General features: G+C 59.3%; 54 protein-coding genes. 28 read left to right on the top strand and 26 right to left on the bottom strand.

Annotated elements, in window-relative coordinates; translation table 11 throughout:
- Positions 1–50: 50 nt before the first annotated feature.
- From Q8N04_01915 to Q8N04_01900, 4 genes are all read right to left on the bottom strand, one after another.
- Positions 51–1004 (bottom strand): tetratricopeptide repeat protein, encoded by a 954-nt coding sequence (locus Q8N04_01915; GenBank protein MDP3089406.1) that lies wholly within the window; start codon positions 1002–1004, stop codon positions 51–53.
- A 27-nt stretch (positions 1005–1031) separates the two neighbouring features.
- Complete coding sequence (locus Q8N04_01910; protein ID MDP3089405.1) at positions 1032–1778, bottom strand: OmpA family protein; 747 nt, start codon at positions 1776–1778, stop codon at positions 1032–1034.
- 323 nt (positions 1779–2101) lie between these two features.
- Positions 2102–3736, bottom strand: a complete 1635-nt coding sequence (gene aepX, locus Q8N04_01905) for a phosphoenolpyruvate mutase (GenBank protein MDP3089404.1) — start codon at positions 3734–3736, stop codon at positions 2102–2104.
- A gap of 119 nt (positions 3737–3855) precedes the next feature.
- Positions 3856–4278, bottom strand: coding sequence for a hypothetical protein (locus tag Q8N04_01900; GenBank protein MDP3089403.1), 423 nt, complete (start codon positions 4276–4278; stop codon positions 3856–3858).
- 252 nt (positions 4279–4530) lie between these two features.
- Between Q8N04_01900 and Q8N04_01895 the strand changes: the two genes are divergently transcribed.
- Entirely contained in the window at positions 4531–5007 is a 477-nt protein-coding gene (locus tag Q8N04_01895; GenBank protein MDP3089402.1) for a DUF2127 domain-containing protein, read from the top strand.
- Here Q8N04_01895 and Q8N04_01890 read toward each other — a convergent pair.
- The 5 genes from Q8N04_01890 to Q8N04_01870 form a co-directional block, all read right to left on the bottom strand.
- Positions 4964–6370, bottom strand: a complete 1407-nt coding sequence (locus Q8N04_01890; protein ID MDP3089401.1) for an ATP-binding protein — start codon at positions 6368–6370, stop codon at positions 4964–4966. The genes Q8N04_01895 and Q8N04_01890 overlap by 44 nt on opposite strands.
- Before the next feature lie 3 nt (positions 6371–6373).
- Positions 6374–7051, bottom strand: coding sequence for a response regulator transcription factor (locus tag Q8N04_01885; GenBank protein MDP3089400.1), 678 nt, complete (start codon positions 7049–7051; stop codon positions 6374–6376).
- Between the two features lie 21 nt (positions 7052–7072).
- The gene (locus tag Q8N04_01880; GenBank protein ID MDP3089399.1) at positions 7073–7543 is read right to left on the bottom strand and encodes a DUF2231 domain-containing protein; all 471 of its coding nucleotides are present in this window, start codon (positions 7541–7543) and stop codon (positions 7073–7075) included.
- A gap of 88 nt (positions 7544–7631) precedes the next feature.
- Positions 7632–7946 carry a PepSY domain-containing protein gene (locus Q8N04_01875; GenBank protein ID MDP3089398.1) on the bottom strand — a complete coding sequence of 105 codons (315 nt, stop codon included), beginning with the start codon at positions 7944–7946 and terminating at the stop codon, positions 7632–7634.
- Positions 7947–8159: 213 nt separating this feature from the next.
- Entirely contained in the window at positions 8160–8447 is a 288-nt protein-coding gene (locus Q8N04_01870; protein ID MDP3089397.1) for a GIY-YIG nuclease family protein, read from the bottom strand.
- 163 nt (positions 8448–8610) lie between these two features.
- Here Q8N04_01870 and Q8N04_01865 point away from each other — a divergent pair, with 163 nt between their 5' ends.
- From Q8N04_01865 to Q8N04_01855, 3 genes are all read left to right on the top strand, one after another.
- Positions 8611–9561: a hypothetical protein gene (locus tag Q8N04_01865; protein MDP3089396.1), complete on the top strand. Its 951-nt coding sequence runs from the start codon at positions 8611–8613 to the stop codon at positions 9559–9561.
- Between the two features lie 147 nt (positions 9562–9708).
- The gene (locus Q8N04_01860; GenBank protein ID MDP3089395.1) at positions 9709–13107 is read left to right on the top strand and encodes a glycosyl hydrolase family 8; all 3399 of its coding nucleotides are present in this window, start codon (positions 9709–9711) and stop codon (positions 13105–13107) included.
- Positions 13108–13120: 13 nt separating this feature from the next.
- Positions 13121–14707: a tetratricopeptide repeat protein gene (locus Q8N04_01855; GenBank protein ID MDP3089394.1), complete on the top strand. Its 1587-nt coding sequence runs from the start codon at positions 13121–13123 to the stop codon at positions 14705–14707.
- A gap of 28 nt (positions 14708–14735) precedes the next feature.
- On the opposite strand, the gene Q8N04_01850 is transcribed toward Q8N04_01855, so the two are convergent.
- The 3 genes from Q8N04_01850 to Q8N04_01840 form a co-directional block, all read right to left on the bottom strand.
- Complete coding sequence (locus Q8N04_01850) at positions 14736–15284, bottom strand: GNAT family N-acetyltransferase (protein ID MDP3089393.1); 549 nt, start codon at positions 15282–15284, stop codon at positions 14736–14738.
- Between the two features lie 142 nt (positions 15285–15426).
- Positions 15427–16404: a hypothetical protein gene (locus Q8N04_01845; GenBank protein ID MDP3089392.1), complete on the bottom strand. Its 978-nt coding sequence runs from the start codon at positions 16402–16404 to the stop codon at positions 15427–15429.
- 14 nt (positions 16405–16418) lie between these two features.
- Positions 16419–17168, bottom strand: a complete 750-nt coding sequence (locus Q8N04_01840) for a hypothetical protein (GenBank protein MDP3089391.1) — start codon at positions 17166–17168, stop codon at positions 16419–16421.
- 441 nt (positions 17169–17609) lie between these two features.
- On the opposite strand from Q8N04_01840, the gene Q8N04_01835 reads away from it, so the two are divergent.
- Positions 17610–18683, top strand: a complete 1074-nt coding sequence (locus tag Q8N04_01835) for a glycosyltransferase (GenBank protein MDP3089390.1) — start codon at positions 17610–17612, stop codon at positions 18681–18683.
- An 81-nt stretch (positions 18684–18764) separates the two neighbouring features.
- Here Q8N04_01835 and Q8N04_01830 read toward each other — a convergent pair whose 3' ends face one another.
- Together Q8N04_01830 and Q8N04_01825 are read right to left on the bottom strand one after the other, a co-directional pair.
- On the bottom strand, positions 18765–19262 hold the full coding sequence (locus Q8N04_01830; protein MDP3089389.1) for a hypothetical protein: 498 nt from the start codon (positions 19260–19262) through the stop codon (positions 18765–18767).
- 23 nt (positions 19263–19285) lie between these two features.
- On the bottom strand, positions 19286–20698 hold the full coding sequence (locus Q8N04_01825; GenBank protein MDP3089388.1) for a M12 family metallo-peptidase: 1413 nt from the start codon (positions 20696–20698) through the stop codon (positions 19286–19288).
- Positions 20699–21102: 404 nt separating this feature from the next.
- Here Q8N04_01825 and Q8N04_01820 point away from each other — a divergent pair, with 404 nt between their 5' ends.
- On the top strand, positions 21103–21468 hold the full coding sequence (locus Q8N04_01820) for a fibronectin type III domain-containing protein (GenBank protein MDP3089387.1): 366 nt from the start codon (positions 21103–21105) through the stop codon (positions 21466–21468).
- Between the two features lie 129 nt (positions 21469–21597).
- Here the strand turns inward: Q8N04_01820 and Q8N04_01815 are convergent, their stop codons facing one another.
- A complete protein-coding gene (locus tag Q8N04_01815) occupies positions 21598–23367 on the bottom strand; it encodes a tetratricopeptide repeat protein (protein ID MDP3089386.1) in 1770 nt (589 codons plus the stop codon).
- A gap of 377 nt (positions 23368–23744) precedes the next feature.
- Between Q8N04_01815 and galE the strand changes: the two genes are divergently transcribed.
- Together galE and trmL are read left to right on the top strand one after the other, a co-directional pair.
- A complete protein-coding gene (galE, locus tag Q8N04_01810; GenBank protein ID MDP3089385.1) occupies positions 23745–24764 on the top strand; it encodes a UDP-glucose 4-epimerase GalE in 1020 nt (339 codons plus the stop codon).
- A 142-nt stretch (positions 24765–24906) separates the two neighbouring features.
- Positions 24907–25371 carry a tRNA (uridine(34)/cytosine(34)/5-carboxymethylaminomethyluridine(34)-2'-O)-methyltransferase TrmL gene (gene trmL / locus Q8N04_01805; protein MDP3089384.1) on the top strand — a complete coding sequence of 155 codons (465 nt, stop codon included), beginning with the start codon at positions 24907–24909 and terminating at the stop codon, positions 25369–25371.
- 18 nt (positions 25372–25389) lie between these two features.
- Here the strand turns inward: trmL and Q8N04_01800 are convergent, their stop codons facing one another.
- Positions 25390–26259 carry a DnaJ domain-containing protein gene (locus Q8N04_01800; protein MDP3089383.1) on the bottom strand — a complete coding sequence of 290 codons (870 nt, stop codon included), beginning with the start codon at positions 26257–26259 and terminating at the stop codon, positions 25390–25392.
- 481 nt (positions 26260–26740) lie between these two features.
- Here Q8N04_01800 and Q8N04_01795 point away from each other — a divergent pair, with 481 nt between their 5' ends.
- The 6 genes from Q8N04_01795 (at position 26741) to Q8N04_01770 (ending at position 32656) form a co-directional block, all read left to right on the top strand.
- Positions 26741–29164 (top strand): Tex family protein, encoded by a 2424-nt coding sequence (locus tag Q8N04_01795; protein ID MDP3089382.1) that lies wholly within the window; start codon positions 26741–26743, stop codon positions 29162–29164.
- 420 nt (positions 29165–29584) lie between these two features.
- Complete coding sequence (locus Q8N04_01790) at positions 29585–29839, top strand: DUF2024 family protein (protein MDP3089381.1); 255 nt, start codon at positions 29585–29587, stop codon at positions 29837–29839.
- Positions 29840–29850: 11 nt separating this feature from the next.
- Positions 29851–30519: a MarR family winged helix-turn-helix transcriptional regulator gene (locus tag Q8N04_01785; GenBank protein MDP3089380.1), complete on the top strand. Its 669-nt coding sequence runs from the start codon at positions 29851–29853 to the stop codon at positions 30517–30519.
- Positions 30520–30552: 33 nt separating this feature from the next.
- Positions 30553–30996 (top strand): group 1 truncated hemoglobin, encoded by a 444-nt coding sequence (locus tag Q8N04_01780; GenBank protein ID MDP3089379.1) that lies wholly within the window; start codon positions 30553–30555, stop codon positions 30994–30996.
- Positions 30997–31140: 144 nt separating this feature from the next.
- Positions 31141–31737, top strand: coding sequence for a protoglobin domain-containing protein (locus Q8N04_01775; protein ID MDP3089378.1), 597 nt, complete (start codon positions 31141–31143; stop codon positions 31735–31737).
- 103 nt (positions 31738–31840) lie between these two features.
- The gene (locus Q8N04_01770) at positions 31841–32656 is read left to right on the top strand and encodes an MOSC domain-containing protein (protein MDP3089377.1); all 816 of its coding nucleotides are present in this window, start codon (positions 31841–31843) and stop codon (positions 32654–32656) included.
- A gap of 89 nt (positions 32657–32745) precedes the next feature.
- Here the strand turns inward: Q8N04_01770 and Q8N04_01765 are convergent, their stop codons facing one another.
- The 10 genes from Q8N04_01765 to Q8N04_01720 form a co-directional block, all read right to left on the bottom strand.
- A complete protein-coding gene (locus tag Q8N04_01765) occupies positions 32746–33354 on the bottom strand; it encodes a pyridoxamine 5'-phosphate oxidase family protein (protein MDP3089376.1) in 609 nt (202 codons plus the stop codon).
- 245 nt (positions 33355–33599) lie between these two features.
- A complete protein-coding gene (locus Q8N04_01760; protein ID MDP3089375.1) occupies positions 33600–33980 on the bottom strand; it encodes a PilZ domain-containing protein in 381 nt (126 codons plus the stop codon).
- 155 nt (positions 33981–34135) lie between these two features.
- Positions 34136–35479, bottom strand: coding sequence for a sigma-54 dependent transcriptional regulator (locus tag Q8N04_01755; protein ID MDP3089374.1), 1344 nt, complete (start codon positions 35477–35479; stop codon positions 34136–34138).
- The gene (locus Q8N04_01750; protein ID MDP3089373.1) at positions 35479–37038 is read right to left on the bottom strand and encodes an ATP-binding protein; all 1560 of its coding nucleotides are present in this window, start codon (positions 37036–37038) and stop codon (positions 35479–35481) included. The genes Q8N04_01755 and Q8N04_01750 overlap by 1 nt, the downstream gene beginning before the upstream one ends.
- Positions 37039–37115: 77 nt before the next feature.
- Entirely contained in the window at positions 37116–37886 is a 771-nt protein-coding gene (locus Q8N04_01745; protein ID MDP3089372.1) for an ABC transporter permease, read from the bottom strand.
- Positions 37883–38689 (bottom strand): ABC transporter ATP-binding protein, encoded by an 807-nt coding sequence (locus tag Q8N04_01740; protein ID MDP3089371.1) that lies wholly within the window; start codon positions 38687–38689, stop codon positions 37883–37885. The genes Q8N04_01745 and Q8N04_01740 overlap by 4 nt, the downstream gene beginning before the upstream one ends.
- A gap of 1 nt (position 38690) precedes the next feature.
- The gene (locus Q8N04_01735; GenBank protein MDP3089370.1) at positions 38691–39674 is read right to left on the bottom strand and encodes an ABC transporter substrate-binding protein; all 984 of its coding nucleotides are present in this window, start codon (positions 39672–39674) and stop codon (positions 38691–38693) included.
- Positions 39675–39739: 65 nt separating this feature from the next.
- Entirely contained in the window at positions 39740–40465 is a 726-nt protein-coding gene (locus Q8N04_01730; GenBank protein ID MDP3089369.1) for a hypothetical protein, read from the bottom strand.
- Positions 40462–41286 carry a molybdate ABC transporter substrate-binding protein gene (gene modA, locus Q8N04_01725; GenBank protein ID MDP3089368.1) on the bottom strand — a complete coding sequence of 275 codons (825 nt, stop codon included), beginning with the start codon at positions 41284–41286 and terminating at the stop codon, positions 40462–40464. The genes Q8N04_01730 and modA (Q8N04_01725) overlap by 4 nt, the downstream gene beginning before the upstream one ends.
- 41 nt (positions 41287–41327) lie before the next feature.
- Positions 41328–42944, bottom strand: coding sequence for a hypothetical protein (locus Q8N04_01720; protein MDP3089367.1), 1617 nt, complete (start codon positions 42942–42944; stop codon positions 41328–41330).
- A 538-nt stretch (positions 42945–43482) separates the two neighbouring features.
- Here Q8N04_01720 and Q8N04_01715 point away from each other — a divergent pair.
- The 14 genes from Q8N04_01715 to Q8N04_01650 all read left to right on the top strand — a co-directional run bounded on the left by Q8N04_01715 (position 43483) and on the right by Q8N04_01650 (position 55511).
- Entirely contained in the window at positions 43483–44667 is a 1185-nt protein-coding gene (locus Q8N04_01715; protein ID MDP3089366.1) for a substrate-binding domain-containing protein, read from the top strand.
- Positions 44668–44686: 19 nt separating this feature from the next.
- Positions 44687–45544: a substrate-binding domain-containing protein gene (locus Q8N04_01710; GenBank protein ID MDP3089365.1), complete on the top strand. Its 858-nt coding sequence runs from the start codon at positions 44687–44689 to the stop codon at positions 45542–45544.
- A 179-nt stretch (positions 45545–45723) separates the two neighbouring features.
- A complete protein-coding gene (locus Q8N04_01705) occupies positions 45724–46263 on the top strand; it encodes a hypothetical protein (GenBank protein ID MDP3089364.1) in 540 nt (179 codons plus the stop codon).
- A gap of 72 nt (positions 46264–46335) precedes the next feature.
- Positions 46336–48051 (top strand): hypothetical protein, encoded by a 1716-nt coding sequence (locus tag Q8N04_01700; protein MDP3089363.1) that lies wholly within the window; start codon positions 46336–46338, stop codon positions 48049–48051.
- 11 nt (positions 48052–48062) lie between these two features.
- Complete coding sequence (gene modA, locus Q8N04_01695; GenBank protein MDP3089362.1) at positions 48063–48824, top strand: molybdate ABC transporter substrate-binding protein; 762 nt, start codon at positions 48063–48065, stop codon at positions 48822–48824.
- On the top strand, positions 48802–49131 hold the full coding sequence (locus Q8N04_01690; protein ID MDP3089361.1) for a hypothetical protein: 330 nt from the start codon (positions 48802–48804) through the stop codon (positions 49129–49131). The genes modA (Q8N04_01695) and Q8N04_01690 overlap by 23 nt, the downstream gene beginning before the upstream one ends.
- Before the next feature lie 13 nt (positions 49132–49144).
- Entirely contained in the window at positions 49145–49819 is a 675-nt protein-coding gene (modB, locus tag Q8N04_01685; GenBank protein ID MDP3089360.1) for a molybdate ABC transporter permease subunit, read from the top strand.
- A complete protein-coding gene (locus tag Q8N04_01680; GenBank protein MDP3089359.1) occupies positions 49804–50892 on the top strand; it encodes an ABC transporter ATP-binding protein in 1089 nt (362 codons plus the stop codon). Before modB ends, Q8N04_01680 begins: the two co-directional genes overlap by 16 nt.
- Before the next feature lie 359 nt (positions 50893–51251).
- Positions 51252–51797: a transcriptional repressor LexA gene (lexA, locus tag Q8N04_01675; protein MDP3089358.1), complete on the top strand. Its 546-nt coding sequence runs from the start codon at positions 51252–51254 to the stop codon at positions 51795–51797.
- A gap of 19 nt (positions 51798–51816) precedes the next feature.
- A complete protein-coding gene (locus Q8N04_01670; protein MDP3089357.1) occupies positions 51817–52065 on the top strand; it encodes a hypothetical protein in 249 nt (82 codons plus the stop codon).
- Positions 52046–52228: a hypothetical protein gene (locus Q8N04_01665; GenBank protein ID MDP3089356.1), complete on the top strand. Its 183-nt coding sequence runs from the start codon at positions 52046–52048 to the stop codon at positions 52226–52228. The genes Q8N04_01670 and Q8N04_01665 overlap by 20 nt, the downstream gene beginning before the upstream one ends.
- 17 nt (positions 52229–52245) lie before the next feature.
- Positions 52246–52977, top strand: a complete 732-nt coding sequence (locus Q8N04_01660; GenBank protein MDP3089355.1) for a hypothetical protein — start codon at positions 52246–52248, stop codon at positions 52975–52977.
- A gap of 4 nt (positions 52978–52981) precedes the next feature.
- Positions 52982–53272, top strand: a complete 291-nt coding sequence (locus Q8N04_01655) for a hypothetical protein (protein ID MDP3089354.1) — start codon at positions 52982–52984, stop codon at positions 53270–53272.
- Complete coding sequence (locus Q8N04_01650) at positions 53226–55511, top strand: DNA polymerase domain-containing protein (protein ID MDP3089353.1); 2286 nt, start codon at positions 53226–53228, stop codon at positions 55509–55511. Before Q8N04_01655 ends, Q8N04_01650 begins: the two co-directional genes overlap by 47 nt.
- The last annotated feature ends 157 nt before the right edge of the window (positions 55512–55668 follow it).

Raw genomic sequence — 55668 nt, 5'->3', positions numbered from 1 at the left:
CATGAGCGGGCCTGTAGGGAGCCGGCAGGCTCGCGCAGGCTGTGCCGGTACTACTCGATTTGGGAGGTATAGAGTTCGCGCAGGCCGGCCTCGATCTGCATCCGGCGGTCGGACTGTTCCGGGGTAAGCGGTAGATGCGCCAGGGCTCGGCGATAGGCGAGTTCCGCTTCAGACGTGCGCCCGGCCCGGCGTAAGAGCGCGGCATACTCGGCGTGCAGCACGGGGTCGTTTTGATGGAGCGCAATCGCCCGGGCATACTCGGCGACGGCTTCTTCTATCTCTCCTTGTTTGAGGAGCACCATCGCCAGATTGCGGCGGGCCATCAGGTGGTCGGGCGTGGTGAGCAGGGCGGCCCGGTATTCAGCGACGGCGCGCTGAAGCTCCTGCTTGTCGTGCCAGAGGTTGCCGAGATTGGTATGGGCGCCGGCGTGGGACGGATTCTGCGCCAAGACGAGTTCGAAATGGCGTTGGGCTTGATCAGGTCGGCCGGCTTTCTTCAGCACGAGTCCGAGGCTGTATCGCGCAGAGTGATGCTGTGGATTGATGCGAAGAATCGCGCTGAAGGATTGAATCGCCTGACTCGGGTCGTCTTGTTGCGCATACAGCAGGCCGAGGCGAAAGTGGGCTTCGATATGTTCCGGTGCCAACCTGGAAACCGTCTCAAACTGCGTGATGGCTCGTCGGGGATCGTGCAATTCTTCACAGGCAAGCCCGAGCTGATAGTGTGCCTCTACGAGGTCGGGGGCTAGGGTCACGGAGCGTTCCAGGACCGCACTCGCGGCTTCGGGATTCTTCTTGTCCATCAGCACGATGCCTTGTTGCAGGAGTGTGACCGCGGGATCTGTTTCGGACTGGCCGTTCTTCTGCAGCATCTGAGGAGCCGATTCAGTGGTCAGGGATGCCAGCGTCGCAGCGAGAGTACTCCGGCCGGCCGGAACCCCCAGGACGACGAGTGCCAGGAGTACGATACCTACACGGCGAAATGACTGAGACGGGCCTGGCATGGCGGCGGGTTCCCCTGCGATCGTTGGTTACCGGTGTTCTTTCGGCGTGATCAGGATTTCGACACGACGATTCTTTCGGCGATTGTCTTCCGAGTCGTTGGCTGCAATGGGGTGGCTCTCGCCGAACCATTGCAGGCTGAGCCAGGGCATGGGTACTCCGCTGCGTTCCAATATGGACGCGGCATTCGTGGCTCTGGCTTGTGACAGCGCCTGATTATCCGGGAAACGATGGCGGAGCCGGTCGCGAATCGGCTTGTTGTCGGTGTGCCCCTGAATCGCAATCTGGATATTCGCCTCGTCTTTTAGAATCGCGCCGAGCCGCGCGAGGACGGTGATGCCTTCTTCACTGATGCGATCGTCTCCGGATGCGAAGAGGACCCGATCGGATAACCGGATTCGAATGTACTCGTCGGTCGATGCGTCGCCGAGGAGGGCCACGGCTGCCTCCGGGGTGTGGTCGGCGGGAATGACCGGCGGGGTGTCGTCGATGCTGGCGTGAGTGGTCGAAGAGGTGCGGACATCGTGCCGAACCATGTGCGGACCGGCCGGCAACAGTGACGCCGTGCCGGCTTTCCCGCGCTCTACCACGATGGAGCCGTTTTGGATCTCTGGTTTGAGTCGTTCGTAGATGTCGTCCCACATGGTTCGGAATTGCACGTCCTGGCTGACGGGAGCAGGAGTGGCGGCGGGCGGCGGAGGAGAACTGCAGCTCGTGAGCAGGGCACTGAGCAGCAATAGCGTTCGTGAGAATCGTGGGGTGCTGCGGATAGCCATTGCGGCAGACTCCATTCCGTAGGGGCGATCGTCATTCCGGTCAGGAATATCGAGCCTGCCGGAGTTTGGATTATGCGGAATGGATTTCAGCCGGCACACTAGTACGTTCGTATGGGGCGGCGGCCGCTTGGGCCAGGGGGAAGAGGGTTCTATCTCTGTCAGGGGCCACGGTCGAGGTACGGTCGACCACTACGATCTCAAAGCTCTGGCATTCAATCACCTGGCCTTTTACCGTGACCTTGTCATGCCTCCTTGGCGGGCAGAATCTCGGTGTAGCTGGGCTCACTGCAATTGAGGCGGCTCTGCTGCGCGCTGACGTCCGCTTAAAACTCGCCCGCCTGCACGACATCTTCCAGACTATTGATGTCGAGCCAGTGGCCGACGGTGTAGAGGACACGGATGGGTTGCTGACGCGTGAGCAGCTCCTGGAGCAGTTGCGGAATTGTGGCCTTGCGGTTGCCGGGGCGTGCGAGCAGTTCCGTGATGACGGTGGTGATGAGTGCGGCGGCGGACGGCGAGACTTTGAGGAAGCCCATCCAGACGCCGTGGGTGGTGGCTTCGGGGATCTCATTGCCCAGTTGCTTGAGATAGACCTTGGCGTTGAAGGCGCGCCGCGAATTGGGGATGGTGCATTCGGCGAATCCGCCGAGCCGGGCATAGCTGGTCTCCTCCCGCCAGTTGCTGTCGAGGAAGATCACGCAGTCATCAGATTCCTGGCAGAGGGACTGGGGAATATACTTATTAAACAGCACGTCGCCGTAAGAAATGAGGGTCTGTTGGGCGCGGCCCTTGCGCGACTGCAGGGCCTTGAGGAGAGAGAACAGTTCGCCGGTGTCGGCATACTCATCGTTGTCGACGTAGGTCAGATTGGGCAGATTGACGGTCTCCTTTTTATAGCCTCGGACGACGACGATGTCTTTCACGCCGACGGCGTTGTAGGCGTCGACGATGCGGGTGAGGATGGGCGCGCCCTGGACTTTGACCATCGTCTTGGGCTGGTGTTCGGTGAGTTCGCCCAATTCGCTGCCGCGCGAGGCGGCCAGGACGATGGCGCAAGTATCTTCGGCGCCTTTGGGCAGATAGCGGTCTTCCGCCTCCTGCAGTTCAGCGGCGTTTTGCAGCCGGAAAATTTCCGACACCGGCGCGACTTTATCTTCGATGGACAAGAGATGTTCCTGTTCCTTCAACGTGCGCGCCGTCTTCTGCATCGCCGTGACGGAGCTGCGCAGCAGATGGTTGGCCCAGATCACTATCGAGAAGTTGTGCTGGCGAAACACATCGGTCGGGGTGGCGTAGTATTTCGTCGGGACGATCACGACCGGGCAGCGACTGCCCCATTCCTGCTTGAACGCCAGGATTTCATCGGGCACCGCCAGGGCGCTGTGGATGAGGATGCCGTCGGCACCGGCCTGGCGATAGGCTTCGGCGCGGCGCAGCGCTTCGGCGAGCCCCCAGCCGCAGATGAAGGCTTCGACCCGGGCGATGATGGAAAAGTTCTGGTCGCTCTGGGCGTCTTTGCCGGCTTTGATCTTGCCGCAGAACTCATGCATGTCCGCCATGGGTTGGGCGTCGCCTTTGATGAAGCTATTCGTTTTGGGGAAAAGTTTGTCTTCGATGCAGACTGCGGCGATTTTTCGCTGCTCCAGCTTGCGGACGAGGCGCTGCATGTTGTTGAAATTGCCGTAGCCGGTATCGCCGTCGAGGAGAATCGGAATCGTGGTCGCGTCGGACATAAACTCGAGGGTTTCGAGCACCTGAGTCCAGCTCGCTTCGTTGTTGTCGCGCACGCCGAATTGGGCCGAGATCGACAGGCCGCTGGCCCAGATGCCTTTAAAGCCGGCTTCCTGGACGATCTTGGCGCTCAGGCCATTGTGGGCTTCACAGATGAATTCCAGCTGGTCGGACAGGAGGAGGTTGCGGAACTGTGTGGTGGTGCTAAGACCGGGTGTCGAGCTCATGGATTCCCTTCCTTGTGCCGGCTGGAAGACAGTGCCAGCGTCGGTCGGAAAGGATACCGGTTTTTCTGAGAGAAATCACGCGGCTATTTGCGGCGGCGTACCGCAGCGGCTCTTTTTTCTTAGGCGCCGGCCCCGCCTCTGAATTCCGCCCGGTCCAATTTCTCAAAAAAGGCGCCGACGCCGGGACCCAGCTGCTCTTCAAGCTGCGGATCATTATCCAGAACGGTCCTGGCAAATCCCACGATCAAGAGAATCCGGCGGACGGCTTCCTGGGGCGTGAGGGTGAGGTCCGATCTGACGGCTCGTGTGTGAATCGCGATCTCGCCGAGGAGGGTGTCCTGCTCTTCCTGGATGGCCGCGTAGGTGCCTGAGGCCCGCGCCTGATGATGCTGTTGCATCGCCACTTCCGAGAGGGCGCGCAGGGCCCGTTCCACTGCTTGGGCCGTATCTTCATCCATGCGATCCCGGAGGCGCGCCGGCACCACGGATCCCGGCTCCAGCAGCGACTGAACGATTTTTGCAAGCGACAGTAAGTATGCCATGTACGGGCTCCTGGGTAGACTGGGATCGGGCACTATGCCTGTTTCAATCCTGCGACACGGGGAGGTACTATGCCATGGCTTGAGACCGGGAGCTAGTGCCTAAAGGCGGTGGGGTCGGGCTTCTAGGTACTGCCGTACGTCAGAGTGGGATCATTGTGACAGCGTGGGCGATTCTTTGACTGGCTGTGCGCAATAGTCGAATCAATTGTTCGTAGTCATTGGCGCGTATACAGTGCGTTGTAAAACTCTTCCATGATGACAACGCGCACACACCATACCGGACTGGCTGCGATTGCGGTCCTCAAGATGGTGAAGGGTGTGCTGCTGCTTCTTCTCGGGTTGGGCCTTCTCAAGTTGGTGCATGCCGAGATCGCCACATTGTTTTCTCTCCTGATTGAAGCCCTTCATCTCAATGCCGACTCGCATCTCATTCATGGGCTGGTGCTAAAGGTGGATGCACTTCAGCCGCACAGTGTGCTGGTAGCAGGTCTGATCAGTCTAGGTTATGCAGGGCTGATGGTGGTTGAGGGAGTCGGCCTGTGGCTGGAGTTCTCCTGGGCCGCGTATCTGACGGTGGTGTCGACGAGTCTCCTGATTCCCGTGGAGCTCTACGAAATCATCGACCGGGTCACTCTCCTGCGCGTCGGGGCCCTGCTGCTGAATCTGGTCATCGTGGGATATCTCATCAGCCAGCGGAAGCATCACCGCTTGCGCAAGCGGGCAGGGTGACGGTGAACCGCGTGCCCTGTCCGAGCGTGCTCTCTACTGCGACCGTACCTCCGTGGGCTTCGGCGATTTCCCTCACGATGGCCAGCCCGAGTCCTGTTCCGCCCGATTCTCTGGCTCGCGCGGGATCAGCCCGGTAAAACCGTTCAAATAATCGCGGCAGATGTTCCTGTGCGATGCCGGACCCCGAATCCTCCACCTCCAGCACCACGTGTGCGGGTATCGGCTTGAGTCGGATCGTAATGCGGCCTTCCGGCGGCGTATAGGCCAGGGCATTGTCGAGCAGGTTGACGAGCAATTGCGTCAGCCGCCCCGCGTCGCCTTGTACGAGGGATACCGGCTGGGCCTCCATCGACAGTCTGATCTTGCGGTCTTCCGCCAGTGGGCTCAATTCGGTGACCAGATTCTTCACCAGCGGTTCCAACACGAGGGGTGTGAGTGTGACCGGAGGGCGGTCTCCGGAGAATTGCGCCAGGGTGAGGAGCGAGCGGGTCAAGGTGCCGAGTCGCTCGACCTGTTCCAGGTTCGTCACCAGGGCGTCGCGATAGTCTTCGTCCGTGCGGCTTTTCTGCAAGGCGACTTCGATGGTGCCTCTGATCACTGTCAGTGGCGTTTGGATCTCATGGGCCGCGTCGGCGATGAAATGGCGTTGCCCCTCAAACACCTGGTGCAACCGGTCCAGCATGGCGTTGAAGACCTGGGCGAGCCGCGCAAACTCCTCGTATGGCGCTGCTAATGGCATCCGCGTTTTCAACGATGGAACGGAGATCTGTTCGGCTGTGGCGGTCAAGGCTTCAACGGGGCGCAACGCTTCCCGCGCGAGCCAGCGGCTGCCGACCCATCCGACGACGATCATCGCTCCGGCAAGAGTGGCCAGGAGGAGCATCAGCAGGCGGAGGGTATCGTCGACAAGTCGAAGCGATGTGTCCATCTGGAGGAGGTATCGCACGGATCCGGCCTGCGTGACGGGAAACGAGATCCGCCGGATCGCGCCATCGTGCGGCGGCGTGATGGTGTCATATAGGGTAAGGCCGTGCTGCAGGTCGGCCAGTTGTGCGGCAGACAGGGGAGGGCGGGGCGCGCTTGCCGCTCCCTTCCAGAGCATCGTTCCAGACGGACTGAGCACCACCGCCGATCGGGCGGCCTCGCGCGTCTCATCCTTCTCGTCGTCATCCAATGTAGTGAGCGCTCCGGTCGTCAACTCGACTCGTGCGGCTTCCTGCTCGGCGAGCGTGAGGAGTTCACGGTCGACATGCTGTGCCAGGAGCGTCGAAAGGCCGGTATAGATCAAGATGGAAAATGCGGTCAATAGGATGAGGACGAGGGCGATGGCCGATCGACGAATACGCGTGCGGAATGCGACCATGGCTTAGGCTCCCGGCGTCTTCAAGACGTACCCGGCGCCACGGACAGTGTGGATCAGGGACGTGGAAAACTCGCGATCTACCTTGGCGCGCAATGCGCGGATGTGCACATCGACGATATTCGTCATGCCGTCATAGTGGATGTCCCACACATGTTCGATGATGGCGGTTCTGGTCAGCACCCGGTCAGGATTCCGCAACAGATATTCCAGCAACGCATATTCCTTGTTCGTGAGGATGAGTTCACGGCCCGCCCGCCAGACACGATGGGCGACCGGGTCGACCTCAAGGTCCGCGACGGCGAGGCGCGGCGATTGCTCGGTCCCGCTGCGGCGGATCAGCGCCTGAATCCGTGCCAGGAGTTCCGCAAAGGCGAAGGGTTTCGTGAGGTAATCATCGGCTCCGATGTTGAGTCCGGTGACACGGTCTTCAACCGTTCCGCGGGCGGTGAGGAGAAGAATCGGTGTCTTGTTGCCGGCGGCACGAAGCCGGCGGCAGACGGTGAATCCATCGAGGCTGGGGAGCATGACGTCAAGGATGATGAGGTCGTACGGCGTGGTGCTCGCCATGAGGAGGCCCTCTTCCCCCTCATGGGCGCAATCAACGGCGTAGCGTTCTTCGCGGAGTCCTTTTTGAATGAATCCCGCGAGATCCGGATCATCTTCCACAATCAGAATGCGCATGCTGGTTCCTTTTTCAGGATTCTAACCCCCGTGCAGACTCTGAGCAATCGGCTGTGATGCGTGCGGGGTGGTCGTGACGCCCGCGCCATGCTTGTACACCAGATCTCCGCCGGTGTGGCCGGTGGCGATGAGTGTGAGCAGCCCGACGGTTGCTATTGCCAGATAGGCCGCGAATGTTCGTGTGCTGAAGCGGTTGCGGAGCAGCAGGCGGGAAAGCAGCAGGACTGCCATGATCACGAGCGTGATGTGTGCCCAGGTTTCGTGGGCCTCGATCAGGGACTCGGCGATCCCCGCCTTTTCTGCCGCATCCTCCGCCATCCTGCCTGCAACGGCGGCTGCGATCCCACCGGTGAGGCCGAGCCCGAGCAGCCAGAGAGCCCCTTCGCGGAAACTGTCACGCGACAGGCTTGTTCCCAGGAGATCAAAGAAGACGCTCACGAATAAGAGGGCGATCGGGAAATGAACAAGGATGGGATGCAGGGGGAAGTCCATGGTCGAGGCTCCTTTGTCCGGGTCCTGGTACGATGCGGTCCGGCCGGATGAGTCCGACCGGACCGCGGCGTTCCCTGAAGGATGATGCTTACTTCTTGCTGCCGGATTCGTGCTTGGCGTCTTTGGTGTCCTCGGACACCTGGCCGGATTGCGCGTCGACCATGAATTCCCGGCTTTCTCCGCTGTTGCTCACGACGGTGATTTCATACTCCGCTTTCCCGTCTTCGTCCTCCAGTTCGGCCTCAATGACCCGGCCGGGGTACTTGTCAGTAACGGCCTTGATCGCCTGTTCTATTGAGACGGCTGTCTTGGCGATCGTCTTGTGGCCCTTGTCGGCGAGCGCCAGACCGGAAAACGCGGTGAGCGATACGGCTACACAGGCGGCGATGATGAGCTGTTTCATGATGGAACCTCCTAAGGTGAATGGATAACTGCACTGTGCCATGTGCTCAGACTACCCGTTCAGGATGAGAGGTCTATGAAGCGAAGATGAAGAATTCTTCATAGGGAGTCCGTCCCTGACGCCGGCAAGGGGCTGTCGCGCGAATACTACGCAAGTACGCGAATGTGTGTCCCACGGGTGTCCCGGCGGATTGTATGGCAGGGGCAGTTTCTTTTAGTGACCGGCTTTGGCAGGCGGGACGTGCTCAGCAGCCTGTCCGCTGTAAGCGGCGATGAGTGTCAGTTTGGTTGCCCGGTCGAGGGCTTTGATCGCCGCTTCCCGCCGCAACGCCTCTCCTTTTGAATCTGCCGTTTCGGTATAGCGAAGAGTGAGCGGTCTGCGATGCTTGGTGTACTTGGCGCCTTTGCCGGTTTCGTGGGCAGCCATTCGTTGGTCCAGGTCATTGGTAATGCCGGTATAGAGGCTGCGATCGGCACATTCGACGATATAGACAACCCACATCTCTGCGATTCCTCAATGTCCTGCGATAACACGCGTGGGTTCATCTTGCCTGTAGTCGATCTCAAATGGAATATGGTCTTTCACTCTTCTGGAGCCCCTGCATAAAAATTGAACTCCGGTGCGAGCCCGCCCGGTCTCAATGCTATACTCCGGTTCCATGACGATGACCACGACTCCCGACACAGAAATCATGCTTTCCTCCGGCAACCAGCGGGCGGTTGTCTCACCCCGGGGCGCATCCTTACGCCGGTATTTCCTGGTGGAAGCCGGCGGCAACGAGGTCGATATTGTCTGGGGTTATTCGGGAGGCAGTCAGAAGAAGGGCGGGCAGGGGGATGTCTTGATTCCGTTCCCCGGTCGCATCGCCGAGGGCCGCTATTCGTTCGACGGCGAAGTGTTTCAGCTGGAACGGAACGATAAAGAAGGTCCGAATGCGATTCACGGTTTCGTCCGGACGCTGCCGTGGCAGGTGGTTCGTACCGAGGGGAGCCGCGTGGTGTTGGCTGTTCGCCTGGAGGCCGAGCAATACGGCCGCAAGGGCTATCCGTTTTCACTCGCGATTCAAGTGACCTATGGCTTGGACGACAAGGGATTGTCCTGCTCCTTCGTTGTGCAGAATGCCGGGACGCGACCGGCGCCGGTCGGGATCGGCTTTCATCCCTATTTCACGGTTGGCACTGGAGTGATTGACGAAGCCGAGGCGAGAATTCCCGGCGCGGGCTTTCTGGAGTTCAATGACCAGCTCACCCCGACGGGAACGATTCTTCCCGCAGCAGGCACTGAGTGGGACTGTCGCGACTTCCGGCGGATCGGCACGAAGCGGTTTAATCATTGCTACGTGCAACTCGTTCGCGATGCGGAGGGGATGGCGACGGCGTCGCTTCGGCATGCCGCAAGCGGCCGGGTGGTTGATGTGACGATGGACCGTTCCTTCTCCGCGATTGTGGTGTATACCGGCGATGCCATCTCCGATGCGCCGCGCCGCGCGTTCGCCATCGAGCCGATGACCTGCGCGTCGGATGCCTTCAACCATCCTGAATGGGGTTTGAAACGGCTGGCTCCCGGGGAGCACTTTTCCGGCCGCTACAGGATCCGCCACCGGATCGAGTCCTGATCCATCTCATTCGTCCAGCGGCAGCTGTATTTCAACCTTTTCCCGCAGTTGCCTTCCGCCCGGTCAGCACCGTACATTGACGACAACCTTGGACGGCTGAAAAGGCTTGTCGCGCCTTCCTTTGCCGGGGTTGATTCAATGTGACCTATGCTTTGCCATCGGTTCACCACGATCGTCTTGCTCTGTCTGTGCTGTCTGCTATCCCCGCTCGGGTTCACGGCTGATGCAAAGCCCTCGACCACGTCCAGCGACCGGTTGATCCGGCAACAAGACGAGCTGTCCGCCCTCTGGAGCTTCTATCGGCAGGCCTACATCCGCGACGGGCGCGTGATCAGCCTGGATGAACAGGGCGTCACGACGTCCGAAGGCCAGGGCTATGCGATGTTGCGGGCGGTCTGGTCGAACGATCGCCGCACGTTTGACGAAGTGTGGCGCTGGACGCAAGCGTATCTGCAGGTACGACCGGATAAGCTCTTTGCCTGGAAGTGGAAGGGCAAGGTTCTGTCGCCGGATGCCGCGACCGATGCCGACACGGATATTGCGCTGGCTCTTATTCTCGCGTCGCGCCGGTTCGATATTCCCCGGTATGAGCAGGAGGCCCTCGCGATTCTTGCTTCCATCTGGGACCTGGAGGTGCTGCATCTGAGCACCGGTTCCTATGTCACGGCGGGAAACTGGGCGGTGCATGAAGCCTATCCGACGATCCACGTGGCCTACCTCGCGCCCTATGCCTATGAAGTCTTCGCCTCCGTCGATCGCAAGCGCGACTGGCGGAAGCTCATTGAGAGTTCCTACGCCGTCTTACATTGGCTCTACGATGAACGACAGGTTTCGCTTCCGCCCGAACTCATTTATCTCGACAAGTTGTCCGGCCGGTTGGTCATGACGCATCCCAAGGCCGGACCGGCGGCGGAGTTCAGCTACGATGCGTTCCCGCTTTTTTGGCGCGTGGCGCTGGATGCCAAGTGGTTCGGCCGTTCAGAAGCGGGGCTGCGTGAGAAGATGCTGGGCGTCTTTTGGGTGGAGTGGAAGGCGCGCGGAAAGTTCGTGGATCGCTACACGGTTTCGGGCGAGCCTCGTTCGACGCTGGAAGGGCTGCCGTTGTATGCGACGGTGCATGCGCTGGCCTCTCAGGACCTGCCGGAACTGGCCCGGCGGTTGTCCGAGCTGAAGCTTCCGCTGCTCCATGCCAATGCGTTGGCCGGCAAGAGCACGCCGTATTATCTGCATAACTGGCTGTGGTTCGATCGGGCCGTCGAACTGGATCACGTACGGCGATACGACGAGTACTTTGCCTTCTTGCGCCCGTTTGATGTGGCCGGATTCTCCGCGCATTTCGCCTGGGAGCTGGTGCTGGTCACGCTGGTCCTGTTTCTCCTGGCGCGATGGCATTGGGTCTTGAAGGTGGCGTTTCTGGTCTGTGGATTTGCGCTCTGTGTGCGGTATCTCGACTGGCGCGCGCACGAGACTCTGAATTGGGTCGAGGCCGGCGGGCCGTTCATCAGTCTGTCTCTCTGGTGTGCCGAACTCTATGCCTTTTCGACGGTCGCTCTTCTGCTCGTGCAAGTCGGGGTGGGCCGGAAATCAGCCGCAGCCAGCGCGCCTCCGGTCGCGACAGACTTCCAACCGTCGGTCGATATCTTGATCCCGATCTATTCCGAGTCCTGCGAGATTCTTGAGAAGACCTTGATCGGCGCCGAAGCGATTGCATATGGGAAGAAGCGGATCTTTGTCCTGGACGATGGCCATCGTGACGACGTGCGCGCTCTCGCGCAACGGTATGGGGCGACCTATTTCCAAGGACCGAGGCGACATGCCAAGGCGGGCAATTTGAACCAGGCCCTGACTCAGACGGACGGCGAATTGATCGTAGTGTTTGATACCGATCATATCCCGGTCTCGACGTTTCTAGCCGAGACGGTGCCGCACTTTGCCGATCCGCGCATGGGATTCGTGCAGACGCCGCACCATTTCTACAATCAGGACATTTTTCAGCGCGCCCTCGGTACCGGAGTCCGGATTCCCAATGAGCAGGATCTCTTCAATCATGCCATTCAGGGACGGCGGCATCATTGGGGGGGAGCGTTCTTCGTCGGCAGCGGGGCTGTGTTCCGGCGGACCGCGATTCAGGAGGTGAACGGCTTCAATCTGATGAGCATTACCGAGGATATCCATACCAGCCAGCATCTGCATGCCAAGGGATGGAAATCCGCCTTCGTCGATAAAGATCTGGCGGTGGGGCTGACGGCGGAGAACCTCTCGTCGTATATCGTGCAGCGCCGGCGCTGGATGCTGGGGTGCCTGCAGATCTTCCTGAAGGACAACCCGCTCTTCTGCCGGGGGCTGTCTCTGCGGCATCGGGTGGGCTACTTCGCCTCCTTATATTATTTCCTCTTTCCCCTGGCCCGCGTCGTATTCTGGATTACGCCGCTCTATTTTCTCTTGTTTCATCTCCACCCGATCTTGTCCGATGTGTCGATCCTGGTCGCCTATGTGTTGCCGTTTATGTTGATGTTGCCGTTGCTGTCTTCGGTGCTGTTGCCGGGATGGCCGCGGTTGCTCTGGTCATCCACCTACGAGGCGACGGTCGCGTTCCCGCTGTTTCGTTCCATGTTCGATCTGTTTCTGCCGAAGCGGCTGGGGTTCAAGGTGACGCCGAAGGGGTTGACGTCGGCCCACCGGACATTCGATTGGCGGTCGTCGTTGAGTCTGTTGGCCGCCACGGTGATCACCATGGGGGCGATCGCCAAGGGTCTGTGGGAATTCTGGTTTTTCGAAATCGAAAAGGACGCCTACTTCTTCAACCTCAGTTGGGCCGGGGTGAATCTGGTGACGCTGCTCATCGGATTGAGCATGGCGTGGGAGCGGCCGCAGCGGCGGGGGGAAGAGCGAGTCGGCCGGCAGTTCGACTGTGGGGTGGAGGCTCAGGGGTTTCAGTGCCAGGCGGTTACGGATGACCTGAGTCTGTCGGGGCTCTCGTTTCTCACGACCTCTGCAGATCCGATTCCGGACACGTTTGACGTAACGCTGCAGGGACGGACGCCGATGACCTGCCGGGCGAGGGTGCTGTATCACGAGATTCTGCCCGGAAAGCGGATTCGCTGCGGGGCGGAGTTTCTGGATCTGCAGGCAGCGCAGCGGCAGTGGCTTGTGATAAACCTGTTCGGCGATCCGGCGACCTGGGAGCGGGCGCACGACGCGCGTGTGCGCAGTCCGTTGCTGATGGCCGGTCATTTGTTTGCGGGCTTTTGCCGGTCAGTGAAGGCGCCGGTCACCAGGCGGCGCCGGATTCCGCGCCGTCGGTGTCTGGTTCCCGTGCGGATTCAGATCGGTCACGCCAGGCAGTGGGGGCTCCTGCGCGATCGTTCCTCCCGTGGCATGGGCGTGCTGCTGTTCGGGCGACCCGCTGAGTCCGCTGGTCCCTGGTTGATGGGTGAGGAGAAGGGGCGGTATGAGCCCCTGTATGTGCGACGACGATGGCTCTGGATCTGGCGGGCCGGAATACGGCCTACAATTTTGTCCGATGATTCGATCTCTCAGCAATAGAAAGGTGTCAGGCATGTGGTGTCGCCGGTCGTGTGCCCTGAGTGTGCTCCTGTTCATCTCGTGCTGGGCGGCGGTTCCCGCGGGGGCCGATGATTTTGTGGAGTCCTGGTATATGTCCCGGGGGCGTTCGAATCTGGAGATTGAAAACTACAAGGCGGCGATCGAAGCCTTCGAAAAAGTCGTCGAGCGTGATCCGGGCAACCGTGAAGCCATGCGGAGCCTGGGCGTCGCCTACGAAAAGCAGGGGTTGAAGGACAAGGCCATCGAGCAGTTCGACCGGTATCTCGCCCGTTGGGACGACGATGCCGACATCGCGTTTGCCCAAGCGCGGGCGTTGGAATGGTCGCGCTACGCCTATCGCGAGAAAGACATGCTGAAGTATTACCGGATGGGCTTGAAGCGAACAAACGATCCGGCGCTGCGGCTCCGGTATGCGACACATCTGGCCAGCCACAAAGAAACCAGTCAGGAAGCCGTGGCACAGTACGACAAGGTGCTGGAGACGCAGCCGCGCAATGCCGAGGCCCACCGGGGTCTGGCCAAAGCCTATGCCTGGCTGGGGCAGAATGATCTGGCCTTGTATCACGCGAATCTGGCGCGGCAGCAGACGAAGCATGAATCGGGCGATCTGACGGCGCTCCGTCAGGACATGTCGAAGGGACGGGAGCCGGCCGTCGAAGGGGTGATGGGGGTGCTGGCGCAGCCGGAGAAGCCCTATGAGTTGTACGGGTTCCGGATGGGCACACGCGGAAAATTCGATATCACGCCGTTTACGACGACCAAAGTGGAGGTCGGGGCCGAGCATTTCTGGAACTCGTCGGAGAATCGCTCCGGCGCCTATCTCTCCCTGGGCAATCAAGTGCGGTTCAATCCGTCGAATCGATTCGATGCGGTGCTGGAATATCATGGCGCGCCGCGCGGCGACGGGATGGCCTATAAGTTCGAATATGCCTACGATGGACGATCATTTTCCATTCGTCCCGGGGTCAAGCGGGAGTTCCGGTACGATTCGTTCGCGGCCTTGGCCGGGTCGCGCAGTGCCGGCCAGCTGGTGGGCTTGGCGCGGTCGACGCAGTTCTATAGTGAAGTGGCGTTCGACGTGGCCGCGTTGCATGTGACCGTGACGCCCTTTGTCGGATGGGTGACGGCGGAGCAGCTGAAGTCGAACGATCAGGTCGGAGTGGATACAAAATTGTCGTTGCCGCTCTGGCAGCAGGACAACTGGGAGATCGCCGGCGAGTATCTGTTTTATCTCACTCACTATGGGGAGAATCAGGGAGGACTCCAGCCGAGCCAGCGGGAGCCGTTCGCGGGCGGCTATTTCAGCCCGGACGTGTTCATCAATCAGATCCCCCGGCTGGCGGCGACCTATAGTATGGAGAACAAGGACGAACTCTATGTTGCCGCCGGTCCCGCTCTCCAATATATCGATGAGGCGACGAAGTCAGCCGTGTTCCGCGTCGGCGGTGATGCGCACATGGTCTATACGAAACATATTTCCAAGCCCTGGCTCTTCAAGGTGATGGCGGATTATACGCAGATCGCCAGTATTTATATGCGGATCCAGGTGAATGGGCTGTTGGTCTACACGTTTTACTAGCAGGATCGTTTCGACGGGATCGTTACTCTCAAGTTCTGTCAGTGAATTCCCGCTGGAGCATGCCGTAGAGTTCCAGGTCGACAAACCGGTCGAACCGGACGTAGTGTTCTCGCATCCGGCCTTCGTAGGTCATCCCCACTTTCTGTAGCACTCGGCCTGATGCAGCGTTGCCCTCGAAATGCGGGCTGTAGATGCGGTGCAGATTCAGTTGCATAAAGCCGTAGCGAAGGACCGCGTGCACGGCCTCGGTAGCGTAGCCCTGATTCCAGTAGGGAACGCCGAGCCAGTAGCCGAGCCGCGCGTGCCGGTGGATCTGGACGATATCCAGGCTGATCGATCCGATGACGGTTGCATTGTCCGCAAGGGTGATGGCGAAGCTGACGGCGGTGCCGTCCTCATGGGCTCGTTTCCAATCCGCGATCCATCGCTCGGCCATGCCGTTTTCGTACGGGTGCGGAAGAAATGTGCCGGTGGCAACCTCTTTTGCCCCCGCGAGGCGCTCTATGTCGGGAGCGTCCGAGAGTTGAAACGGCCGGAGGAGCAGCCGCGCGGTCTTGAAAGAAGGGGCGTCCGGCATGGCGTGATAGGCCTGTTGAGTTAGGAGGGGAAGGCAACCGTGCGGGTGGTTTCCCCTCCGTTGAACTGGCTGAGCGATAGATGATGCTGGAAATACGCTTGGGGAAAGGCGCGTGCCGGCGAGTGGATCAGGAGGCCGGCAGCTAGAATCCCAATTCCTTTTCGAGGTCGGCCTTCTTCTTGTCGAACTTCTTCTGATCCGCCTCGCTCTGTTCCGTGATCGCGCCTTTCATTTTCTCACCGGCCTTCTCCATGGCTCGCTGAGACTCCTCCCCTTTCTTCTTAATCTGGGCCGCAACTTCTTTCCCTTTGGGTGAGCCTGAGAATTCATAGTACATGGAGGCATTCATGTGGGTAAACGTGGGATCGGGGCGCTTCATGATGGTGTCGCCGCGCTGGTCGGCGCGATCCTTCGCTGGCTTGTCGCCCCCCGGCACATACTTCATCCACTCCGCGGCAGCCCTCAGCTTTTGGAGCGAATTCATGGTCGACGTTGCGACATTGGCGGCGCTACCGGACAGGCCTGGTGCGTCTTTCTCCTCGGCTTTCATGAGCCGATCAGCGTTCGCCGATGCGATCTTCGTGAGTTCCTGGCGATAGGCTGGCGGAGAGGCATAGGGCGGTCGTTCGCCGGTTTGGGGATCTCGTAGGCCGTAACGGCCCTGGTCGACGGACCAGGCTGTTTTGAACAACTGCAGATCTTCCGGCTTCATCTGCGCGGCTTTCAACATGACCCGGTTGGCTTCCGGATAGTCCCCGATGGCTTCGTAATAGCGGAATGCCGATGTCTGTCCATCCGATCGAACCGGTTCCGAGGAGTACAAGACCCCCTTCGATTCGGCTGCTTTGGCGAGATCCCGGCCGAGCTTCGGCAGATTCGCCTTCGCCGTGGCCAGGGCACTTTTGTCGTATCGATCGATACAGTCGTTTCCCATGATGGATCGGTAGGCGACGAACAGGGCGGCCGCTTGGCCGGATTGTTCGGCCTTGCGCAGCGCAGCGACCTGGGCTTTGGTCGCTTTCTCTTCATCGTCGCCCAGGCAGGGATCGTCCGCGTAGACGGATGGAGCGGTCAGGGCCAATAGGATGACGGTATAGCCGAAGACTTTGCGCCTGTTCATCGTGCCACTCTCCCTTATCGACCGAAGATGCCCTTCAGCATTTTGTTCACGTCCACGGGGCTCTCACTCTCGGCGGGTTTACTCCGGCTGCTCTCTCTCGCAGGCCGCCTCTCTCTTGGCCGCTCTTCTCCCGCATTCTTCATCATCTCGTCCAGATTGGGCATGCCCCCCTGGCCCATCATGGCGCCCATGTCGTTTTTGGTGTAGCCGGCGGGAATCTCAAAAAGGGCCGGATCCTGTTTCTCGATCTTGAGGTTGGTCAGTTCACTGGCCATGCGGATTTTTTTGTCGCCCTCCTTCGAGAGGAGGTCCATTTTCACCGTGATGCCTTCCCGACTTGTCCAGAAGAATCCACCGAATTTGGTTCCGTCCTTTTTTACCGCGACGATTTTGGATTTCGTCGTCTTGACCCCGTTGATCGGTTCTTCCCCGACGTCCTTCTGTTCGAGAATTTCCATGTCTTCCATGCCGCCCGCGTTCGACTGGGCCAGCGGCGACTCCATATACATGTTGCCGAAGAGCTGCCACATCACGTTCTTATCCCTGCGTATAATCATGATGCTGCCGCCCGCACCGCCCATTTCCGTCCGGTCCTTGTCGGGGGTGTGGTAGACGCGGGATTTCATGCTCATGCCACCGTCCGACTCCATTGTGCTGTCGGCTGAATATTCGGCTCGTGACTCACGGGGCGGTGCGGCGGCGAGGACCGTCGAGGGCACCAACATTCCCATCAACAGCAGAACGGCATAACGCGACGGTGTCATGATTCCTCCTCCTTATCAACGTGCAGGATTTCGATGAGCGAAGGCTAGCGAGAATCAGATGATGAGTCAATAGGGGGGAGCAGGAATGATGGGCGAATTATCCGTTTCACCGCCGCGGCGATTCATACCATCTGAGGGGAGCCGGTTCCCGATTAAGCCTGCCGCAATCGTTCCCCGGAAGAAATTGCCGGCTGAGGAGCCGTTCGGTCGTCAGAGTAGGCAATAAATTCATTCCCCGGCGAAGCCATCGGGCAGGGAAGGAGCACAGCGTTCTTCTCTGACCTGTCCGCTGAGAGGGGGCTCTCAAGTTCGCTGGCTTTCCAGCCGATTGGAGAGCTATCAGCGCCGATTAAGTCAGGATCAAGGCTGAGGCTTTGACCTGCGTCGCTCTTGGCTCATGGGATTGCGGGGCTGCCTGGTATTTACGATCGTCGAGTCACCATGAGAATTCTTCATCTAGGAAACGCCTACTTTCAGGAATCGTTCCGGCTGCTCGGTCATGATGTGAAATGGGCCGGGTACCATCGGACTGCCGACATCCCGCTCACGCGCTCGCTTCTCGATGCCAGGAGTCTGCTGACGCAACTGCCGCCCCATTGGTATCCGGACCTGATCGTGCTGGGGGACGAGAGTACTCAGCCGTTGGTGCTGGGACTGGAGACTCTTCCGGTGCCGGTGGTCTGGTATGCAATCGATTCGCACATCCATGCCAATTGGCACATGCATTACGCCGCGGCATTCGATGTGATTCTGGTTGCGCAGAAAGACTGGGTGCCGGCCTATCAGCTTGACGGAGACCGGCAGCATGTCTCCTGGATGCCGCTGTTCTGCCAGGGGTCTCACGATCTTGGATTCGCCAGAGAGATTCCGCTCTCGTTCATCGGTACACTCGATGCCGCCAGAAATCCCGATCGTGTCGACCTGATCCTGCGCCTACAGACTCAGTATCCGATTGTCGTGCAGTCGGGGCCGTACGATGAGATCTTCAACCGATCGATGATGGTCTTGAATCAATCCGTGGCGAACGACGTGAACTTGAGGACGTTCGAGGCCATGGCCTGCGGCGCATTGTTGCTGACGGAGCGTGTGGGGAACGGTTTCAGCGACTTGTTCCAGGACCGGACGCATTGCGCGCTGTATGAGAAGGGAAATGTCGATCACATCATCGAGATCACCGACTATTATCGTGCGCATCCGGCCGAGCGGAAAGCCATCGCCCGGCAGGGATATGAGGCGGTTATGGCGGCCCATACCAGCTTGCATCGGGCGCAAGCACTGCTGGACACGGTGGCCCGGCAGCCGCTCCATGAGTTTGTCGCCAAGCGCCAGATGCGCCAGGCGCCGATTCGCTGGTCTCTGGCGTCGGTGTATGAGAGCGCCGCGCGTACGTATGACCAGGCTGCCGCGCGGGCCGGTGAGGATATCCGAAGGCACCACTTTCTGAAGATCTCAGAGCAGTATGACACTCTTGCCAGGACGATCCGCGGCCAACTCAATCCCTTCGTTGCAGCGTAGCCCCTCCATCAGCCGGTCATGAACGATTCTTGAGGCGGGCCGTCCGCGCCCTCGGGCTCTGCCTGCTATCAGGGAATGGCCTCAGTCGGGCGGGAGTTTCTCAGGGTCGAGTTCAACGAGGAGGTGCTCGCCGTCTCCTATGGATTGGATCCTGAACACCCGTCTGTCTATGCGGATCGTGCCGGCCATCGACCTGTCTTTGATGACGAGGGTGATGTCGGAAGGGGCGGCTGTCTGTACATGGCCTTGAATGACTGTGGTTGAAAGCGCACCCGGAGTCTTTGAATCGACGACCAGTTCGTGACTGGTCTCGCCGGTCAGATCAAGAATGATTCCTGAAGGAACGGGAGCTGCGGGATCACGGAGCGCATCCAGGATCGTTTGGTGTAGGCGGATTTTCTGCTCCCGGATGATCCAGGGTTGACGGGGCGTTTGGCGTTGATCGGGAGACGAGGGCGCAGAGACCAATTCCCAGAGGTGCGTTTCAGAGGAAGGACGGGGAGCCATGCCGAGGGTGCAGAGGAGAAGTGCCGTCAGTCCGACACGAAGAAGGCCGCGACAGGTGATTCGATTACGCACGAAGCAGACTCCTTCTCATATGGCTACGGGCTGATGATCCGGAAATTGGCGGGGGCCGGGGGAGCGGTCGTATCGCCGCTGTTGCGGAAATTCGCCACGGTGCTCAAGGCATTGGTAAAGGCTCTGGCGTTGTCCGCCGAGGTGGCAGGGCTCGTGTTGTGGTCTACGCCGGTGACCCAGCTTCCTTGATAGCTGACATTGGGGTTTGAGAAATGATTGATACGCGGACAGGAGGGACTGCAGGGATAGGCCATGATCGTCCGAAACTTGCCTGCTTCTTTGTGCCCGAAGGAGTAGGGGTAGGCGCCGGTCCCTCCCTCGGCCCGATCATGCATAGACCCCATATTGTGGCCGAGCTCATGGGCGAGAGTGTAGCCGGAGATGCAGGCATCTTCGACCACACTGAACGCCGAACTTGCAAAGCTGGGGCTGACAGAACTCATGACGTAGGCGACTCCGCAGGCATCTCCGATGTTGTCTGCAATCAGCGTGACCAGATCCGCCTTGTGGGTGTTCCGCAGCGTATGCACGTCATCCAGGAATCCATCCGTCGCATTTCGCAGGCGACTCAAATCCGTGTTGTAGTTGCCGGATTCGGGATACGCGATTTCGGCGGTATGGACGAGCCGGAATTGGGTGTTGATCTGACTGTTGGTGAAGGCGGTGTTCGCCAGAGAAATGCCGAGGGCAATCAGGGCTTCAATGCCGTTTTGTCCACCATTCGCGTTCTTCGCGGTTGTGGTGTAGACCGCCAGGAGATCGATCAATGTGCTGCTATCTGCGGCTGCGGCGAAGGGAAGTATGGGCGCGGCCAGGCCGGTAGCCACATCTCCCGCTGCCGATTCGTCAGGACTCACGGGGACCGGATGGTGGTCGCTAGGAAGCAACTCGCTGTCGATTTCTGTCACGTCATGGGTGCCGTCAGCGCTGGGCTTGATCTCATAGATTGTGCGCCCCTTTCGGATCGTTCCCGCGACAGCCGCGCCCTTCATGACAAGCGTGACATCGCTGTCCTGATCCTGCTTCAACCGTCCCGTCCATGTTTGGTGGTGGAGCGTTCGTTGCGGGTCGCTTCCCGGGCTGAGATCGGCTAGTTGTGTGCCGGCGGAAAAAAGGTCGATCGTGAATTCGGTGTGTTGTGCCGGACTGATTGGATTGAGGGCACGGAGCGCGTCTGCGGTGATGTTGACGGAACGCTGATCCCGAACCCAGCGTCCCCTGGCTTTGCGCGGGGTGCTTGCCTGGGCCAACGGTGCGGACCGCTGCGGAGGGGCCGTTGTGAATAGCGGGGTCGGGGCCAGAGCCGGAATCGATCCGTCGCTTTCTGCGAGACCCGTTGTTCCAAGCGCGGCGGTGAAAAAGAGAAGGCCTGACAAGAGAAGTCCGCACAGACGACGGACTTGTGTGGGGACCAGTGTCGACTGTGCGGGGGCCATACGGTGATCCTCTTGCAACGATGAGGTTGGGGAAGGGTGCCTTATTTGTCGAGGCGATGCAATATGGGCGTCCGTCAGTTGCCGGCCTGGTACACCGCAAGGGATATGCCTGAGAGGACTGAATCAGTTCACCTTGAAGCCTTTGGAATTGCGGTGAAGCGGGGGAGGGCCGGGGCGATCACTGTACAAAAGAGGGCTCTGCTGGTGGCCGGGACAATCAGTGATGACGGAGCCGGGAGAACATCGCCGGGTCGGGATGGTCCCCAACTAGCAGGCAGAAGTGCGCTATGCCGGGAGGAATTCTCGCTGGCTGAGAGTGGCACCCTCGGCACCGTCCTTGCCTCTTGTTTGGCGAGGCGGTAAATTGAGATCGTGAGCAGTCGACTGAACGAGGGAGTCAGCCAGTGGTACGAGCATCGTTCGGATTGGGATTGGTGATAGTGGCGGCTGTCGGAGCAGTCCTTGGTGGGTGTACCGGCGGGGGAGGGGGCGACAGTGCGCCTCCGGCCGCGCAAGCTCCTGCCGCCACGGCGTCGTTGACGTTTCAATGGGATCCGGTCGCCGCATCGGACCTGGCCGGGTATAAGATTTATCGATCGACAACCGCTGGGACCTACGGAAATCCGATTGCCACCTTGCCTGCTTCCACCACGACCTATCAGATGACGAATCTGACGAAGGGTGCGACCTACTTCTTTGCGGTGTCGGCCTACGATACCAACGGGAATGAAAGCCCCTTCTCCAATGAGCAAAGCCGAACGATTCCATAGATCCTCACCTCGTCGCGCCTCTCCGGTTCCTGCTGATGGGGGGCTCACGCGCGCTGTCTAATCGGCAATAGACCGGTCTCGGCTTAGCAGGCTCTGCGACCGGCGATGTTCTGCCGGCGAGATGCTGTGCTAGTTGGGTGGTGTCGGCCGGAGAATTCGAAAGCGCACCTCGTCGGCCTGTGTATAGGCGGAGGTGCGTTCACCGGCGAATAATCCACAGCGATAGAGCCCTGGCGTCCAGCCGGTCCTAGGAGCCGGGAGGCGGAAGTAGCCGGACTGGTCATTCATGGCCATCATGACCTGGTCTTGTGCGACGGGCGGCGCGTCGCCGGTGACTTCAGCGATCTCCAGAAAACAGTGAGCGGAGAGCGGGATGGCATCGTACGACGCCGATACGAGTCCGAACACCAGGTAGATCTCGGGTTGTGTGGAGGGGAAGGTGTCATTCGGATTGAGCGGAATGAATTCGTGCGCGCCGGTCGGGAAATCGTCACGGATGACCTTGCCGGCCGATATGACAAAGCGAAACCAGCTGAAATCGGCGTCCCGGCCCATCAGTGAGGCCTGCGGATCTAACGCCTTCTGCGGTGTGAGCCGTTCCAGAGCTTTTTCAAACAGGGCTTCTTCCGCCAGCGCCGTGGACGGGGATTTTTCTCGGGGCGGGGCGGCAGCCGCCGCCGCTTCCGCTGCTTTCATCTGGGCTAATTCAGGGACATGCGGACGGATCTTGTCGAGCCACCGGGCCAGTTTGTCCTTTGCGAGCACGCGTGTGCCGGCGGGCAGTTGGACATCTTTGTTGTTTTGTTCAAACTCCACGGCGGTGTCATAGAGCGTTTGAAAATGCACGAACGCGTCTTCCCACTGCTCGAGTTCCACGAGGCAGACTCCCATGCGAAACACCGTATCGGCGTAGTCGTCCTCGCTGGGATTCATGTTGAGTACATTGCCGAAGATGGCCAGCGCCTCTTTGCATCGCCCGAGCTGCATGAGGGTCAGTCCTAATTGATGGGTGGCCAGCGTGTCTCTGGGGTTGAGCGTCATGATTCGCCGGTAGATCGGCTCGGCTTCCTGATAGCGACCGGCTGAGAAGAGTCTCCAGGCATCGGCGCGAATCGCGGCCCATTCTTTCAGTTGTTTCTCGGTCGCATCCGGCGTGAGCGCGGGGGTAAAGCGGCGGCCCCGCTCCATCGACTCGTAATGCTGCGCGAGTTGGTTCTTGGCCGGGAGCTCCAGCGGAGAGCCCGGGGGCACTTTGTTGAGGACGTACTGCACGTCGGCATCGGCCCCGCGATAGTCCAGAATGTCGAAGCGCGCCCGGGCCATCGCCAGTCTCCAGCCAAGGAGCTCTGGCGCGAGCGCCACGGCTTTCTGATAGGACATCAGGGAGTCTTCCAGACGGTCGAGCTTACGGAGCTCCTGAGCGAGGCGCAGATGCACGAGTGGATTCTGGGGGTCGATGTTTTCAATGCGCTGCAGCTCAGCCAGCGATTCCTCCGCCTGCCCCCAGCGCATCAACACACTCCATTTAGCCCAGCGGACATCCAGGGCGGTCGGTTGTTGGGCGAGGGCGGTTTCGTAGGCCTGCACCGCTTCCTGAGGGCCACGGGCGGCGGCGAGGATGTCCCCGCGCAATTTATGGAGCGTGAGAGCCCGAGGGTGGTGATGAATCCCTTCTTCGATCAAATCGAGTGCCGGTACAATGGCGCCGCTTTCCCACACGGCCTTGGCCTGTTCCGCCAAGCGCTCAGGGGACACGTGCTGTGGATCCTGTGCCCATGCGGCAGTGGTTGTCGCGAGGATCGCCGTGAGCCAGACGATCCGAAGTACGATCCCGTATCGGCAACGGAGTACGGGGATGGTCTGAGGCCTGTGCAATACGACAGCGCTGTTTCCGAACATCCTGCTCCTCTAAGCTGGAGGTCGATGGTTCAAGATACACCGGGATTCTGAAATTCACCACTCCGGGCTATCGGGATGAGCCGGCCTGGCGTATGAGAGACCGTCATATTGAAAGGGATTCACTTTCCTTGGCGAGGTCGCTCCGCAACAGTGCCCTGGTCCGACTTGACTCAAAAACCGAGAGCGGGTAGCGGGAAGAATGACACGCACCGTTTGACGCTGGTTCCCAGTTTGATAAGCTGGTCACGGGTGAGGCGACGGTTTCTTATGAGAAGCGTGAGGCGTTTGTTGAGACCGTCGAATGCGTGCTTGGCTGAGGGAAATGATGTGCTCCGGCGAGATGCCGATGACCGGGCCGATTCAGGGGAGGGCTGGCAATGATTCTGGTTACTGGCGGTGCGGGTTACATTGGTTCTCACACCTGTGTGGAGTTGCTGCAAGCCGGATTTGAGGTCACTGTTTTCGATAATTTCAGCAACAGCCACCCTGAAGCGTTGGCGCGCGTGCAGCGCATCACCGGAAAGCCTGTCCCGCTGGTCCGCGGCGACTGCCGCGATCGTGCCGCTCTGGTTGCCGCGTTGCGCACGAGCAAGGCCACAGCGGTGATTCACTTTGCCGGGCTGAAGGCCGTGGGCGAGTCGGTGGAACAGCCGCTGTCCTACTATGATAACAATGTGGTCGGTACATTACGCCTGTTGGAAGCGATGAGTGAGTGCGGGGTAAAGCAATTGGTGTTCAGCTCGTCGGCCACCGTGTACGGCGACCCGCAACGGTTACCCTTGACGGAGGATCATCCTCTCTCGGCGACCAATCCGTATGGCCGCTCAAAGTTGATGGTAGAGGAAATCTTGCGCGACTTGCAGCGGAGCGATCAATCCTGGCGGCTCTGCATTCTGCGGTACTTCAACCCGGTGGGCGCCCATGCCAGCGGGTTGATCGGAGAAGATCCCCGTGGTGTACCGAATAACTTGCTTCCTTTTGTGGCGCAGGTCGCTGTGGGGCGTCGGGCGAGTCTCAATGTCTGGGGCGGCGACTATCCCACTCCGGACGGAACGGGTGTTCGAGACTACATTCATGTGGTGGATTTGGCTCTCGGGCATCTCAAGGCGTTGCAGGCGCTGGAGCGGTCCAAGCAGATGAAGGAGTGCTTGACGGTGAATTTGGGAACGGGGAACGGGTATAGCGTGTTGGAAATCGTGCGGGCGTTTGAGCGAGCCAGCGGAAAGCCGGTTCCATATCAGGTCGCGTCCCGGCGTCCCGGCGACATTGCCTCCTGCTATGCCGATCCGAAGCAGGCGCTGGCGCAATTGGGCTGGCGCGCCGAACGGGGATTGGATGTAATGTGCGCCGATGCCTGGCGTTGGCAGAGTACGAATCCGAAGGGGTATGCCGCCTGATGATCTTTCCGGCCCGTCTTTCCATGAACAGGTTTTCTTCCTCTTCCGGTCGGGTTGCCTAGAAAAGTAGTGATGGTCTTCGGGGCGGCCGTGGTAGACTGCGTCCCAATTGTCATCTTCTGATCGGTCACTCACGTTCCACATGTTCGACCTCATTCTCTATCAGCCTGAAATTCCCCCCAACACGGGTAATATCATCCGCCTGTGTGCGAACACGGGCGTTCGCTTGCATTTGGTGAAGCCGCTCGGTTTTTCGCTGGAGGACAAGCAGCTATTGCGCGCCGGGCTGGACTATCACGAGTTTGCCACGATCACCGTGCACGAGAGCTGGGCGGATTGTGCGGAGAAGTTTACGCATCGCCGAATCTTTGCGGCCTCGACGAAAGGGACGCGCCGCTATGACCTGAATGTCTATGCGTCGGGGGATGTCTTTCTCTTCGGCCCTGAAACCCGGGGGTTGCCGGTCGAACTTATCGAGGCGGTCCCTGAGGCTCAGCGTATTCGCGTGCCGATGAGGCCCGAGAGCCGCAGTTTGAATCTCTCGAACGCGGTGTCGGTGGTGCTCTATGAAGCCTTGCGGCAGACGGGATTCGAGGGGTGTCGATAGTCAGGGCGAGGGTGTCTGTCAGACGTCGTTGTCGGCCAGGTAGCGCCCGAGCCCTTCCTGCTCAGCGTAGTAATAGGCATAGTGCAGTGTCGCGAGGTTGGCGACGCGCTCTTCCGCCTCGTCTCGATGCTCCGCATAAATAATCTGCAGCCCAAAGCGCGCGGTCAGCGCATCCAGAAAATCGAGCAAGCCGTTCTTGTGATACTGGCCGAGGCGTCCGCTGGCGAGGCGCTGAAAAAGCGCGCCTTCAATCACCAGGAAACGATGAGGGATCGTGAGGAGCGGTTCCAGCTCGCGCATGAATCGCTGCCGGTTTTCCGAGGGGTTGGAGAAAATCGTATTGAGTTCCTCCGCGCGCTTCCGTTCGACACGAAAGATGTCCGGCGCTTCGGCAATGGCGTAGTCGCCGGCTTGGAGGGTTTGGCGGCTGGTGCCGGCAATTCTGCTTAGGCCGGAGAAGATGTAGGGCATGTGTTCGCGGGTGTCGACGAGGATGTGAATGGCCGGCACCGCGATTTTGGGCTGATTCTTTCGAGACAGCATGATCGGAAGGTGCGGTCCGCGTTGTTCGCTGCGCGATCGGGGCGGCGGCGTTTGCGGGTGCACAGAGGTCGGCGCGCGCGGTGGGGGAGTCGGGGAGGCGGTGGTGTGCGGGCGTACGGGCGTGGAACTGGTCGTGGCGTCGTAGCGCTGGCGAGAGGTCGGGTCGTTGAGCGTTTGATACGCCTGATTGATTAAGGTCGTGCGGGCTTCGGCTTTGCGCTGCAGGACCGGCGCATGGGTGAATCGATCCGGATGCCAGACTTGGAGTTGTTCGTGCCAGGCCTTTTTAATGTCTTCGCTGGTGGCCGTCGGCGATAGTTCGAGCACTTGATAGTACGTGAGCATGCGATTCCCCTGACAGGTTCTCTTTTGGGCGAGTGTAGCGGAGTTAGGGCGTAGAGATCTACCGTGTAAGCGGTACTCAGGGCCTGCTGGAGGGGGAGTCTGTGGGGGGCTGATCGCTGATCAGAGGGCCTGCCTGATAAGTTGCCGCGAGGGAAGGCATCTGATAGATTCGCGCCCGGCAGGATGCTGAAAAAGTCCGCCAGCGGGGTTCTCGCTTCACTCAGAGGCTCACCGTATACAAGAGTCGACTTGAGGCGAAGGGCCTATCCGCTCGCATGTGATAGAAGCGAGCGGGTCAAGCGAAGCTTGGTATGTACCTCCTCGGCTCTTCACTCGCTGCGGCCTTGCTGAACGGACTTTTTGAGCATCCTGCTATACACTCGATTTTTCATCCACCATCAGACAGAGGAACGCGCGCGTGATTGGGGCCTGAGGGGCTTCTCAATCAGACCGCTTCCGGAAAGCGCCGGCGTACATTTCTATGGCTTCTTCACCCAAGGTCGTTGTGTCGGATTCAGCTCAGGAAAAGATTGTTCGCCTCATTGCGACAGAGCTCAGCGTCGGCGCCCATCAGGTGGCCGCAGCGGTGGCATTGCTTGATGAAGGTTCGACTGTGCCGTTCGTGGCGCGTTATCGGAAAGAAGCCACGGGAAATTTAGACGACACACATCTCCGCACGCTGGAAGAACGGTTGCGCTATCTGCGCGAGTTGGAAGAGCGGCGGGCGACGATTCTGGCGTCGATCGAGGAGCAGGGGAAGCTGACACAGGACTTGCGGGGGACGATCGAATCGGCGGCGACCAAACAGACGCTCGAAGATTTATATCTGCCGTACAAGCCCAAGCGGCGCACACGCGCGCAGATCGCCCGCGAGGCTGGGTTGGAGCCGTTGGCCGATGCGTTGCTCGCAAATCCCATGCTGGATCCCGAACAGGAAGCCGTCAAGTACGTGATCGTCAAGCCGGCTAGCGACGGGGTTGAGGCGATCAATGTCCCCGATGCGAAGGCGGCGCGCGAAGGGGCCCGTGACATTCTGGTCGAGCGCTTTGCGGAGACCGCCGAGTTGCTGGCGGCGCTTCGGACGAGGCTCTGGGAGCAGGGCTACGTCACCTCGACCGTGGTGAAGGGGAAAGAGACGGCGGAGGAAGAAAAATTTCGCGACTACTATGCCTACTCCGAGACAATCCGCACGATTCCATCCCATCGTGCGCTCGCCCTGTTTCGCGGCTGGGGGTTAGGCGTCTTGAAGGTTGAGCTGGGGCTCAGTGAGCAGCTGGAGGCGATGGTGCCGCATCCCTGTGCCGCGATGATCGCGGGGCATGTCGGGATCGCGGATCGCGGCCGGCCCGCCGACAAGTGGCTGGCCGATGTCTGTCGCTGGACCTGGCGCGTGAAAATTCATCTGCATCTCAGTACGGAATTATTGTTGCAGCTGCGTGAAGCGGCGGAAGCGGAAGCGATCAGAATCTTCGGCCGCAACTTGCATGAACTGCTGTTGGCGGCGCCCGCCGGTCCGAAGGCCGTGCTGGGTCTCGATCCAGGGCTTCGGACCGGTTGCAAGGTGGCGGTCGTCGATGCCACAGGCAAGCTGCTGGAAACGGCGACGATCTATCCGCACCAGCCGCGCAATGAGTGGCAAGAGTCGTTGGCGACGCTGGGGCGATTGGTGCTGCAGCACGGAGTGGAGCTGATATCGATCGGGAACGGCACGGCCAGCCGCGAGTCCGATAAGCTGGCGACGGAGTTGGTGAAGCTGATTGCGACGAAGAAGCCGGAGCAGAAACTGGCGAAGATTGTCGTCAGTGAAGCCGGGGCCTCGGTCTATTCTGCGTCGGCGTTTGCCGCGGCCGAGTTTCCTGCGTTGGATGTAAGTTTGCGGGGTGCCGTCTCCATTGCCCGTCGTCTGCAAGATCCGCTGGCCGAATTGGTGAAGATTGAGCCGAAAGCGATCGGCGTCGGTCAGTATCAGCATGATGTCAATCAGCACTTGCTGGCGCGCTCGCTCGATGCGACGGTGGAAGATTGCGTGAACGCCGTCGGAGTCGACGTCAATACCGCGTCGGTTCCGCTTCTGGCGCGGGTGTCCGGTCTGAATCAGCTGTTGGCAAAGCATATCGTCGAATACCGCGATGCCAATGGGCCGTTCCGGAACCGCATCACGATGCGCAAGGTGCCTCGGTTGGGCGAGAAGACGTTTGAGCAAGCAGCCGGATTCTTGCGGATCAACGACGGCGACAATCCCTTGGATCGCTCGTCGGTCCATCCGGAGGCCTATCCGGTGGTCGAGCGCATTCTCGCGCGTGTCGGCAAAGGCATTACGGAGGTCATGGGGCAGCCGGCGTTGTTGAAAGGGTTGTCGCCGGCTGAATTTACCGATGAGAAGTTCGGCGTGCCGACCGTGCGCGATATCCTGACGGAGCTGGAAAAGCCCGGTCGCGATCCGCGCCCGGAGTTCAAGACGGCCACATTCCAAGAAGGCGTCGAGTCTTTGACCGACTTGCATCCGGGTATGGTGCTCGAAGGCGTCGTGACGAACGTGGCGGCGTTTGGGGCCTTCGTCGATGTCGGTGTCCATCAGGACGGGCTTGTGCATGTGTCGGCGCTGGCCAACACGTTCGTCAAGGATCCGCATGAGGTGGTGAAGCCGGGTCAAATCGTCAAGGTGAAGGTGATGGAGGTTGACGTGAAGCGTCAGCGCATCTCCTTGACGATGCGTCTCGATGACGCGCCAGGGAGTGCGGCTTCTTCGCGTCCGTCATCGGGCGAGGCCGGTGCGGGCGTGCCGCCCGAGTCGCAGGGGCGGCGCCAGCCAATGGCTCAACGTCCTGTGGATCGGCAGCCACCGCCCGGTGGGACGATGGCCATGGCATTAGCCTTAGCGCGCGCCAAGCAGAAGTCGTCATAGTCTGATTGTCCGGAATCGGCCGTCGATCGAAGTGGAGACGGCCGTGGCGGGGGCCTGTCAGCACGGTGGCAGGTCCCCCCATCGGTTGCTTTCAAGTAGAAACTGCGTATTGCTCCGTTGTGTTCTCATTGCAAGCCTCTCCTCACGGTCGATCTTTCCTACTCATCGGCTCGTAGCGTTGCCGCAGGGGTGAGGTTCAGAAGCGATCCGGGCTCGTCATGGTGTTGGGCAGGATTGCCGCGCCTCCTCTTCACGTAAGGTTCATTTCCATCATCGATCAAGTAGCAGGGCTGCGGCGGCAGGCCGTGCGATTCGTTTCATGTCCCCACATAAGAGGGGGGATTGACGCACGGTAGGACTCCTTGCTATATAATCAGGAGTCCTTAATAGTAGGCAAGTGTTATTGGAAAGGAGCTAGGGATGGATACGGTGAAGGTGTTCGATACGTGGGTGGAGGTGCCGGGAAAGACCCTGCACTTTGACGTTATGACGGGGGATCAGGCGACGGCTCTCAGATTGGCGAATGAGTATGTGGCGGCCCAGGGGTATGCGGCGGTTGCGGTCACGGCGGAGGAGTGCCGGTTCTGCCACCAGGAGCCCTTGGTCATGTTTACGGAGCATCAGCAGAAGGAGTTCCGGCAAACCGGCGGATTCATTGTGTCCTTATCTGCGTAAAGGAGCGTCCAATGGGGAAACGCCTTCCGATGCACGGTGAAAAGACCATAGTTGATCATATTACGGCGGGCCTGACCAAAGTCGCCGCTGCATTGCGAAGCCAGGCTTGGGAGGGTGGCACGGCGCGTAAGCTCACTCCGACACAGGGGCAAATCCTGGTCCTCTTGGAGGAACGGGACGGCCAATCAGTTCGGCTGAACGACGTGGCGTCCGCACTGTGCCTGTCGGCGGCGACAGCGAGCGATGCCGTCATCACGCTTGTCGAGAAGCAGTTGGTCAAGAAAGAACGTTTGGCGGAAGACCAGCGGGCGCTCGTGCTGACGCTCACGGCAGCGGGGCGACGCGAAGTCCGCGAGACAAGGGGATGGACTGAGGTCGTCGATGCCGGCGTCAAAAGTCTCACGCCGGACGAGCAGGCGATATTCCTGCGAGGGCTCACCAAGGTGATTCATTCGCTGCAGGGCCAGGGGGTGATTTCGGTCGCGAGGATGTGCGCAGGGTGCGCCTATTTTCAACCCTATGTCCATGCCGATGCCGCCAGGCCGCACCATTGCGGACTGGTGAATAAGCCGATGGGCGAGGGGCAATTGCGGATCGATTGTCCTGACTTTGTTCCAGGGCGAGAAGCCGATCAACTGCGTCGGTGGCAGGCGTTCGTGAGTGGTGGGGAGGGGCGGTAAGCCCTATTTATTAATCAATACTGGAGGTGTGCGATGAAGATGCAGAGTGTGATGAGTATGGCGGTCTTGAGTGTGGTGCTGATGGCGGGGGCGGTCTGCGCGGGGAACCCAGCTCAAGGCAAGTCGCTCTATGACCGGTTGGGGGGCAAGGGCGCGATCACGGCGGTGGTCGAGACGTTTGTGGGGAATGTCGGAGGCGATAAGCGGATCAACGGATATTTCACGAGTACGGATCTCACGAAGCTCAAGATGCATCTCGTCAATCAGATCTGCGAAGCGAGCGGCGGGCCTTGCAAGTACAGCGGTCGCACGATGACGCAGACGCATGCCGGCATGGGTGTGACCGATGCGGCCTTCGGTGCGCTGGTGGAAGATCTGGTGGCCGCGCTGGATCACCACAAGGTCGGCAAGACGGAGAAAGATGAATTGCTGGGCGTCCTCGGCCCGATGAAGAGCGATATCGTCGAAAAGAAGTAATGCCTCAAGGTGCGGGAGATCACCGCGAGATCTCCTGCACCTGAGTGCTTCGTAATGTTGTTGCGTGCGTCAAAGTTCATGGTCTCAATCAAACGATAGTCAGCGCGAGCACAATCCTAAGATACAAACACAGGGAGGCAGACGATGAGCAGCAGACCGGCGATTCCCGGATACACATATGGCACGGCAGCCTTGCCGCGCGCATCGATCTCGTTGGAGGAATTTGAGTTGTTGAAGAAAACGGTACTGTTTACGGATGAGGATGTGAAAGCGCTGCAACAGTCGAAAGCTGTGGTGCAGGGAGAGGTAGAAGCCATCCTCGACGTATGGTACGGCTTTGTCGGATCGAATCCTCACTTGGTGCAGACGTTTACCCGGGTGTCGGATGGCCAGCCGGATACGGACTACTTAGGAGCTGTGCGAAAGCGATTTGGTCAGTGGATTCTGGATACGGCCGGCGCTCAATATGACCAGGCTTGGCTGGACTATCAGTTCGAGATCGGCCGCCGCCATCACCGTATCGGCAAAAATGCGACGGACAAGGTCGCCGCTGTTCCGCACATTCCCTTTCGGTATATTCCGGCATTGCTGTATCCCGTGACGGCCACACTTCGGCCCTTTCTGGCCAAACAGGGGCATAGTCAGGCCGAGGTGGACGCGATGCATCAAGCGTGGATCAAGTCCGTGCTGTTGCAGGTGATTCTCTGGAGTCATCCCTATGTGAAAGAAGGCGACTACTAGTCGTGTGAGTGTGTCGAGAGATTTCCTTTCCGAATAGCGCCGAAGTTGTGAGGGGGGCGCTATTCGGCTGGGTTCTATAGTGTTTAGGCGATAGGAGGCAATTGTGCAGGTTGAGAAGGGGGCAGAGAGTTGGTCCGTTCGTGAGCTGTGGCGGTATCCCGTGAAGTCGATGTTGGGAGAGCCGTTGGTAACGGCCACTGTGACGGAACGAGGACTGCAGGGCGACCGCCAGTATGCGTTGATCGACGTAGAGACGGGTCATGTGGTAAGTGCGAAGAATCCCCGCCGATGGCCCTCCCTGTTTACGTTTCAGGCTCGTTGTATTGCTGGATCCTCAATGAGTGTAGAGATCACGTTTCCGGATGGACAGGTCATGACGGAATCCATGCGAGATGTGGACGTCGTCCTGTCTGAGCGGCTCGGACGAAAGGTCAGGCTCACGAGTGTGCCGCCGGCGCAGCCGGTGCTGGAGCAATATGCGCCTAACCTGGAGGGCTTGTCCGAACGGGACAGCGAGACGACGGTAAAGATTCCTCCGACGACTTTCTTCGATGAGGCACCGGTTCATCTCTTGACGACGGCGACGCTCCACGCGTTGCAGTCGCACTGTCCGGATGGGCGTTTTGACGCACGGCGATTTCGCCCCAATGTGGTCATTGATACAGGGGCATCGCCCCCTATGTTTCTAGAGAACGATTGGAAAGGGCGAATGGTAACGATTGGCTCTCACGTTCGTTTGGCGGTGACCAGCTTCTGTGCGCGATGTGTCATGACGACTTTGCCGCAACAGGGCTTGCCTCAGGACTTGGCGATACTGCGGACGGCGGTTCAGCATAACCACGGCAACGTGGGTGTCTTAGCAACAGTCGTGACACCTGGGGCGGTGCGTGCGGGGGATGTCGTTCGCCTAGAGGAGTAAGATTGTAGCGGTCTGACTATGGTGGGCCAAGTTTAGCCTGATATCTGAAGGTAGTTGCTGGAAAATGGGATTGCGTCCTAGCGTTACGGTCAGGTAATGGGTTTCGTCCTGAAGAAATCTCCGCCTTTGACGAACTCGTCGTCGCTGCCCCAGGCGATGTGTTTGTCCAGGCGCTTCATGAGCGGCACGTGTTTGGAACAATGGACATAGGCTTCTTCGACGTTCACCAGAATCCAGGCTTCCGGTCGACGGCCGCCTTTGACCTGCATGGATTCGAGAATGCTTGGGGGGAGATGCGGCATGCTTTCCATCTCGCCCGGAGTCAGGACGTGAGCCTTGCCGTTGACGTGCAGGCCCATCGTGGTCAGATAGTAATCGAGAAAGATTATGCCGATGTGGGGGTTCTCTAAAATGTTGCCCACACTGGCCAGCACGCCGTTGCCTCGATATTCCGGATAGACGAGCGTCTTTTCGTCCAGCACGGCGACGAATCCCCTGGTGCCGGCGCGAAAGGAGCAGTCACATGCGCCGCTGGCGCTGGCCGTGGCAATGAAGGCCATTTCCTGCCGTGCAACGAACTGCTGCATCGGACCATTCAAATGATCCAGGACTTGATTGGCCTGAAAGGCCGCCGCTCGACTTGCCGTGCCGAACTGCTCTTGCGCCTGCTGTTCTCCTGAGACGTCCGGCCGGTTCATAGGCGAGGCTCCTTGCCCGAAGGGCATGACACGGTGAGGTGTGGCCCATTTTCTAATAGATAGGGGGCCATTGTCGAATCGAGTCGTAAGGTGTCCGATCTGTCAGCGGTGAGGGCGGAGTCCGGAGATGGTCGACGCGTGTATTCTTGACGTGCGTGCTTTGGCGGGGGAAGCCTCTTTCCGTATTGACAGGGCGTACCCCGTGTCTGAGGCGAGAGAGCGATCAGTCCTGGCGAGGGGCCGAGTTAGCTGATGGGCCGGCGGATCTCGATGAGGAGATCCCGGAGCAGAGATTCGTCGTGCGTGTCGATCGAGGTGAACTTGAGACCGTAGGTATTGTCTTCAGTCCAGCGGACGACCGCGGCTTCGACCGGAATGGGCGGGCGTTCAACGGAGATCTGCAGAATCAGGTGATATTCCTGACCAAGGGCGAGCGGGGTGTCGCTGAGAAGACGGCATCCTCCGAGTGAAAGATCGATCAGGGCGCCTTCACCTTCGACATCGTCCAGGAGTTGGGCCGGCACGATAAGCTGTCTGAAGGAAAAAAGCGCGCTCGACGGCGTGACAATGCGCTGATGTTTCCGCAGGTCGATGATGCGCTTAGACGGTCCGGTTGGCTGAGACATCGGTGCTCCCAAACTCACTGGCATCATAAGAAACGATCGGCTGGTTGCCAAGGGAATTGATGTTTTGGCTTGCTCCGCGGCCAGGGTGGCGTGATGGGGAGCATGTTGAGCGAATGTGTTCGAGCGGCGAGCGTCGCCGGGAATAGCGGGAGTCGCTAGTTGGTGATAGAGAACTTCTTGAGCTTGGTCAGCAGCGTTTTGTAATCGATGTCCAGGGTCTTGGCGGCCGCGGTTTTGTTCCCCTCGCTCGCGTCGAGCACGCGCAGGATGTGTCGCCGCTCGATTTCGTCCAACGTCAGTTCTGTGGGATCGTCTGTCCGGGGAGCGCCTGAGGACTTCGGCAGCACGTGCTCGACCTCAGCGTGGGTGATGGGTCCGGTTCCAGTGCTCATCAAGATCATCCGTTCGATCACATTTCTCAGCTCACGCACGTTGCCGGGCCACGCATAGGCGGTTAGCCGTTGTAAGGCGGCTGGGGCAACCGTTCGTTTGGTGGCTCCAGGGATCCGGAGCGTCTGAAGAATGTGATCGATCAGCGCAGGCAGATCCTCGGTTCGTTCACGTAACGGCGGGACGCGGAGCGTCACGGTATTGATGCGATAGAGGAGGTCGTCGCGGAAGCGGCCTTGATGGACGAGTTCTTGAATATCCTGATTCGTGGCTCCGACGATACGCACATCCGCTTGACGTGTTCGGGTACTGCCGACCGGGCGATACTCGTTGCGATCGAGAAAGCGAAGCAGACTGACCTGCATCGGTCCCGGCATCTCGCCGAGTTCATCCAGAAAGAGGGTGCCGCCTTCTGCCGCGGCGATCAGGCCGATCTTGGCGCCGGTGGCGCCGGTGAAGGCTCCCTTTTCATGGCCGAACAGTTCGCTTTCCAGTAACTCGCGGCTGACAGCGCCACAGTTGATGGCCAGGAACGGGCCGTTGGCTCGCCGGCTCAGCTCGTGGAGCAGCCGGGCGACGACTTCCTTGCCGGAACCGGTTTCCCCCTGAATGAGGACCGGCGCGTTGGAAGGCGCGACTTGCGCGATCTGAGTTTTGAGGATGTGCCAGGCTTTGCTGGGGCCTTCCACGATCACGTCACGGGTGAAGCCGCCATGGCGGGCCGCCAGGTTCTCTTTTCTTAGCGCGCGGACGGTCTTGAGCTTGCTCAGCGCCGCTTTCACCACGCCGGCGTCAAAGGGGGTCTCTTTCACGAGGAAATCCCAGGCGCCGTGCTTGATCGCCTCGACCGCATCTTTCACATCACCGTGGCCGGTCAGCATGAGGACGTCGACATCGGGCTGATGCTCGGCGATCCACTTCAGCACCGCCCGCCCGTCCAAGCCGGGCATCCGCAGATCCGTAATGACGCAATCGAACGGCGCAGCGTGCAGCGCGTCGATGCCAGCCTGGCCGTGTTTCACGGCCGTGACCTGGCAGCCTTCCTCACGCAGGGCCTGTTCGAGCACCAGACGGACATATTCCTCATCGTCGATGATCAGCGTGCGCATCAGTGGACCTGGCTGGGAAACGCGATGAAGAAGGTGCTGCCTTGACCGGGAACGGAGTCCGCCCAGACCCTCCCGCCGTGCTTCTCCATCACTAGTTTCACGATGGCGAGGCCGACGCCGGTGCCTTCGTATTCGCCGGGACTGTGGAGCCGCTCGAAGAGGCCGAAAATCTTGTCGGCCTGGCCGGCATCGAAGCCGATTCCGTTGTCGCGAATCCAGAGAATATGTTCGGTCGCCGTTTGTTGTCCGCCGATGGCGATGGCCGGCGCCGCGGCGTGGCGGGAAAACTTCAGCGCGTTGTCCAGGAGATTGGTCAAGGCCTGGCGCACACTGACCGGTTCGCCATAGAGATCAGAGTAGGGCAGATTGACGGTGATCTTCGCTTTGCTTCCCGCGAGGAGCTGGTGGCGATCGACCAGCAGGCTCGAGATCGTCTCCATGACATTGAAGCGAAGGCGGGGCAGATTCTGTTGTTCCAACCGCGAGTACTTCAACAGGGCGTCGATCATATGAGTGAGGCGGAGGGCAGAGGCGCGGATAATGCCGATGTGATGCCGGAGTTGCGCGTCGTTCGAATCGGCGAACTGCTTTTCCAGTAGAGATGAAAACCCTTCGATCTCCCGTAAGGGGCCTTTGAGGTCGTGGGCGATGGAATAGGTGAAGGCTTCCAGCTCTTTGGTCTTTCGTATCAACGCCGTACTGTGATCCCGCAGACTCGTCAGCATCGTGGTGAGCGAACCGGCGAGCGCGCCGACTTCGTCGCGGCTGGGCCAGGGCTCGAATTGCGCGCCAAGGTCGTGGTGGGCGACACGATCGGCGGTCGCCGCCAGTCGCCTGAGCGGATTCGCCACTTGCCGCTTCATGATCGCATAGACGGTCACGATCAGCAGTCCGAGGACGCCGAGGATTCCAACCACCATCGTGCGGGCCTGATCGACCAATCGATCGCCCTCGACCTTCATTTCCACGTCGATCTTCCGGTGCACCTCGATCAAGGAGGCGATGGCTTCCTGCGTGCGCGCGGCTGCGTGCTCATAGGTCGTTTCCGCCGCGATCGGTTCGGCGGGATGTGGCGGGCGTGCAGCCGCCAGATCTTCCCGCTGTGCGCGCAGGGAGGTGATGCCGTCCGCAATGGCGACGATCGCCTGATCTTCCTGTACGGCCAAGTCGGTCCGGCCATGGTGTTCCAGCATGCCATAGAGAATCGGGTGCGTGCGGGCGGCGTGGGTAGCCTGATAGGTATCGAGCGCGGCGAGGGTCCGCCGTTCAATTGCGGCAATGGCCTCGAATCCCGCGGTTCTCTCTGTGCCGGAGAGATGTTCACGGACATGGTGCATGCGGGTTTCAATCTCCCCCACATTGCGGAGCATCTCTGACGCAGTGATCACGCCGGGGATGGTAATGCGCTGATGGCGGTCGACGTAACTGTTCACGCGGGACAGATAGACGAGTGTGGCGGAGAAGCTGCCGGCGAGCAGCAGCAAGATCAAGCCGAAGGCGACGGCGAGTTTCTTGCCGATGGAGAGACGGGCGATGAATCCGGGCGGTGCAGATGACATGGCGTACGGTACCACAGGGCGTGAACGGGTGTCAGCCGATCTGATCCCAGAGGGGCGGGGATGTCATGTCATCCACGTTATGGTCGTCCGGTTCCCCATCGGCGGTGGAGTACCCGTTCGATAGGCGCGAAGAGCGTTTTATCGACGGCCAGCCCAATAAAAACAATCACCAACATAATGCCAATGACTTGATCCATCGCGTTAAGTTCGCGTCCATAATGCAACAGATGTCCGAGGCCGAATCCGGTCAGGATCGTGACGAAGATCTCTGCCGCCATCAGCGACCGCCAGGCGAATGCCCAGCCTTGCTTCATGCCGCTCAGGAGGAACGGAAGCGAGGCCGGAAGAACGACATGGGTCCAGGTATGCAGTCCGGTCGATCCCATGCTGCGGGCTGCGCGAGTATAGATGGGGGGGATTGTCCGCACGCCGTTGTCGGTGGCGAGAATCAACGACCAGAGGGTTCCCATTACGACGACGAAGAGCATGGCGGATTCGGTTTGACCGAACCAGAGGAGTGCGAGCGGTACCCAGCAGACGCTAGGGAGTGTTTGGAGTCCCAGCGCGAGGACGCCGATGGTGTCTTGTGACCAGCGGGATGAGGCGGTGAGGAGTCCCAAGGGAATCCCGGCGAGGATGCCGAGCCCGTATCCGATGAGGAGACGGCGTACCGTAACGACGGTGGCCTCCCAGAGCGTGCCGTCTTCCGCGGCTGACCGCAGGTAGTCGAAGACACTCACGGGGGAGGGCAAGAGGAGGGGCGACCAGATTTTGGCTTCCACTGCGAGATGCCACGCCGCCAGGAGAGCCAGGAAAAACAGCGAGGCGGACAGCCACCGTACGATCATCCCGCCACCTCGGTCTTGACGTAGCCTTTGAGCACACGGGTAATTTCCGTGGCGTAGCGCGCTAAATCCACGCTGTTGATATCGCGCGGGCGCGGCAGGGGAATGGCGAACTCTTCACGAATCCTCCCGGGATTCGGCGAAAACAAGATCACGCGGTCTCCAAGACACACGGCTTCTCGCACGTTGTGCGTGACGAAGACGATGGTCTTGCGATGTTGGTTCCAGATGCGTTGAATGTCGCCGTAGAGTTGTTCTCGGGTGAGGGCGTCGAGTGCTCCAAAGGGTTCGTCCATCAAGAGCACGCTGGGGTTCGGCGCCAGCGCTCGGGCCAGGGCGACGCGTTGTTTCATGCCGCCGGAGAGTTCATGGACATTGGAATGCATGAACCGCTTCAGGCCGACGAGTTCCAGGAAATATTCGGCTCTCTCCTGACGTTCCGCAGCATTCAATCCGTTGCTGAGTTTCAGGCCGAAGAGGACGTTGCCCAACACCGTCAGCCACGGGAAGAGCGCGGCTTCTTGAAACATCATGAGACGGTGAGGGCCGGGACCGATAATGGTCTGGCCGTCGGCCTGAACCAGCCCGCGATCAGGCCGGTCGAGCCCGGCAATGATGTTGAGCAAGGTCGATTTGCCGCAGCCGCTGGGGCCGACGAGGCACACGAACTCTCCTTCGGCGATGCGGAGTGTCACGTCATCGAGCGCCTGCACAGTCAACGAACTTGTCTGAAAGGATTTCGAAATATGTTCAAGGACGAGTTTGCTGGAGGCGGTGTTGGCCGATGGGCCTTCCGATGTCAGCATGTCAGTTCAGCCTTTCGATCAAGCGGGACAAGTCGGGGGCCGTGCGAATAAATCCGGCGCGCTGTGCGTTGGCGACAAATTGCCGATATTCGTCGGGTGAGGCTTCTGTAGTGAGGCCAATGCGTGTCCAGGCCTGTGTGATCAATTCGGCTGAGACCTTGGCTTGCGTCTCTGCGGCCAGTTCCTGCTGGACCATCTGCTTGGCCTCTACCGGATGCGCGAGGATCCACTCGGTGAGTTCACGGTGAGCCTGTGCAAACTTCTTGGCGAGTTCACGCTTGGTCTTGAGAAACTTCACGCTCGATACCAGGACCGTGATGCTGTCCTTCGATTGTTCGAGCAGGATCTTGCCTCCGGCATCGCGTTCCAGGCGTGAGATCCAGGGTTCGACCGTCCAGACGGCGTCGAGTTTTTTTTGCTGAAACAGCGAGAGCTGATCCGGATTGGGGGTCGGGACGATGAAGGCGTCTCCGCCGGTTTGCGTGATCTTCAACCCGCCGTTGGCCAGCCAGGCTCGGCAGGCGACGTCCTGCGTATTGCCCAGTTGCGGCGTCGCGATGGTTTTCCCACGAAAGTCGGCGGGCTGTTTGAGCCCGGAATCCGGTTGGACGACCAACGCGGCGCCTCCGATTGCTGCGCCGGCAATGATCCTGATTTCCTCGCCGTTTGATTTGGTGTAGGCATTCAAGGCCGGGCTCGGCCCGACATAGGTGAGGTCGATGGAATCTGCCAGGAGGGCTTCCATGGCGCTCGGTCCGGCGTTGTAGATGTACCATTCGATCTTCACATCTTTGCCGAGCCGTTCCTCAAACCAGCCGTGTCCGGTTCGTGAGAGGTGCTGGGCGACCAATCCCTGGACGTGGGTGATATTGGGAAAATGCCCGACCCGGATAGTGTCGGCTGCGAGCGCGTTGGGTGGTATGAACGTGTCGATCCCCCATATCAGTGCAAGAAGTGCAAAAGCTGTCGATGACAATCGTTTCATGATGCTTCCCGTCGATTCGAGGTGATGTCCGCCGGGAGCAGGTATTCTCTGCTCCCGGCGGGTGCTTATGGACGCAGCTGACGTCCCTGTTCCAGTCCTGGATAGACGGGAAGGGCTGCCAGGGCTTCCCGATAACGAATGTGCAGTTCTTCCTGTTGATCCGGGGCGAAGAGGCGGCCGCCTGAACTGACTTTGGCCAGATAGTCTTCCGGCTCGAAGGCCGCATCGAAGGCCGCGGATCGTTCCGGGACATTCGGCATCTGGCGGTCGTACTTGCTGATGTCTGGCCCGGGGCTATGCCGATCGTGCACCTCGCTCAGGGCAAGGACGAGGATATTCCCGCGAACGGAGAGCCATCCTGCCGTCGTTTCCTCTTCCCCCTGGTCTGTGGCGTGACTCAGGCGAAAGTGTACCCGCTGAGCCGCTGTGGCTTGGGCCAATCCTTTCGACAGGTGCGGGGCCAGCAGCATGATTTCTTCGTCCCTGAAGGCACGGGTCCGGTCGGCATCGCCGCTCAATAAGCGGTGGATCATGTTTCGCCGTTCCCACACCCGGACGTTTCGCAACAGTGTGCCGATTTCGGTCGGTGTGAGTGTGACCGGGTGTGAATTCACCGATGAATCGGGGTCTCCTTCCAGCCTGATCGTATTGAGGCCGGATTCATAGATTGCCTTCGGTGCCGAAACGGGCTGCGTGGTGCAACCGGAGAGCAAGACCGCTCCTGCCAGAATAAACAGTCCGCTCACTGTCCAGGGATAGTGCTGTTGTGCCGAACGTGTTGTACGGTTCATGGTTTAGCCTCCTGCTGTTGAGCGATGCCGAGGTTATGTGAAGCTTGGTCGAACCCATGTTCTTTGAGTTGCGTTTGGATCCGGGGCGCCAGGAGGAATTCGATGAAATCCCCCGCTCCTGAAATATTCTTGGCGGTCCAGACCACGGCCACGCCATAGCGGATCGGGGTGTGCGAGTCTTCAGGGGCGGTATCGAGAATACGGACGTGTTCATCCGACGCGGCATCCGTCCGATAGACGATGCCGACTTCGGCCTCGCCCTTGGCCACCAGATCCAGCACAGCTCGGGAATGTTCGCCGTACACGTGCTTGGCTTTCAGTTGGGGTTCGAGCTTGCTGTACTTGATGAATTGGAGTGCCACTTTTCCTACGGATGATGCCTTGGGGTCGCCGATGGCGATGCGCCGGATCGGAACCGTGTGGAGGTCCTGAATCGAGCCGATCGGCGCGGGAAGGGTCGTGCCGGTGATGAGTACCAGCGATGTGCCGGCGTAGATGCGCTTGCTGCCTTGAATGACGAGGCCCTTCTTTTCGAGTTGGTCGATTTCCTCAAATAAGGAGGGGAGAAACACATCTACCGGAGCGCCCTCTTCGATTTGTTTCCGGAGTGTTTGGGACGGGCCATAGATGACCCGTATGTTGAGTTCAGGATGCTGCGACTCGAATATCGGCAAAATTTTCCGTAACGCATCCTTGATGCTGTTGGCCGCGGCGATGGTCAGGGTCTCGGGCTGTGCATGCACCGATGGCGCTCCGGCGAGTGCAGAGGCGATGACGCCGAGTCCCAGTAAGAGCGTTGTGAGATAGGTTCTGTATTTCATGGAGTTCCTCGTAATGGAGTGAATGAGTCGATTCATGGGTTTTAGAAATAGAGCTGGTATTGCACATTGACGCGGTTTTCGATGAGCGCCTGCCCGAAACCTGGCAAGCTTTCGAACGGATACCGGTCCGGGGCGCGTCCGCCGCTTCCCATCGTGATATTGGAGTAGTCGATCACGAGACGATTATTGTAGGTGCCGTCAAAGCTATAGCTGATGGCGGCGCCGAACTCCTTGGTCAGGTCCTGCTTTTGTTTTGTCGAGGGGTCCATCACGCCATACCGGACGGCCACTTCGAGTTTACGAGGAATGACATATTTCCCCAGCTGTGCGTACCAGCCCCAGGCCTGACCGAGGCTGACCGGCGGGCCTAACACCACTGCCGTTGCCGGGTCGAAAGGAATACTGCCCGCATCGGTATTACGCACCCGCTGGTGACGGAAATAGCCTTCCGCTTGAAGCGACCAGCCTTGGTACTTGGCAATGAAATCGGTTTCATAGGTTTGGAAATCGTAGACCCCTCCCCCGAGGAGCCGTCCGTTGCCGTTCTTAGTGACGGCCTGGCGGTACGCCCGGTCGACAATGTCTGACCGGATTGAACTGAGGTAGTTTTGTGCCGGGTTATAGGCATAGCCGAAAGCAATCGCAACTTGCGGGGTGCGCGAGTTTAAGATGTCGCCTTGGCCATACCCGGGATTGCCGGAGATTTTGTAGAGCAGCCGGGCGGTGTACATCATTTCGCTGGTAAAGAGGCGGGTGTCGTAATTGAACGTTCGACGTTGCGGACTCGGAAGGCTTGCATTGGTGTCCAGCGCTTGGCTGATGGCCGTGCCTTCCCGCGCAAGATTGGTTCCGGCTCCGTTCCAGATTCCGACCGCGTAGTTGAGCTTGTATTGATCTTCGTCACTCAGGATGCTGATGCCGATATCTCGGCTATTGACGAGGTTTGCCGCGAAGGCGTTTTGCACTCTCATATTGTCTGCAAAGGTCGACGTGGCGATTGAGCTGATCTGAGAGCGGTTGAACCAGACGCGCTGTTGGCCGATTTGGACGGTTGCGAGGGGGATGTGCCAGGACGCAATGTAGGCATCGAGCAGCCTGGACGTTCCGCTGCCGCCCTCCTGATTCCAGGTTGTTTGATCTAAAGCCCAGGAGAAGTTGTAGCGAAAATCCGGATCAAACGCATAGCCGAGAAATTGGAGCCGTGCGCGCGGGACGGAGAATTCGCTGGTGTTGCTCTGGTGGCGTACGGCCCGAAATTCGACCTGGCCTCCCAAGATCTCGGGATTGCGCGAGTCTCCGATCGAGCCCCAGGCTGCGTTATAGGTGCGATAGCTATAGCGGACCTGGGTGAGGAGCCGGAGCTTCAAAAAGAATTTTTCTCCGACGCGGATATTGAGGCCGTTATTGACGTCGATGTTAAAGTTTGGTTTAGAGAGTCGCTCCTTCGTCTCGATCACTTTAAGGCCCTTATCGTATTCCTCCTGGCTGATCAGTCCTTTCAGATAGAGATACTTCAAGCCAGGGTCTTCGCCTGAGGAGTACTCCCACTTGCCGTCCTTCTTGACGAGTTGGCCTTCTTCGACCGCCAGTGCATGTGTGGCGCCGGTCAGCAGCGTGAGGCCGGTCATGATGAGCGCAAATACCGCGGACAATCTCATGATCTTTCCCCTTGGGCTTGCAACACTTCCGAGAGTGCGGTCAGTTTATTGCGTGAAAATGGAATGCGTCGGTGACGTGCCTCCAGTTGTCCGGATGGCCGGTGGTTAGCGTGAGCGTCGGCAGCAGCGATGTGAGGTGGTCATGGGCGTCTCACCGGTGGGGTCTGAGTTGAGGTGAGGTCCAAACGGAATGTTTCCTTCCGTTCGATTTGAACGATCTTCGAGTCATGGATGACGATTTCAATGGACCCAAACCGGATGTCCTTGAGGGCATACCGAAGGATTTCGTCTGCGTCCCTTAGGGTTCTTCCGTTGAGTTCCATGGTGATAAGTCAGGCGTATTTCAAAATACTTAAATCCGATCAAGATTGAATAGCGATTAAATACAGTAAATGGAGTCACATTGTCAATAATATATTTATTGAATCGCTGATATTTTCTGAATGAATATTGTTGCATCAAAATATGTCTAATGTTTTTGTTGATTGATGTATTTAATGATTGACAATTGTAAAGCATCATTGCTATTTATTTTTTCATGTTGCAGCGCAAATCATCCTCCAATGTTCCGTCTTTTTGTTTGAATCGACTCAAGGAAGTCCGTACTGCCAGAGGGCTCTCGCAGGGAGAGCTGGCGGCGCGGGCCGAGGTAACTCGTCAGGCCATTTCATCAATCGAAGCCAATCGGTATCTCCCCACCACGCTCGTGGCGCTTCAGCTTGCGCGGGTGCTGAACAGCTCCGTTGAGGATCTGTTCTCGCTGCAATCCGCCGGTGAGGTGATTGAAGCCAGATTGATTGATGTGCCTCGGTCGGCGAGTGCTTCCGGTCCACTGCCTCGCGTCAAAGTTGTGAAGGTGAATGGCCGGTATTGTGCGAGACCTGTCGCAGGTCTCGGCGAAGTGTTGAGTTATACGGTAGCGGCCGATGGGTTTCTTGAATCGCGGGAGGCGGGTCGTCGCGGGCGGTCGGATGCGCCGGTCGTGCAGGTGCGGCTCTCCCGTGATCGGGATTCCATTGAGCAAGAAATTGCGGTAGCAGGGTGCGATCCGGCGATTTTCTTGGCGGGTGAACATCTTCGACGCCGGAAGGATCAGACGAGTGTGGTCGGGTGGACGATGGGGAGCACGGCGGCGCTCCAGGCCTTACAGCGGGGCGAAGTGCATGTGGCGGGCATTCACCTGACTGACGATTCGACCGGTGAAAGCAATTTGCCGTTTCTTCGTCGGCACTTGAAGGTGAGTGCGTATGAGGTGATTACGTTTGCGACGTGGGAAGAAGGATTGGTCGTCCGTCCGGGCAATCCCAAGCAGATTCGATCGGTCGCCGATCTCGTGCGCGATGATGTGACGGTAATCAATCGGGAAGAGGGTGCCGGGGCGCGCCTGCTGCTCGATCAGCGGCTGCGTGCCGCGGGTTTCGTCGGTGCGCAGGTGAAAGGGTATGATCGCACGGCGGCGTCCCATCTCCATGTCGCCCGTCTGGTCTTGGAAGGGCAGGCGGATGTGGGGATGGGAATCAGATCCGCCGCACAATCCTACGGCCTTGACTTCATTCCGCTCCAGTCGGCGCGGTACGATTTAGTGGTGCCCAAAGCCTATCTCTCCAGTCATCCTTCCTTGCATCATCTCTTCGATACGTTGGCCAGCCGTCCCTTCCGGTCCGAGATCGCCGCCATCGGCGGGTATGACACGACGGACACGGGCAAGCTTCAGGCGTTGTAATGATGAGGGTGGACATCGCATGACCGCTCAATGGATGAGTGCCGCCACGGTGGGTATTTGTATGGCGTACATTGTGAGTTGTGCTCCGGGGTCCCGTCCGGTTCGAGATCCGAGCATGGAGCGGGTACTGGTGATCGCCACGTCGCCGTCGGTGCAGGAAGCCATGGCGCAACTAGGGCAGGCGTTTGAGGCGAGTCACCCGGGGGTGCACGTTCAGCTCTCGGTCGATACGTCGCTCGATCTTCGGCGGACCGTTGCCGCGATGGAGAATCGGGGCAAGTCCTTCATCGGCTCAGGGCCGATTCACCTTGTGGCGCCGGGCGGGGATGAGGTGATCACCCGCATGGAGCAGAAATATTATCTGCTGCCGGAGGCGAAAGCCCTCTATGCGACGGAATGTCTGGTCCTCGTGGCGCCGGAGTCGTTGAGCGAGGCGCCGGAATCGTTTGAAGCCCTGGCGAATATGCCATCGGTGCGGATTGCCATTGCCGATCAGAAGACTCGACTGGGCGTGGAAACCGACCGGTTGCTGTCGGCGTTGGGACTGAAAAGCGCGGAAGGAAAACGAATTGATCTCGCCAACGATCAAGCCGGGATTCTCGATCACGTGCTGAGTGGCCAGGCCGATGTCGGCATCATGTTCGGTCAGGATGCGGTCCGGGTTCAGCAGCGCGTGCGTGTCGTGGCCACGGCTCCGACCGGTCTGTACAAGTCGATTCCTCATTCCATTTCAATGGAAAGATATTGCCCGGATCGTCCGCTCTGCGAGGAGTTTCTGCGGTTTGTCACGAGTCCGGACGGGCAGTCGGTGTTGAAACGGTTGGGGTATGGACCGGGGAAATCGCCTGAATCTCCGGTGCGCGTCCCTATCCCGTGAGTGGGCGATTGGACAAGGGTACTGGCGGCTTCTTTCTATATCAACGGAGAGCATGTATGCGTCACCGATACCGAGTTTTCATATTCTGTCGGATCGTTCTCTGTGGGGTTGTTGTGGGGCTGTCCGCTTCCTGTGCGCGACTGCCCTACACGACCAAAGTCGTGCACGAGGACGCTCGCGTGGTCGTTGTCCTTCAACAGGCCGTTGAAGCTTCGGCTTATTCGCATCCGGTGCAACTGACGCCGGCAGAGCTGACGAGTATCTTGCAAGGGTTTTCATTCCGGCCCAAGCAGCGCATGCCGCTACGGTGGTTTGCGGAAGAGAATCCTCCCAAACCGGTCTTTCGTCCGGATGAACTGGAGGCGCTGGCCGGTCGTCTTTCAGAAGGACTCCGTGCCGCCGGACCAAGCGAGCGCGTGCATTTCGAACTGCGGGCGCCGGGTCTTAATCCCAGCGTCCGTCGCGATGTCGTCGGCGGATGGGTGGCCGTCCGTGAGTCCTCTCTCTATCTCACGCTTGAATATGTGCATGTGCAGATCCCGACGAGAAAGGCGGATCTCTACGATTATAACTATCCCACCCCGCCGCCACCGCCTGCCGAGTACCTGCTGTACTTTGAACCGGGGCGCTTTTGGGCTGCCGACCAGAAGGGCTTGCCGGCGCTGGACTACCGCGCGTTCTTGAACGCGCCGAAAGTCGGCTCGTCTCCAGGGCCGTAACCATTATTTTCATCGTTGTCGCCGTCTTTCATTCTCTATCTTCATTTCGTGTTGCTTGAGGAGATCATCGCCATGTCTCATCGCGCTCGATGGTTCGTTGCCGGGTATATGGTGCTGTTGGGTCTGTGTATGAGCCCGGCTTGGGCGGCGGATGCCGGCAAGCTCGTCGAAAAGGACGGGCGCTATGTGTTTGTCGAAAGCATGGATCCGGCCACCAGGCTGCTGCTGCAGCGGGCCGTCAAGCAGGGCACGATCACGCAGGAAGAGTACGACAATGTCGTCAGGGAATCGCAGGAGCGGACCTATCTGCTGCAGCCCAGCTTCAAGGCCTGGTACGACCGCGGGTTCAACTTTTCGATGAACGATAACGACTTCTTTCTCAAGATCCGCGGCCGGTTTGCCACCAGATTCACGCAGCGCTACAGAAACGATGCCTATCGGGAGTCCGGAGACTCAAAAAATTACCCTGAGCTCTTGGGAGTGTTCGGCGACTATCGGGCGAGCCGATCAATTAATGAATCGTCAACGTTCAATTTGAGAACGGCGCGGATTTATTTCATGGGGCATCTCTTTAATCCCGATTTGAAGTACTACATGCAGTTAGCCGGTGAAACGGCTGAAAATGCCCAGGCGCCTGGGGCAATCACAATGCTGGATCTCAACGTGACGAGTACCCACATTCCTTGGCTCAATGTGCAGGTGGGCCAATACAAAGTGTATTTCAACCGGGCGCAGATCAATTCGACCGCCTCGATGCAGTTTGCGAGCCGGGCGCAGGTGATGGAAGCCTTTACCGCCAGCGGTCTGAACCGGCGTGATGTCGGCATCACGATCATGAACGATGAAGAGATCTATCCGGTCAATTATTATTTCGGGGTGTTTAACGGCTCCGGCCCGCTAGTGAACCGTTTCGTGCAGTTTTCCAGCGAGGAGCCGACAGTCGGTTGTCCTGGCGGTCAAACCGGCGGGAATCCCTTTCCGTCCCCGGGCGGATGTCAGCCTAATCAGCGTAATCTCAATGGAAATCTCCGGACCAGCGTGAATCAGCTGATGTATGTGGCGAGATTGCAGGCGAATCTCATGGGACGGGCCGGGTATGGGGAAGGCGATCTGGCCTATTCTGAAACGCCTCAAATGGCCATCGGTGGCGGGTATGCCTACAATCCGGCGATCGATACCAGCACCAATAATGCCTTTGTCGGCATTGACCTGGCGAATCTGACCGTTCGCCGTGCGCTTGCCCAACACGGGAACGGGCGCATGTTGGGGCAGGGAGTCGTCGACTTTTCCACCTGGACGCTCGACTCTGCATTCAAGTACCGTGGCTTCTCGTTGCAGGCCGAATACTGGTTTAGAAACGTGACCAGGCATAGCAAGGAGCTGCCCTGTATGCAGACGGCCGTTGTGGGAGGGCCTTGCACGGTCTTCGCTCCCGGCCAGTTCGGCAATGCGACAGGTTGGTATGTGCAATCCGGCTACTACCTGATTCCGCGGAAGGTCGAAGTGGCCGCCCGCTATGCCTGGTGGGATCCGGATACCAGGTCGGGCGGAGATCTCATCAAGGAAGTCAATGTGTCGTTGAACTGGTTCCTCAGCGGGACTTACGATCACCAGATCATGCTGACGTACAGCAATATTGCGATGGGGCAGGGGGGATTTGCAATCGGGCGCAGCGCACCGTTGCCGGCGGTCGGGGCGACGTTCCCGTCCGGAACGGTGCCGTTGGACCTCAATGCCAGGACTTTGATCGAGAACGCGATTCGAGTTCAGTATCAAATATTTTTCTAGGGGGATCTGTCATGATTCGTTTCATTTTGACTGTCATCCTGTGCATCGGGGCCGGCGTCAACGGTGTGTTCGCGGAGGAGATCACGATTGCGGCGGCGTCCGATTTGAACTTTGCGATGAAAGATCTCGTGGCTGAATATGAAAAGATTGCCGGGCATCAGGTGAAACTCTCCTTAGGCTCGTCGGGGAATTTTTATGCGCAGATTCAGAACGGTGCGCCGTTCGACCTCTATTTCTCTGCTGATATCGGATACCCCAGGAAGTTGGAGGAAGCCGGGCTCACCGTGTCCGGATCGCTCTATCGATATGCGGTAGGACGGATCGTGTTGTGGGCCGGTACCGCGTCGCGCCTGGATGTGTCCAAGGGACTGGATGTCCTGCGGGAGCCCGGCATCAAGAAGATTGCGATTGCCAATCCCAAGCACGCCCCGTATGGTCGTGCTGCGGTGGCGGCGATGGAATCGTCCCGCGTCTATGAATCGGTGAGAGAGAAGCTGATTCTGGGAGAGAATATTTCACAGGCGGCGCAGTTCATTGAATCCGGCGCCTGTGAGATCGGGATCATCGCACTGTCTCTGGCGCTGTCTCCGGCCATGAGCGGCAAAGGGGCCTATTGGGAGATTCCAGTCGAGGCCTATCCTCCGTTGGAGCAAGGGGCGGTGATTTTGAAACAATCCAGGAATCAGGAAGCGGCCCGGCGCTTTTTGGAATTCTTGAAAGGCCCGCAAGGGCAGGACATTATGAGGCGGTATGGATTTCTGTTGCCGAACTAATGCGGTCACTGCGGCGGTGGTTGTCGCGTTGCTGTGCGCGATCGCCGGATGTTCCGATGCGGTCACGATGGTCAAAGAGACGGCGACGAGCGGCGTGGTGACCTACCTCTTCAAAGAAGAGCGCGGCGGGCCGATGGGGTCCCCTCATCGGAAGGGCGCATTGAAGGTGATGGAGAAGAAGTGTCCGTCGGGTTATGTCGTCCTGAAGGAAGGTGAAGTGCAGGGGTACGGCAGCATGTCCAGCGTGGAAGGGCAAGAGGGAGAAGCGACCGGCCGGCGGTGGGGGATGCAGTTTATATGCAAGTAGGACTTGTCCTCAGATGAACTGGATCGCCATCTGGGTCACCTTCAAATTGGCGAGCCTGACGGCTGGCGCGTTGCTGGTGATCGGATTACCGATTGCCTATTGGCTGGCCTATTCAGCCTGGCGATGGAAATTTGTCGTTGAATCGATCGTCGCGCTGCCGCTGGTTCTGCCGCCGACCGTGCTGGGGTTTTACCTCCTCGTGGCCATCGGTCCCCATAGTCCCGTCGGCCGGTTCTATGCAGACCTTGTCGGCCACCCGTTGCCATTCACATTTGAAGGTCTCCTCCTCGCGTCGATCTTGTACAGCCTCCCGTTTGCCGTCCAGCCGTTTGCCACCGCGTTCGAACAGGTCGATCGGAAATTGATCGAAGCCTCGTGGACCCTGGGGCTGTCAAAGGTGAGGACGTTCTTCAAGCTCATTCTGCCGTTGTCGACAGCGGGGCTTATTACCGGCGCCGTCTTGAGTTTTGCCCATACGTTGGGAGAGTTCGGGGTGGTGTTGATGGTGGGCGGCAATATCGAAGGGGTGACGCGTACCGTCTCGATCGATATCTATGATGAGGTGCAGGCGCTGAACTATGCCGGAGCGGCGAAGACTGCCGCGTTTCTCCTCGTGATTTCCTATCTCGTCCTGTTGTTGGTCTATGCCATGAATCGAAAGGTCTGGGCGGTATGGCCGCAGAAATAATCGTCGAGGTGACGAAGACCTTTCCCGGGCGAACGTCTATTCGTGCCAGTTTCCGCTATCCGGTTGAGTCCGCGACGGTGTTGATCCTGTTTGGGCCGTCCGGGTCCGGCAAGACGACGATTTTGCGTTCGATTGCGGGCCTGGAGTGGCCGGAAGAAGGGACGATACAGTTTGTCTCAAGAACCTGGCTGGATACGGGTTCGCGCGTCAAAGTATCGCCGCAGGACCGGCATATCGGTTACATGGCGCAGGACTATGCGCTGTTTCCCAATTATTCGGTTGCCGGCAACATTGCCTATGGATTGGGAGATCTTACGCCTGTCGAACGAACGAAGCGTGTGCAGGAAATGGTGGAGCTGTTTCATCTGACTGGATTGGAGGAAGCCAGGCCGCGCGAATTGTCCGGCGGACAGCAGCAGCGCGTGGCGCTGGCTCGCGCCGTGGCGCCTCGACCGCAGTTGTTGCTGTTGGATGAGCCCCTGTCCGCGTTAGATGCGCCGACTCGCGCGCAACTGCGTGGGGAGCTCAGGGGGTTGCTGAAGCAATTGGCGCTTCCTTCAATTATTGTCACGCACGATTGGGCCGAAGCGCTGACGCTGGGCGATGTCATGGCGGTAATGCACGAGGGGACGATTCTGCAAGTGGGCACGCCTCAGGAGGTGTTCAGCCGTCCGGCCAATGCGGATGTTGCGAGAGTGGTCGGTGTTGAAACCGTCGTGCAGGGCACACTGGTCAATGCCTGTGAAGGGTTGGCGACGGTGCGAGTGGGGGAAATTTCTCTCACGGCGGTGGCTGCCGAGAATGTCAGCTCCGACGTATTCGTCTGCATCAGGGCGGAGGATGTGACCCTCGAACCGGCGGACGCCGGGCTCACCAGTGCGCGGAATCATCTCCAGGGAACCGTGGGTGCCATTGCCTCGCTCGGAGCTCTGGCGCGGGTCACGATCGAATGCGGGTTTCCGCTCGTCGCAGTCATTACGCGATCGGCGCTGACAGAGCTGGGATTGACTGTCGGAGCACCGGTCCGAGCGGCATTCAAAGCCGGTTCCGTGCATCTGATTTCGCGCCAATGACGGCATCGTTCTCTTCACATTTCTGCCTTCTTTTCGATCTCCCCAGCTTCTGTGGATAAGTCTGTTCACAACGTTCGCTTGGCCGCGTGATAGGCTTGAATCCACCATCCAGCTGACAGCTTGCCTAGTTTTTAGTCATTGAATCAGGACATCGGCCTACCACTAGATATTGGGCCTTTCCGCCGACTTGTCTGAGAAATCATCCAATCCTGGGTTAGAGCCTGAAATCCTGTGGCGAGCTACGCCTATTGCTGCTATTGGCGCGGGAGTTATGCACAGGATACTCGAATTTCTGAGGAAAGCGCGGCGATTTTCCCGCTTGACAGCGGTGATTCTTCTGTGTAACCATTGGTTACATCATGAAATCAAACGATCTGAAGCGGATTCGAGAAGGATTGGGGCTGACGCAGCAGCAATTGGCTGAGGCGTTGAGCACGACCCGTGTGTCGGTGGCGCGGTACGAAGCCGGAATGCGCCGAATTCCCGGGATGGTGCGTGTGGCGTTAGAGCAGCTTCAGCGCCGGGCGGAAATTCCCATGGCGGGAATCGTGGCGGCCGGATCGCCGATTGAACCCGTGCCGCAATCCGATCTGATCGATGTCCCGCCGAGCATGTTGCGCGGGGGCGATACGTTTGCGCTGCGCGTGAAAGGGGAGTCGATGAAAGATGACGGTATTCTGCCGGGCGATCTGGTGATCGTGCGCAAGCAGGAACATGCGCGCAACGGGCAGACGGTCGTCGCATTGGTGAATCAGGAAGCGACGATCAAGACCTACTTCAAGAAAGAGACGCACATCGAACTGCATCCGGCCAATACGGCGATGCAGCCGATCATAGTCGGGCCGAACGATCACTTCCATATCGAAGGACTGTTGATCGGCGTGATTCGCCATTGTGCGATTTAGTTCAACCAAGGAGGGGACCATGCTGACAGGCGGACGAACGTTGGTGACGGACCGGTTAGTCTCTCTTGAGCAGACGATTGATGCATTGAACGGGCAGCTTCGGGACGTGCGATGGGAACTCGGGCACGCCAAAGTTGAGCCGTTGCCGATCAGGTTGTGGCGCAATCTGGTGGGCGGAAGATCCGAGCAGGACTATATGTCGACGGTCTGCAATCGAAATGTGCGCCCTAACACAAAGGTGGTGTCCCATGGTCGTTCAAGAGCGTAATGTCGATCGTGTCGTGAGCGGATCCTGTGCAGATTGTGGTGCGCTTGTTGAGCCGCGCATGGCCTGTGTCGATGCGGCTACCCATTCGACGGTGGAGCTCTGTGCGACGTGCTGGAACGCCTATCGACAGCGGCAGGTATTTCATGCGGGCTGTTGTGGATAACAGAGAGGGAGAGGGAAATGTCGGCGACCGCATCAAGTCTATTGCTGTTTCCTGATGGGGTGGATAATCCGCTGACGTGTCGGGAACGAACCGATGCATCCAGTGAATGGCTCCTGACGCTGCGTCATGCGCCGATCCCTTTTCGCACCGATCACAGCTTGATGGTGTTGCATGGCCACCCGTTGGTGTTGCGACTCGGGTTGCATGCGGCTGCGGATCGTGCGTTGGCCGGAGAGCCGGTGGTGTACCTTGACGGGGCCAACACGTTCGACCCCTTTGTGATCGGGCGCTTGGCCAGAGCGCGTCGCCAGGTTCCCCGGAAGATTCTCTCTCTGGTCCATGTCGCCCGCGCGTTCACGTGTCATCAAATGGAGCGGTTGGTGTCGGATTGCCTGGAGGAGGCGCTGGTGCGGTACCAGGCCAGAATCGCCGTTGTCTCCGGGTTATTTGAAACATTTTATGATGAGGCCGTGCCGTCTCAGGAAGCCGCGCGGCTGGCTAGTCGAATGATGCAGCGCCTGCGTCGGATAGCCCAACGGGGGTATGTGCTCGTGTGCCTCTGTCCTCCGATCCCGGCGGTCATGCCGTCACGGCATCGGTTCATCGACCAACTCTGTGGCCAGGCGGATCGTGTCATTCGTGTCGGCGAGGCGCAGGGCCAGGGGATCATCAGGCTTGAGGAAGAGCCGGATGGCCGAGAGGCCGGCCAGGTATGGGAGGTCGCCCGGACGGTATTGGAGTCCCGGTAGGTTCATGGGACGGACACTGACGACCTTCACGCAGTTGGTCCAGCAAGAGATCGCCTCCTGGCGGCGATACCGGCGCGCGTTGCGGGCGGAAGATCAGCAGGCGTTGGATGAATTGTTCGCGGCGGCGCGGCGTCACTCTGCCGCCGGAGCCTATCTGGCTCGGGATACACCGTTCGAGGTGATGTTGCTATCGATGATGCTGGAACAACAGAAACAATTACAACGATTATCGCAGGCGGTTGCCGATCATGATGTCCGGTCTTCTCTCCCGCCGCCTGACGGGGTGGCTCCTTGATGCTTATCCTGTCCACGATGGCATGGCGATCTGGATTCTCGGCGACGAGGGAATCCGCTGCCGTTTGGTCGATCCCTATCGTCCGTCGTTCTATCTCGCCGGGTCATCAACTGATCTTGCCGCAGCCTGGCGCCTCCTCACGGGCCGGCGAATCTCCTATCGGGTGAACCGCGACCAGCGCCGTGAGCTCTGGTCGGTTGACACGATTCCGGTCTGCGACGTGTCGATTCTGCAGCCGACCAGATTCCGCGAGGCGGTGAAACGGCTCATGGAGGATGTGCCCGAACTGCATTTCTATCATGCCGATGTCGGGTTACCGCAGCGTTATTTCTATGATCGCGGACTCTTTCCCCTTTGCCGTTGTGAAGTCGAGATCACGGCCGATGCGGTCGTGCGGACCATTGCGGCGAGCGAGTCGCCCTGGGAAACGGATTATCGTCTGCCGCCTCTCCGGATCATGGAGTTTCTCTTGGAGGGGGCTTCTCCGAATCCGAATCATGGCGGGGTGGTCCAGTTGTCGGTCCGAGTCGAGGGCGAGGAGCGAGTTCTTAATGGAGACGATCCGGCGGAATTTCTCCAGACCGTCGAGGCCCTGCTGCAGCGGCATGATCCGGATATCCTGCTGACCGATTGGGGAGACTCCTACATTCTGCCCCGCCTGCTGCGAATGTCAGCGCAGATGCGCATGCCGCTGAGCTTGAATCGTGATCCGGCTCATGCGACCGGCCCTCGCGCGTCGCGCTCCTATGTGTCGTACGGCCGGGTGCTGGCTCACGCCGGCGAGCGGACGCTCTATGGCCGGCTCCACCTCGATCGGTGGAACTCCTTCGCCTTGTCAGAGACAGGCCTGGCCGGACTGTTCGAGCAATCGCGCGTCACGAAAGGGCCGATTCAGCAGATGGCCCGCACGACCACCGGGACCGGGATCACGTCCATGCAACTCGAACAGGCCCATCGGGCGGGAGTTCTCATTCCCTATCGCAAGCAGCAGGCGGAGGAATTCAAGACCGGGGTGGAGTTTCTGGAGACGGATCAGGGGGGACTGACCTATGCGCCAATCTCCGGTTATCACGAAGGCGTCGGCGAGCTGGATTTCGCCTCGATGTATCCCACGATCATGACCCGCTTCAATGTGTCGCCGGAGACGGTCAATTGCCGATGTTGCGCGGAGGATCCAGCCGCGCGCGTGCCGGAGATCGCCCATCACACCTGCCGGATCTCGCAGGGGTTGATTCCCCGGACGCTGGCTCCGCTCCTCGCCAAACGGGCGCAGTATAAACAGCAGCTCAAGACGACGCCCGATGACGCGATGCGGCAGATCATCGATCAGCGCCAGACGGCGCTGAAGTGGCTGCTGGTCGTGTCATTCGGCTACCTCGGGTACAAGAATGCGCGCTTCGGGAGAATCGAAGCGCATGAGGCGGTCACGGCCTATAGCCGCGAGGTGCTGCTGCGCGCCAAAGAGATCGCCGAGTCGCAGGGGCTTCGCTTTCTGCACGCCATCGTCGATTCGCTCTGGCTGCAGAAGCGGGGCGCCGGGCGAGACGACTACGACCGGTTGGCCGCTGACATCAGTACGCAAACAGAATTGCCGATTGTCGTCGAAGGCCTGTATCGGTGGATTGGCTTTCTTCCGTCGCGCGTCAACCCGCGCATGCCGGTACACAATCAGTTCGTCGGACTGTTCGACAACGGGCGAATGAAGGTGCGCGGACTTGAAGTGCGGCGATCCGATGCCCCGCTCATTGTGAAACGGTTTCAATCGGAGGTGTTGCAGCGGATGGGGCAGGGGCAGACGATTGCGGAGTTGCGGAGACAAATTCCGGAGATCGAGGCATTGACCGAGGACTATTGCCGGTATTTGCGCGAGGGGCGCGCGTCAATTGAAGAGGTGGCGATCGGAAAAACGCTGACGCAAGCGCCGGAGCGCTATCGCCATGCGACGCAGACCAGTATTGCGGCAAAAGAGCTCCAGCGTCGCGGTGTGCCGGTCCAACCGGGAGAGACGATTCACTACGTGATCAGCGCCAGCAAGGCGGCCTTGCCCGAAGATCGCGTGCGCGCCGTGGCCGGAGGCGATGGCACCATTGCCTACGATATCGACGCCTATGTGAGATTGATTCAGAAGGCCGTCTCGGTGTTGCTCGCTCCTTTGGAAGTCGCCGTAAAGGATGTGGATCCTAGGGGGAGGAGAAACCGGGATGTCTGTATCGGACAAAGCAAAAGGCGGAAGAGCTAAGGTCTAGGGTGTTGTTTGACCCCGGTCGTCAAGAGTGGACGCCATAGGTTGCAGCCTCATGCCGCCGGCTGTTGACGGGCCCACTGCTGGGCAAATGCGACCGGCGAGAGATTCCCCAGCCGGGAATGTCGCCGCTGGCGGTTGTAGAAGAGTTCGC

This window comes from Nitrospira sp. (assembly GCA_030692565.1).
In the GTDB taxonomy this organism is placed as follows: Bacteria; Nitrospirota; Nitrospiria; order Nitrospirales; family Nitrospiraceae; genus Nitrospira_D.
This window is presented reverse-complemented; position numbering and strand designations above follow the sequence as displayed.

What these genes read in the sequence shown, in the direction of transcription:
- Q8N04_01915 (MDP3089406.1), bottom strand. Translation starts at nt 1,004, where the DNA reads ATGCCAGGCCCGTCTCAGTCATTTCGCCGTGTAGGTATCGTACTCCTG.
- Q8N04_01910 (MDP3089405.1), bottom strand. Translation starts at nt 1,778, where the DNA reads ATGGCTATCCGCAGCACCCCACGATTCTCACGAACGCTATTGCTGCTC.
- aepX (MDP3089404.1), bottom strand. Translation starts at nt 3,736, where the DNA reads ATGAGCTCGACACCCGGTCTTAGCACCACCACACAGTTCCGCAACCTC.
- Q8N04_01900 (MDP3089403.1), bottom strand. Translation starts at nt 4,278, where the DNA reads ATGGCATACTTACTGTCGCTTGCAAAAATCGTTCAGTCGCTGCTGGAG.
- Q8N04_01895 (MDP3089402.1), top strand. Translation starts at nt 4,531, where the DNA reads ATGATGACAACGCGCACACACCATACCGGACTGGCTGCGATTGCGGTC.
- Q8N04_01890 (MDP3089401.1), bottom strand. Translation starts at nt 6,370, where the DNA reads ATGGTCGCATTCCGCACGCGTATTCGTCGATCGGCCATCGCCCTCGTC.
- Q8N04_01885 (MDP3089400.1), bottom strand. Translation starts at nt 7,051, where the DNA reads ATGCGCATTCTGATTGTGGAAGATGATCCGGATCTCGCGGGATTCATT.
- Q8N04_01880 (MDP3089399.1), bottom strand. Translation starts at nt 7,543, where the DNA reads ATGGACTTCCCCCTGCATCCCATCCTTGTTCATTTCCCGATCGCCCTC.
- Q8N04_01875 (MDP3089398.1), bottom strand. Translation starts at nt 7,946, where the DNA reads ATGAAACAGCTCATCATCGCCGCCTGTGTAGCCGTATCGCTCACCGCG.
- Q8N04_01870 (MDP3089397.1), bottom strand. Translation starts at nt 8,447, where the DNA reads ATGTGGGTTGTCTATATCGTCGAATGTGCCGATCGCAGCCTCTATACC.
- Q8N04_01865 (MDP3089396.1), top strand. Translation starts at nt 8,611, where the DNA reads ATGACCACGACTCCCGACACAGAAATCATGCTTTCCTCCGGCAACCAG.
- Q8N04_01860 (MDP3089395.1), top strand. Translation starts at nt 9,709, where the DNA reads ATGCTTTGCCATCGGTTCACCACGATCGTCTTGCTCTGTCTGTGCTGT.
- Q8N04_01855 (MDP3089394.1), top strand. Translation starts at nt 13,121, where the DNA reads ATGTGGTGTCGCCGGTCGTGTGCCCTGAGTGTGCTCCTGTTCATCTCG.
- Q8N04_01850 (MDP3089393.1), bottom strand. Translation starts at nt 15,284, where the DNA reads ATGCCGGACGCCCCTTCTTTCAAGACCGCGCGGCTGCTCCTCCGGCCG.
- Q8N04_01845 (MDP3089392.1), bottom strand. Translation starts at nt 16,404, where the DNA reads ATGAACAGGCGCAAAGTCTTCGGCTATACCGTCATCCTATTGGCCCTG.
- Q8N04_01840 (MDP3089391.1), bottom strand. Translation starts at nt 17,168, where the DNA reads ATGACACCGTCGCGTTATGCCGTTCTGCTGTTGATGGGAATGTTGGTG.
- Q8N04_01835 (MDP3089390.1), top strand. Translation starts at nt 17,610, where the DNA reads ATGAGAATTCTTCATCTAGGAAACGCCTACTTTCAGGAATCGTTCCGG.
- Q8N04_01825 (MDP3089388.1), bottom strand. Translation starts at nt 20,698, where the DNA reads ATGGCCCCCGCACAGTCGACACTGGTCCCCACACAAGTCCGTCGTCTG.
- Q8N04_01815 (MDP3089386.1), bottom strand. Translation starts at nt 23,367, where the DNA reads ATGTTCGGAAACAGCGCTGTCGTATTGCACAGGCCTCAGACCATCCCC.
- galE (MDP3089385.1), top strand. Translation starts at nt 23,745, where the DNA reads ATGATTCTGGTTACTGGCGGTGCGGGTTACATTGGTTCTCACACCTGT.
- trmL (MDP3089384.1), top strand. Translation starts at nt 24,907, where the DNA reads ATGTTCGACCTCATTCTCTATCAGCCTGAAATTCCCCCCAACACGGGT.
- Q8N04_01800 (MDP3089383.1), bottom strand. Translation starts at nt 26,259, where the DNA reads ATGCTCACGTACTATCAAGTGCTCGAACTATCGCCGACGGCCACCAGC.
- Q8N04_01795 (MDP3089382.1), top strand. Translation starts at nt 26,741, where the DNA reads ATGGCTTCTTCACCCAAGGTCGTTGTGTCGGATTCAGCTCAGGAAAAG.
- Q8N04_01790 (MDP3089381.1), top strand. Translation starts at nt 29,585, where the DNA reads ATGGATACGGTGAAGGTGTTCGATACGTGGGTGGAGGTGCCGGGAAAG.
- Q8N04_01785 (MDP3089380.1), top strand. Translation starts at nt 29,851, where the DNA reads ATGGGGAAACGCCTTCCGATGCACGGTGAAAAGACCATAGTTGATCAT.
- Q8N04_01780 (MDP3089379.1), top strand. Translation starts at nt 30,553, where the DNA reads ATGAAGATGCAGAGTGTGATGAGTATGGCGGTCTTGAGTGTGGTGCTG.
- Q8N04_01775 (MDP3089378.1), top strand. Translation starts at nt 31,141, where the DNA reads ATGAGCAGCAGACCGGCGATTCCCGGATACACATATGGCACGGCAGCC.
- Q8N04_01765 (MDP3089376.1), bottom strand. Translation starts at nt 33,354, where the DNA reads ATGAACCGGCCGGACGTCTCAGGAGAACAGCAGGCGCAAGAGCAGTTC.
- Q8N04_01760 (MDP3089375.1), bottom strand. Translation starts at nt 33,980, where the DNA reads ATGTCTCAGCCAACCGGACCGTCTAAGCGCATCATCGACCTGCGGAAA.
- Q8N04_01755 (MDP3089374.1), bottom strand. Translation starts at nt 35,479, where the DNA reads ATGCGCACGCTGATCATCGACGATGAGGAATATGTCCGTCTGGTGCTC.
- Q8N04_01750 (MDP3089373.1), bottom strand. Translation starts at nt 37,038, where the DNA reads ATGTCATCTGCACCGCCCGGATTCATCGCCCGTCTCTCCATCGGCAAG.
- Q8N04_01745 (MDP3089372.1), bottom strand. Translation starts at nt 37,886, where the DNA reads ATGATCGTACGGTGGCTGTCCGCCTCGCTGTTTTTCCTGGCTCTCCTG.
- Q8N04_01740 (MDP3089371.1), bottom strand. Translation starts at nt 38,689, where the DNA reads ATGCTGACATCGGAAGGCCCATCGGCCAACACCGCCTCCAGCAAACTC.
- Q8N04_01735 (MDP3089370.1), bottom strand. Translation starts at nt 39,674, where the DNA reads ATGAAACGATTGTCATCGACAGCTTTTGCACTTCTTGCACTGATATGG.
- Q8N04_01730 (MDP3089369.1), bottom strand. Translation starts at nt 40,465, where the DNA reads ATGAACCGTACAACACGTTCGGCACAACAGCACTATCCCTGGACAGTG.
- modA (MDP3089368.1), bottom strand. Translation starts at nt 41,286, where the DNA reads ATGAAATACAGAACCTATCTCACAACGCTCTTACTGGGACTCGGCGTC.
- Q8N04_01720 (MDP3089367.1), bottom strand. Translation starts at nt 42,944, where the DNA reads ATGAGATTGTCCGCGGTATTTGCGCTCATCATGACCGGCCTCACGCTG.
- Q8N04_01715 (MDP3089366.1), top strand. Translation starts at nt 43,483, where the DNA reads ATGTTGCAGCGCAAATCATCCTCCAATGTTCCGTCTTTTTGTTTGAAT.
- Q8N04_01710 (MDP3089365.1), top strand. Translation starts at nt 44,687, where the DNA reads ATGACCGCTCAATGGATGAGTGCCGCCACGGTGGGTATTTGTATGGCG.
- Q8N04_01700 (MDP3089363.1), top strand. Translation starts at nt 46,336, where the DNA reads ATGTCTCATCGCGCTCGATGGTTCGTTGCCGGGTATATGGTGCTGTTG.
- modA (MDP3089362.1), top strand. Translation starts at nt 48,063, where the DNA reads ATGATTCGTTTCATTTTGACTGTCATCCTGTGCATCGGGGCCGGCGTC.
- Q8N04_01690 (MDP3089361.1), top strand. Translation starts at nt 48,802, where the DNA reads ATGGATTTCTGTTGCCGAACTAATGCGGTCACTGCGGCGGTGGTTGTC.
- modB (MDP3089360.1), top strand. Translation starts at nt 49,145, where the DNA reads ATGAACTGGATCGCCATCTGGGTCACCTTCAAATTGGCGAGCCTGACG.
- Q8N04_01680 (MDP3089359.1), top strand. Translation starts at nt 49,804, where the DNA reads ATGGCCGCAGAAATAATCGTCGAGGTGACGAAGACCTTTCCCGGGCGA.
- lexA (MDP3089358.1), top strand. Translation starts at nt 51,252, where the DNA reads ATGAAATCAAACGATCTGAAGCGGATTCGAGAAGGATTGGGGCTGACG.
- Q8N04_01670 (MDP3089357.1), top strand. Translation starts at nt 51,817, where the DNA reads ATGCTGACAGGCGGACGAACGTTGGTGACGGACCGGTTAGTCTCTCTT.
- Q8N04_01665 (MDP3089356.1), top strand. Translation starts at nt 52,046, where the DNA reads ATGGTCGTTCAAGAGCGTAATGTCGATCGTGTCGTGAGCGGATCCTGT.
- Q8N04_01660 (MDP3089355.1), top strand. Translation starts at nt 52,246, where the DNA reads ATGTCGGCGACCGCATCAAGTCTATTGCTGTTTCCTGATGGGGTGGAT.
- Q8N04_01655 (MDP3089354.1), top strand. Translation starts at nt 52,982, where the DNA reads ATGGGACGGACACTGACGACCTTCACGCAGTTGGTCCAGCAAGAGATC.
- Q8N04_01650 (MDP3089353.1), top strand. Translation starts at nt 53,226, where the DNA reads ATGATGTCCGGTCTTCTCTCCCGCCGCCTGACGGGGTGGCTCCTTGAT.